The organism is Sphaerisporangium flaviroseum (genome assembly GCF_039537005.1).
Lineage (GTDB): Bacteria > Actinomycetota > Actinomycetes > Streptosporangiales > Streptosporangiaceae > Sphaerisporangium > Sphaerisporangium flaviroseum.
In genome coordinates, this window is the sequence record NZ_BAAAZR010000019.1 from 1 (window position 1) to 56901 (window position 56901).

The 56901-nt window shown below is 70.4% G+C and carries 58 protein-coding genes and 2 pseudogenes (1 of these 60 only partly in view); 28 read left to right on the top strand and 32 right to left on the bottom strand.

What is annotated here, in order from left to right; translation table 11 throughout:
* Positions 1-1971, bottom strand: a 1971-nt coding sequence (locus ABD810_RS24460; RefSeq protein WP_344944821.1) for a homocysteine S-methyltransferase family protein, incomplete at its 3' end; no start/stop codon positions are given.
* A gap of 150 nt (positions 1972-2121) precedes the next feature.
* On the opposite strand from ABD810_RS24460, the gene ABD810_RS24465 reads away from it, so the two are divergent.
* The 3 genes from ABD810_RS24465 to ABD810_RS24475 all read left to right on the top strand — a co-directional run bounded on the left by ABD810_RS24465 (position 2122) and on the right by ABD810_RS24475 (position 4444).
* Positions 2122-2574 (top strand): universal stress protein, encoded by a 453-nt coding sequence (locus ABD810_RS24465; protein ID WP_344944824.1) that lies wholly within the window; start codon positions 2122-2124, stop codon positions 2572-2574.
* A 159-nt stretch (positions 2575-2733) separates the two neighbouring features.
* Positions 2734-3588, top strand: coding sequence for a PAC2 family protein (locus ABD810_RS24470; RefSeq protein ID WP_344944827.1), 855 nt, complete (start codon positions 2734-2736; stop codon positions 3586-3588).
* A 298-nt stretch (positions 3589-3886) separates the two neighbouring features.
* A complete protein-coding gene (locus tag ABD810_RS24475; RefSeq protein WP_344944830.1) occupies positions 3887-4444 on the top strand; it encodes a hypothetical protein in 558 nt (185 codons plus the stop codon).
* Here the strand turns inward: ABD810_RS24475 and ABD810_RS24480 are convergent.
* The 7 genes from ABD810_RS24480 to ABD810_RS24510 form a co-directional block, all read right to left on the bottom strand.
* Positions 4416-5228: a sirohydrochlorin chelatase gene (locus ABD810_RS24480; RefSeq protein WP_344944833.1), complete on the bottom strand. Its 813-nt coding sequence runs from the start codon at positions 5226-5228 to the stop codon at positions 4416-4418. The genes ABD810_RS24475 and ABD810_RS24480 overlap by 29 nt on opposite strands.
* Positions 5229-5256: 28 nt before the next feature.
* On the bottom strand, positions 5257-6426 hold the full coding sequence (locus tag ABD810_RS24485; RefSeq protein ID WP_344944836.1) for a uroporphyrinogen-III synthase: 1170 nt from the start codon (positions 6424-6426) through the stop codon (positions 5257-5259).
* A complete protein-coding gene (gene nirD / locus ABD810_RS24490) occupies positions 6423-6797 on the bottom strand; it encodes a nitrite reductase small subunit NirD (protein WP_344944839.1) in 375 nt (124 codons plus the stop codon). The genes ABD810_RS24485 and nirD overlap by 4 nt, the downstream gene beginning before the upstream one ends.
* Complete coding sequence (gene nirB / locus ABD810_RS24495) at positions 6794-9235, bottom strand: nitrite reductase large subunit NirB (RefSeq protein ID WP_344944842.1); 2442 nt, start codon at positions 9233-9235, stop codon at positions 6794-6796. Before nirB ends, nirD begins: the two co-directional genes overlap by 4 nt.
* A complete protein-coding gene (locus ABD810_RS24500; protein ID WP_344944845.1) occupies positions 9232-10629 on the bottom strand; it encodes an FAD-dependent oxidoreductase in 1398 nt (465 codons plus the stop codon). Before ABD810_RS24500 ends, nirB begins: the two co-directional genes overlap by 4 nt.
* Entirely contained in the window at positions 10626-12785 is a 2160-nt protein-coding gene (locus ABD810_RS24505; protein ID WP_344945421.1) for a molybdopterin oxidoreductase family protein, read from the bottom strand. Before ABD810_RS24505 ends, ABD810_RS24500 begins: the two co-directional genes overlap by 4 nt.
* Positions 12786-12975: 190 nt before the next feature.
* Positions 12976-14340, bottom strand: a complete 1365-nt coding sequence (locus ABD810_RS24510) for an MFS transporter (RefSeq protein WP_344944848.1) — start codon at positions 14338-14340, stop codon at positions 12976-12978.
* A gap of 229 nt (positions 14341-14569) precedes the next feature.
* Between ABD810_RS24510 and def the strand changes: the two genes are divergently transcribed.
* The 11 genes from def to ABD810_RS24565 all read left to right on the top strand — a co-directional run bounded on the left by def (position 14570) and on the right by ABD810_RS24565 (position 21551).
* Complete coding sequence (gene def / locus ABD810_RS24515) at positions 14570-15049, top strand: peptide deformylase (RefSeq protein ID WP_344944851.1); 480 nt, start codon at positions 14570-14572, stop codon at positions 15047-15049.
* Between the two features lie 203 nt (positions 15050-15252).
* On the top strand, positions 15253-15984 hold the full coding sequence (locus ABD810_RS24520; protein WP_344944853.1) for a hypothetical protein: 732 nt from the start codon (positions 15253-15255) through the stop codon (positions 15982-15984).
* A gap of 5 nt (positions 15985-15989) precedes the next feature.
* Positions 15990-17324, top strand: a complete 1335-nt coding sequence (locus ABD810_RS24525; protein WP_344944856.1) for an SRPBCC family protein — start codon at positions 15990-15992, stop codon at positions 17322-17324.
* Between the two features lie 251 nt (positions 17325-17575).
* Positions 17576-17986, top strand: coding sequence for a gas vesicle protein GvpJ (gene gvpJ, locus ABD810_RS24530; protein WP_344944859.1), 411 nt, complete (start codon positions 17576-17578; stop codon positions 17984-17986).
* Between the two features lies 1 nt (position 17987).
* Positions 17988-19001, top strand: coding sequence for a GvpL/GvpF family gas vesicle protein (locus ABD810_RS24535; RefSeq protein WP_344944862.1), 1014 nt, complete (start codon positions 17988-17990; stop codon positions 18999-19001).
* Positions 19002-19012: 11 nt separating this feature from the next.
* Positions 19013-19234: a gas vesicle protein GvpG gene (locus ABD810_RS24540; protein WP_344944865.1), complete on the top strand. Its 222-nt coding sequence runs from the start codon at positions 19013-19015 to the stop codon at positions 19232-19234.
* Positions 19235-19282: 48 nt separating this feature from the next.
* Complete coding sequence (gene gvpO / locus ABD810_RS24545) at positions 19283-19717, top strand: gas vesicle protein GvpO (protein WP_344944869.1); 435 nt, start codon at positions 19283-19285, stop codon at positions 19715-19717.
* Position 19718: 1 nt separating this feature from the next.
* Complete coding sequence (locus ABD810_RS24550) at positions 19719-20165, top strand: gas vesicle protein (RefSeq protein WP_344944872.1); 447 nt, start codon at positions 19719-19721, stop codon at positions 20163-20165.
* Complete coding sequence (locus ABD810_RS24555) at positions 20158-20964, top strand: GvpL/GvpF family gas vesicle protein (RefSeq protein ID WP_344944876.1); 807 nt, start codon at positions 20158-20160, stop codon at positions 20962-20964. The genes ABD810_RS24550 and ABD810_RS24555 overlap by 8 nt, the downstream gene beginning before the upstream one ends.
* On the top strand, positions 20954-21199 hold the full coding sequence (locus ABD810_RS24560; RefSeq protein ID WP_344944879.1) for a gas vesicle protein: 246 nt from the start codon (positions 20954-20956) through the stop codon (positions 21197-21199). Before ABD810_RS24555 ends, ABD810_RS24560 begins: the two co-directional genes overlap by 11 nt.
* A complete protein-coding gene (locus ABD810_RS24565) occupies positions 21180-21551 on the top strand; it encodes a gas vesicle protein K (RefSeq protein ID WP_344944884.1) in 372 nt (123 codons plus the stop codon). The genes ABD810_RS24560 and ABD810_RS24565 overlap by 20 nt, the downstream gene beginning before the upstream one ends.
* A 25-nt stretch (positions 21552-21576) precedes the next feature.
* Here ABD810_RS24565 and mshC read toward each other — a convergent pair whose 3' ends face one another.
* Positions 21577-22800 (bottom strand): cysteine--1-D-myo-inosityl 2-amino-2-deoxy-alpha-D-glucopyranoside ligase, encoded by a 1224-nt coding sequence (mshC, locus tag ABD810_RS24570; RefSeq protein WP_344944887.1) that lies wholly within the window; start codon positions 22798-22800, stop codon positions 21577-21579.
* A gap of 182 nt (positions 22801-22982) precedes the next feature.
* Between mshC and ABD810_RS24575 the strand changes: the two genes are divergently transcribed.
* Positions 22983-24836, top strand: a complete 1854-nt coding sequence (locus ABD810_RS24575; protein ID WP_344944890.1) for a serine/threonine protein kinase — start codon at positions 22983-22985, stop codon at positions 24834-24836.
* Between the two features lie 6 nt (positions 24837-24842).
* On the opposite strand, the gene ABD810_RS24580 is transcribed toward ABD810_RS24575, so the two are convergent.
* The 5 genes from ABD810_RS24580 to ABD810_RS24600 all read right to left on the bottom strand — a co-directional run bounded on the left by ABD810_RS24580 (position 24843) and on the right by ABD810_RS24600 (position 28591).
* Positions 24843-25589 carry an NRDE family protein gene (locus ABD810_RS24580; RefSeq protein ID WP_344944893.1) on the bottom strand — a complete coding sequence of 249 codons (747 nt, stop codon included), beginning with the start codon at positions 25587-25589 and terminating at the stop codon, positions 24843-24845.
* Between the two features lie 116 nt (positions 25590-25705).
* Positions 25706-26470, bottom strand: a complete 765-nt coding sequence (locus ABD810_RS24585) for an SCO1664 family protein (protein WP_344944897.1) — start codon at positions 26468-26470, stop codon at positions 25706-25708.
* Positions 26467-27036, bottom strand: a complete 570-nt coding sequence (locus ABD810_RS24590) for a DUF3090 domain-containing protein (RefSeq protein ID WP_344944900.1) — start codon at positions 27034-27036, stop codon at positions 26467-26469. Before ABD810_RS24590 ends, ABD810_RS24585 begins: the two co-directional genes overlap by 4 nt.
* Positions 27037-27045: 9 nt before the next feature.
* Complete coding sequence (locus tag ABD810_RS24595) at positions 27046-27759, bottom strand: histidine phosphatase family protein (RefSeq protein ID WP_344944903.1); 714 nt, start codon at positions 27757-27759, stop codon at positions 27046-27048.
* Between the two features lie 10 nt (positions 27760-27769).
* Positions 27770-28591 carry an undecaprenyl-diphosphate phosphatase gene (locus ABD810_RS24600; RefSeq protein WP_344944907.1) on the bottom strand — a complete coding sequence of 274 codons (822 nt, stop codon included), beginning with the start codon at positions 28589-28591 and terminating at the stop codon, positions 27770-27772.
* A gap of 248 nt (positions 28592-28839) precedes the next feature.
* On the opposite strand from ABD810_RS24600, the gene ABD810_RS24605 reads away from it, so the two are divergent.
* Positions 28840-29787 carry an aldo/keto reductase gene (locus tag ABD810_RS24605; RefSeq protein ID WP_344944910.1) on the top strand — a complete coding sequence of 316 codons (948 nt, stop codon included), beginning with the start codon at positions 28840-28842 and terminating at the stop codon, positions 29785-29787.
* Between the two features lie 193 nt (positions 29788-29980).
* Positions 29981-31102, top strand: coding sequence for a hypothetical protein (locus ABD810_RS24610; protein ID WP_344944913.1), 1122 nt, complete (start codon positions 29981-29983; stop codon positions 31100-31102).
* Positions 31103-31108: 6 nt separating this feature from the next.
* On the opposite strand, the gene fabI is transcribed toward ABD810_RS24610, so the two are convergent.
* Together fabI and fabG are read right to left on the bottom strand one after the other, a co-directional pair.
* A complete protein-coding gene (fabI, locus tag ABD810_RS24615; protein ID WP_344944916.1) occupies positions 31109-31873 on the bottom strand; it encodes an enoyl-ACP reductase FabI in 765 nt (254 codons plus the stop codon).
* Between the two features lies 1 nt (position 31874).
* Positions 31875-32579 carry a 3-oxoacyl-ACP reductase FabG gene (fabG, locus tag ABD810_RS24620; RefSeq protein WP_344944919.1) on the bottom strand — a complete coding sequence of 235 codons (705 nt, stop codon included), beginning with the start codon at positions 32577-32579 and terminating at the stop codon, positions 31875-31877.
* A 76-nt stretch (positions 32580-32655) separates the two neighbouring features.
* On the opposite strand from fabG, the gene ABD810_RS24625 reads away from it, so the two are divergent.
* Positions 32656-34155: a TldD/PmbA family protein gene (locus tag ABD810_RS24625; protein ID WP_344944922.1), complete on the top strand. Its 1500-nt coding sequence runs from the start codon at positions 32656-32658 to the stop codon at positions 34153-34155.
* Complete coding sequence (locus ABD810_RS24630) at positions 34152-35519, top strand: metallopeptidase TldD-related protein (protein ID WP_344944925.1); 1368 nt, start codon at positions 34152-34154, stop codon at positions 35517-35519. Before ABD810_RS24625 ends, ABD810_RS24630 begins: the two co-directional genes overlap by 4 nt.
* Before the next feature lie 42 nt (positions 35520-35561).
* Here the strand turns inward: ABD810_RS24630 and ABD810_RS24635 are convergent, their stop codons facing one another.
* Positions 35562-35774 (bottom strand): dodecin, encoded by a 213-nt coding sequence (locus tag ABD810_RS24635; RefSeq protein WP_344944927.1) that lies wholly within the window; start codon positions 35772-35774, stop codon positions 35562-35564.
* 31 nt (positions 35775-35805) lie between these two features.
* On the opposite strand from ABD810_RS24635, the gene ABD810_RS24640 reads away from it, so the two are divergent.
* Positions 35806-36177 (top strand): DUF3099 domain-containing protein, encoded by a 372-nt coding sequence (locus ABD810_RS24640; RefSeq protein ID WP_344944930.1) that lies wholly within the window; start codon positions 35806-35808, stop codon positions 36175-36177.
* 192 nt (positions 36178-36369) lie between these two features.
* On the opposite strand, the gene ABD810_RS24645 is transcribed toward ABD810_RS24640, so the two are convergent.
* The 7 genes and pseudogenes from ABD810_RS24645 to ABD810_RS24675 all read right to left on the bottom strand — a co-directional run bounded on the left by ABD810_RS24645 (position 36370) and on the right by ABD810_RS24675 (position 41428).
* Complete coding sequence (locus tag ABD810_RS24645; RefSeq protein ID WP_344944934.1) at positions 36370-36651, bottom strand: DUF6457 domain-containing protein; 282 nt, start codon at positions 36649-36651, stop codon at positions 36370-36372.
* A gap of 31 nt (positions 36652-36682) precedes the next feature.
* Complete coding sequence (gene mobA, locus ABD810_RS24650) at positions 36683-37381, bottom strand: molybdenum cofactor guanylyltransferase (protein WP_344944937.1); 699 nt, start codon at positions 37379-37381, stop codon at positions 36683-36685.
* Position 37382: 1 nt separating this feature from the next.
* A complete protein-coding gene (gene moaA, locus ABD810_RS24655; protein WP_344944940.1) occupies positions 37383-38372 on the bottom strand; it encodes a GTP 3',8-cyclase MoaA in 990 nt (329 codons plus the stop codon).
* A 183-nt stretch (positions 38373-38555) separates the two neighbouring features.
* The gene (locus tag ABD810_RS24660; RefSeq protein WP_344944943.1) at positions 38556-39644 is read right to left on the bottom strand and encodes a LacI family DNA-binding transcriptional regulator; all 1089 of its coding nucleotides are present in this window, start codon (positions 39642-39644) and stop codon (positions 38556-38558) included.
* A 287-nt stretch (positions 39645-39931) separates the two neighbouring features.
* A pseudogene (locus ABD810_RS41095) lies at positions 39932-40066 on the bottom strand (RtcB family protein); the annotation flags it as partial.
* 138 nt (positions 40067-40204) lie between these two features.
* On the bottom strand, positions 40205-40606 hold the full coding sequence (locus ABD810_RS24670; protein WP_344944946.1) for a hypothetical protein: 402 nt from the start codon (positions 40604-40606) through the stop codon (positions 40205-40207).
* A 114-nt stretch (positions 40607-40720) separates the two neighbouring features.
* Positions 40721-41428 (bottom strand): DUF899 family protein, encoded by a 708-nt coding sequence (locus ABD810_RS24675; RefSeq protein WP_344944949.1) that lies wholly within the window; start codon positions 41426-41428, stop codon positions 40721-40723.
* 136 nt (positions 41429-41564) lie between these two features.
* Between ABD810_RS24675 and ABD810_RS24680 the strand changes: the two genes are divergently transcribed.
* Positions 41565-42491 carry an RNA polymerase subunit sigma-70 gene (locus ABD810_RS24680; protein WP_344944952.1) on the top strand — a complete coding sequence of 309 codons (927 nt, stop codon included), beginning with the start codon at positions 41565-41567 and terminating at the stop codon, positions 42489-42491.
* 11 nt (positions 42492-42502) lie between these two features.
* Here the strand turns inward: ABD810_RS24680 and ABD810_RS24685 are convergent, their stop codons facing one another.
* A complete protein-coding gene (locus ABD810_RS24685; protein ID WP_344944955.1) occupies positions 42503-43750 on the bottom strand; it encodes an IS701 family transposase in 1248 nt (415 codons plus the stop codon).
* Between the two features lie 370 nt (positions 43751-44120).
* Positions 44121-44255 (bottom strand): hypothetical protein, encoded by a 135-nt coding sequence (locus ABD810_RS24690; RefSeq protein ID WP_344944958.1) that lies wholly within the window; start codon positions 44253-44255, stop codon positions 44121-44123.
* A gap of 63 nt (positions 44256-44318) precedes the next feature.
* On the opposite strand from ABD810_RS24690, the gene ABD810_RS24695 reads away from it, so the two are divergent.
* From ABD810_RS24695 to ABD810_RS24705, 3 genes are all read left to right on the top strand, one after another.
* The gene (locus ABD810_RS24695) at positions 44319-45137 is read left to right on the top strand and encodes a helix-turn-helix domain-containing protein (protein ID WP_344944961.1); all 819 of its coding nucleotides are present in this window, start codon (positions 44319-44321) and stop codon (positions 45135-45137) included.
* Entirely contained in the window at positions 45134-45337 is a 204-nt protein-coding gene (locus ABD810_RS24700; RefSeq protein ID WP_344944964.1) for a DUF397 domain-containing protein, read from the top strand. The genes ABD810_RS24695 and ABD810_RS24700 overlap by 4 nt, the downstream gene beginning before the upstream one ends.
* Before the next feature lie 332 nt (positions 45338-45669).
* Positions 45670-46824, top strand: a complete 1155-nt coding sequence (locus ABD810_RS24705; protein ID WP_344944967.1) for an RtcB family protein — start codon at positions 45670-45672, stop codon at positions 46822-46824.
* 276 nt (positions 46825-47100) lie between these two features.
* Here ABD810_RS24705 and ABD810_RS24710 read toward each other — a convergent pair whose 3' ends face one another.
* Both ABD810_RS24710 and ABD810_RS24715 read right to left on the bottom strand, forming a co-directional pair.
* On the bottom strand, positions 47101-47718 hold the full coding sequence (locus ABD810_RS24710; protein WP_344944971.1) for a DUF6461 domain-containing protein: 618 nt from the start codon (positions 47716-47718) through the stop codon (positions 47101-47103).
* 82 nt (positions 47719-47800) lie between these two features.
* Positions 47801-48127 (bottom strand): annotated as a pseudogene (locus tag ABD810_RS24715) (RtcB family protein); the annotation flags it as partial.
* 193 nt (positions 48128-48320) lie between these two features.
* On the opposite strand from ABD810_RS24715, the gene ABD810_RS24720 reads away from it, so the two are divergent.
* A complete protein-coding gene (locus tag ABD810_RS24720; RefSeq protein ID WP_344944974.1) occupies positions 48321-48581 on the top strand; it encodes a WD40 repeat domain-containing protein in 261 nt (86 codons plus the stop codon).
* On the opposite strand, the gene ABD810_RS24725 is transcribed toward ABD810_RS24720, so the two are convergent.
* Positions 48582-49634 carry a hypothetical protein gene (locus ABD810_RS24725; RefSeq protein WP_344944977.1) on the bottom strand — a complete coding sequence of 351 codons (1053 nt, stop codon included), beginning with the start codon at positions 49632-49634 and terminating at the stop codon, positions 48582-48584.
* 110 nt (positions 49635-49744) lie between these two features.
* Complete coding sequence (locus tag ABD810_RS24730; protein WP_344944980.1) at positions 49745-51841, bottom strand: PQQ-dependent sugar dehydrogenase; 2097 nt, start codon at positions 51839-51841, stop codon at positions 49745-49747.
* A gap of 384 nt (positions 51842-52225) precedes the next feature.
* Between ABD810_RS24730 and ABD810_RS24735 the strand changes: the two genes are divergently transcribed.
* From ABD810_RS24735 to ABD810_RS24745, 3 genes are all read left to right on the top strand, one after another.
* On the top strand, positions 52226-53662 hold the full coding sequence (locus ABD810_RS24735; RefSeq protein WP_344944983.1) for an acyltransferase family protein: 1437 nt from the start codon (positions 52226-52228) through the stop codon (positions 53660-53662).
* 92 nt (positions 53663-53754) lie between these two features.
* Positions 53755-54390 carry a pyridoxamine 5'-phosphate oxidase family protein gene (locus ABD810_RS24740; protein ID WP_344944986.1) on the top strand — a complete coding sequence of 212 codons (636 nt, stop codon included), beginning with the start codon at positions 53755-53757 and terminating at the stop codon, positions 54388-54390.
* Positions 54391-54592: 202 nt separating this feature from the next.
* Positions 54593-55345 carry a hypothetical protein gene (locus ABD810_RS24745; RefSeq protein ID WP_344944989.1) on the top strand — a complete coding sequence of 251 codons (753 nt, stop codon included), beginning with the start codon at positions 54593-54595 and terminating at the stop codon, positions 55343-55345.
* 93 nt (positions 55346-55438) lie between these two features.
* Here the strand turns inward: ABD810_RS24745 and ABD810_RS24750 are convergent, their stop codons facing one another.
* Together ABD810_RS24750 and ABD810_RS24755 are read right to left on the bottom strand one after the other, a co-directional pair.
* A complete protein-coding gene (locus tag ABD810_RS24750; protein ID WP_344944991.1) occupies positions 55439-56611 on the bottom strand; it encodes a helix-turn-helix transcriptional regulator in 1173 nt (390 codons plus the stop codon).
* 209 nt (positions 56612-56820) lie between these two features.
* Positions 56821-56901, bottom strand: partial view of a M28 family metallopeptidase gene (locus ABD810_RS24755; protein WP_344944994.1) — the 3' end only. Its footprint extends 1359 nt past the window's final position; the window shows 81 of its 1440 coding nt (coding positions 1360-1440); the start codon falls outside the window, past its right edge — the gene reads right to left on this strand; it ends in the stop codon at positions 56821-56823.

Consider the following 56901-nt stretch of genomic DNA (forward strand, 5'->3'; position numbering starts at 1 on the left):
ATCCGCCTCCAGCCCCTTCTTCTCCCCATCGACCACCCGCCGCTTCAACCGCTCCCACAGCGGCAGGCCCAGCAGCTCGGCCGCGCGGTCCTGGCGCATCGAGGCGGCGTCCACGCCCTCGTACAGCTCCATGAACCGCTGCAGCGGGTCGTATCCCTCGCGGCGGCGGTCGTAGACCATGTCGAGCGCCACCTGGCGCTGCTCGTCGGGGATCCGCGCCATCGGCAAGATCTTCGAGGCGTGCACGATCGCCGAGTCCAGCCCCGCGTTCACGCACTCGTTCAGGAACACCGAGTTCAGCACGATGCGCGCCGCCGGGTTCAGCCCGAAGGAGATGTTCGACAGGCCCAGCGTGGTCTGCACCGTGGGGTAGCGGCGCTTGAGCTCGCGGATCGCCTCGATGGTCTCGATGCCGTCGCGCCGGGTCTCCTCCTGGCCGGTGGCGATCGGGAAGGTCAGGCAGTCGATGATGATGTCCTCGACCTTCATGCCCCAGTTGGCGGTCAGGTCCTCGATCAGCCGCACCGCGACCCGGACCTTCCACTCGGCGGTGCGGGCCTGGCCCTCCTCGTCGATGGTCAGCGCGATCACGGCCGCGCCGTGCTCCTTGACCAGCTTCATGATCTTCTGGAACCGGGAGCCGGGGCCGTCGCCGTCCTCGTAGTTCACCGAGTTGATCACGGCCCGGCCGCCCAGCATCTCCAGGCCCGCCTCCAGCACGGCCGGCTCGGTGGAGTCGAGCACGATCGGCAGGGTGGAGGCGGTGGCGAAGCGGAACGCCAGCTCACTCATGTCGGCGACCCCGTCACGGCCGACGTAGTCGACGCACAGGTCGAGCATGTGGGCGCCGTCACGCGACTGGGCACGGGCGATGTCGACGCACTCTTCCCAGTTCTCGGCGAGCATCGCCTCGCGGAACGCCTTGGAGCCGTTGGCGTTGGTGCGCTCGCCGATGGCCAGGTAGGAGGTGTCCTGCCGGAACGACACGTGCTGGTACAGCGAAGCGGCGCCCGCCTCTGGACGCGGGCGCCGCGCGGCGGGAACCTGGCCGCGCACCCGCTCGACCACCTGCCGCAGATGCTCAGGAGTGGTGCCACAGCACCCGCCCACCAGCGACAGCCCGTACTCGCGGGTGAAGGTCTCGTGGGCCGACGCCAGATCGCTCGGGCTGAGGGGGTAGTGCGCGCCGTCGGAGGTCAGCTCGGGCAGGCCGGCATTGGGCATGCACGACAGCGGCAGGCGGCAGTGCTTGGCCAGGTAACGAAGGTGCTCGCTCATCTCGGCCGGCCCGGTCGCGCAGTTGAGCCCGATCAGGTCGACGCCGAGGGGTTCGATGACCGAGAGGGCGGCGCCGATCTCCGAACCCAGGAGCATCGCCCCGTTGGTCTCGATCGTCACCTGCGCGATGATCGGCACATCACGCCCGGCCGCGTGCACCGCCCGCTTGGCACCGATCACCGCCGCCTTGACCTGCAACAGATCCTGACAGGTCTCCACGATCAACGCATCGGCACCACCCGCGATCAGACCCGCCGCATTGTCACGATAGGCATCACGCAACGTCGCGTACGGCAGGTGGCCCAGGGTCGGCAGCTTGGTGCCCGGACCCATCGACCCCAGCACGAACCGCGGCCGCTCGGCAGTCGACCAATGATCGGCCCGCTCACGCGCCAGCCGTGCCCCCGCCTCCGAGTACTCATAGACACGGTCGGAGATGTCGTACTCCCCCAGCGCCGCCAGGTTGGCACCGAAGGTGTTGGTCTCCACACAGTCGACGCCGACCTCGAAGTACGCATCGTGCACGGCCTTGACGATGTCAGGACGCGTGACGTTGAGCACCTCGTTGCATCCCTCGTGACCGTCGAAGTCGTCGAGGGTCGGATCGTAGGCCTGCAGCATGGTCCCCATGGCCCCGTCCGCGACGATCACGCGGTCTGACAGGGCTTGTCTGAAGGACGCAGTGCTGTTCATGAACTCAAGCCTAGCGGGAGCCGTGATGGTACTGTTCGACCACCATAATTGAACGGTACGTCCAATTGCGTCGGCGACGCCCGGTAGAGGTCACGGGCCCGCCGCGCCCGGCGAAGGCCATTCATGGCCGGCTAAGGGGTGACCCCTTCCGTGTACCGGACGATCCTGGTCGGAACCGACGGCTCCGCCACCTCCTTCCGGGCGGTCTCCGCCGCCGCCTCGCTGGCCGCCGCGACGGGCGCGACCCTCGTCCTGGCCTGTGCCTACAACCCGATGCGCGAGAGGGACCGTACGGCCGCCGCCGACGTCCTCGGGGACCTGGCGTACAAGGTCAGCGGCGGCACCCCCGCCGACGACGCGCTGCGGGCCGCGCGCGAGCACGCCGTCTCGGCGGGGGCCGCCGACATCGAGCTGGCCGCCGAGGAGGGGGACGCGGTGGACGTCCTGGTCACGCTCGCCGAGAAGCGCAGGGCCGACCTGCTCGTGGTGGGCAACCGCGGGCTCAACAGCCTCGCGGGCCGCCTGCTCGGCTCGGTGCCCTCCAACGTCTCCCATCGCGCGTCGTGCGACGTGCTGATCGTCCGCACGACGACGGGCCGTTGACCGCGGCGCCGGGGGCACTCTCGCAGCCGGCTATGCCCTCTCCGTGACACTGAGCGCCCCTCAACGAATAGGCTTAGTCAGGCACAAGGCCGCCGCCGGCGGCCGAGAGGGCGCTCCCGTGACGGGGCGGCCTCGGCCCAGGCGAGGAGGAGGCGGCGTGTGATCGAGCTCGAAGGGCTGCCCGAGCTCGTCGACCCGGTGCTGATCGCCGCGTTCGAGGGCTGGAACGACGCAGGCGAGGCGTCGAGCGGCGCTCTCGCCCATCTCGAGGCCGAGTGGAAGGCCACCCCGCTGGTCGAGCTCGACCCCGAGGACTACTACGACTTCCAGGTCACCCGCCCGGTCGTCGAGCTGGGCGACGGCACCACCCGTTCCATCGTGTGGCCCACCACCCGCCTGCTCGTGGCGCGGCCTCCGGGCAGCAAGCGCGACGTGGTGCTGCTGCGCGGCATCGAGCCGAACATGCGCTGGCGCACCTTCTGCGCCGAGATCGTGAGCATCTGCCTGGAGCTCGGCGTGGAGACCGCCGTGCTGCTCGGCGCCCTGCTCAACGACTCGCCCCACACCCGGCCGGTGCCCATCGTCGGCTCCGTGAGCGACCCGGGCCTGGCGCGCTCGCTCAACCTGGAGCTGACCCGCTACGAAGGCCCCACGGGCATCGTCGGCGTGCTGCAGCACTCCCTCGGCGTGGCCGGCACCAAGACCGTCTCGTTGTGGGCCTCGGTGCCCCATTACGTCGCCCAGCCGCCCAACCCCAAGGCCACGCTGGCGCTGCTGCGCCGCATGGAGGACATGCTGGACATCCCCATGCCGCTCGGTGAGCTGCCCGACGAGGCGCAGGCGTGGGAGCACGGTGTCGACGAGCTGGCCGCCCAGGACTCCGAGGTGGCCGAGTACGTCCGCGAGCTTGAGGAGCGCAAGGACGCCGCGGAGCTGCCCGAGGCCAGCGGCGACGCGATCGCGGCGGAGTTCGAGCGCTACCTGCGGCGGCGCGACACCGACGGCGACGGCTAGCAACCCCTAAAGCAGCATTTCGCATAATTCCCGTTATTCGACACCCCGGTCGTGATTTCGAGTAATAATTGGCCGCTGCGCCGTTCCGCACCCATTGCACCTGGGCGGCACCCCACGCGCGGCAACGATTCGATAACGGAGAGAAACACGACTCCGCAAACATCGCGGACGACGCCACCCGCGTGCTGAACCTACACATGTGACTGCGCACCTTGGGGCCCCCATGGCGACTCCTTATCCTGATCCGCACAAGAGAGCACAGGAGACGCGGCGACGCGTTCTTGATATGGCCGTTTTCATGAAACAGGAGGGCGGGGACGGAGCCGTCCATCCGTGGAACGGCGCCGCCTATCCGCAGCTGCGCGGCGCGACTCCGGCCCAGGCGGTCGAGATGTTCCTCGCGCTTCTGCAGGACCGGCTGCCTGTCTGGCTGCGCACGCTGGACGACCTGATGCACATGGCCGGCAAGGGCCGGGTGAACGACAACCTGCTGCCGGTGGCGCGCGCCGGGATCGACTACTACGCCGAGGTCCAGGCCGCGGCGATGCCCGCGTTCCTCTCCCCCTCCATCACCGTCCGCTTCCGCGAGGCGCTGCGCGAGACCGAGCTCGGCCCGGCCTCGGAGATCGCCCCGCTCGCCGAGTACCTCGGCGCGGAACGGCGGCTCGGGCGGGTGTCGCCGGACGTCACCCCCGAGGCCAGCGCCCGCCTGCTGCTGGCCGGGTGCTTCCGGCACGCCTACTACGAGATGTTCATCGGCGCCGGCTCCGGCCTGTCCCGGGACGAGGGCGCGGTGGAGATCGTACGGGAGCTGCGGCTGGAGACCGTCACGCCCCGGACGCCCGCGCTCTCCTGAGCACGGCCACCCTGGCCACCGGCCCGTCATGCCCTGCCACGGCCACCCTGGCCACGGCCTCGTCGCACCTGCGCCACACCAGATCGGCCAGTTCCTCCTCGGCGCCGAGCGGGCGGCTCACCACCTCGGCCCCGCTGGACTCCAGCCGTCCCTGGAAGAACCCCGGGGCGAGCAGGTAGGACGCCACGGCGATCCGCGGCGCCGGTCCTGACCGCAGCCGCTCCAGGGCCGCGGTGACCGACGGGGTGCCCGCCGAGGCGAAGGCCGCGGTGACGGGCCGGGCCAGCCGCACCGACAGCAGCCGGGCGGCGGAGCGCACGTCGGCCAGGGCCGCGGGGTCGGAGGATCCCGCCGCGCCGAGGATCACGGCGTCGGTGGAGCGCAGGCCCGCCGACGCCAGGCGGCGGGCCAGCACCGAGGTGATCAGCGCGTGGGGGCCGAGCGGATCGGCGACGAGCGTGTCCGGCCTGGCCCTCGCCACGACCTCCGGAAGGTCCACATGGACGTGGTAGCCGCCCGCCAGCAGCAGCGGGACCACGACCACCGGTCCTGGCACCTGCGCCAGGACGCCGGCGAGCGGCGGCGAGCTGATCTCCAGGAAGCCGAGCTCGACCCGATGACCGGGCCGCGTGCGGCGTACCTCCTCCGCCAGGGCCGCGAGCGTGGCCTCGCCCGCGGCGCTGCGGGTGCCGTGGGCCACCAGCACCAGCGTGCCGGCGTGCCCGCGCGCCGGCCTTCCCCGTGAACGGCTCCTCGCCTGGATCTCCCCCCGGTCCCCCCTCACCTGGTGTCCCTCCGGCCTGGTGTCGGCGTCACCGGGTGTCCGGCCGGTCGCAGGCCAGCCGGTAGCCGCGCTTCACGACCGTCTCCACGATGCCCGACGGGCCGAGGGCGCGGCGCAGGCGGGTGACGGCCATCTCGACCGCGTGCTCGGCGGAGTCCCTGGCCGGGCCGCCGGGCAGCACCATGCGCAGGTCGGAGCGGGGTACGACGTGGCCGGGACGCTCCGCCAGGCGTTTGAGCACCGCCATCGGCGCGGGCGGGAGCGGCTTGAGGTCCCCGTCGACGGCGACCGCGTGCCCACGGATCTCCAGCTCGTGAGCGCCCGCGCTGACCCGGGTGACGCTGTGCTCGGGGAGGTGTGTGGCCAGGGTGCGGGCCAGCGCGCCCAGGCGGGAGCGCTCCGGCTGGATCACCGGCACGCCCTTCGCCAGCAGCGGCGCCGCCGTGACCGGCCCGACGCACGCCGCGACGACCGACTCGCCGAAGGCCGCGACCAGCGCGTCCTCCAGGTGCTCCGCCCTCGCGGCGTTGAGCATCGCGATAACGGCGGGGGCGCTGGTGAAGGCCACCGCGTCCACCGACCCCGAGATCGCCTGGGTGATCAGGCGGCGCAGCGGCGAGGTGTCGCGGTACGGCAGCCAGCGGTAGACCGGCACCTCGATCACCGTGGCGCCCACCGCGCGCAGTGCCGCCACGAAGCCGGTCAGCGGCTCGCCGTGGAGTTGCACCACGATGCGGCGCCCGCTCAGATCCTGCGCGAGGAGGTACTGCTTGATCTCGTCGCAGGACTCGGTCAGCGGGGTCCAGTGGTCGGTCATCCCGGCGGCGCGCACCGCGCCCCGGGCCTTGGGCCCGCGGGGCAGCAGCCGTGCCGCGGCCAGGTGGTCGGACAGGTCGGTGGACAGCCCCCAGCCCTCGGCGGCGGCCATCCACCCACGGAATCCGACGCCGGTGGTGACCACCACGTCGTGGATCGGGCCCTCCAGGCATTCCCGGGTGGCCGCGAGCAGTCCCGCGTCCTCGGCCAGCGGGACCAGGCGGATCGCGGGGGCCCGTACGACTCTGGCGCCCCTCCGTTCCAGGAGGGCCGCGAACTCCTCCTTGCGCCGGGTCGCGGTCACCCCGATGGTGAATCCCGCCAGTGCGTCCGGCGCCGTCTCGGGGGTCGTCATGGGATTCTCCAGTAGCGTGGCCGTCATTCCACGCTCACCTCCACGGTGCCGTTGGTGACGCGGGTCGGATATATCGGTACTGCTGTCGCCGGATCGTCCAGGCAGGCGCCGGTGACCAGGGAGAAGACCTGCTTGTGCATGGGCGTCGCCACCACGGGCTCCTGGCCCAGGGTGCCGACGATGCCGCGCGAGATGACGTACGCGCCGCTGAACGGGTCGTGGTTGCCCACGGCGAACAAGCGGCCGTCGTGGGCGCGGAACACCGCGACCTGGCGGCCGCGGATCAGGGCGGCGGCCCCGCGCTCGGGGATCAGGTCGGTGTAGTGGCAGATCGCGCTCCACCTCCGCGTGGTCGTGTCACTCCTGCTGGTCTCCGGAGCCTTCTGGACGATGGTCATCGGCGGGTCACCTCCATGAGAACGGGCTTGATCTGGTCGCGTTCGGTCTCGAAGACGATCGAGGGGTCAGGGGTCTCAGGAGCGTTGACGAAGCTGACGAACCTGCGCAGCTTCTCGGGGTCCTCGACGGTGGCGCGCCACTCGTCGAAGTAGGTGGCGACGTGCCGTTCCATCCGCGCGTCCAGGTCGGCGCAGATGCCGAGCGAGTCCTGGGTGATCACCTCGCGCAGGTAGTGGAGGCCGATGTTCTGGACCCAGACGGCGGTGCGCTGGAGGCGGTCGGCCGTGCGGATGTAGAACATCAGGAACCGGTCGATCGTGCGGATCAGCTCGTCGTCGGACAGGTCGCTCGCCAGCAGGTCGGCGTGGCGCGGCGTGAAGCCGCCGTTGCCCCCGACGTAGAGGTTCCAGCCGTTCTCGGTGGCGATGATGCCGAAGTCCTTGCCCCGGGCCTCGGCGCACTCGCGGGCGCAGCCGGAGACGGCCGCCTTGAGCTTGTGCGGGGAGCGCAGCCCTCGGTAGCGCAGTTCCAGCGCGATGGCCATCCCCACCGCGTCCTGGACCCCGTACCGGCACCAGGTGGACCCCACGCAGGACTTCACCGTGCGCAGCGCCTTGCCGTAGGCGTGCCCGGACTCGAATCCGGCGTCGACCAGCCGCTTCCAGATCTTGGGAAGCTGCTCCACCCTCGCCCCGAACAGGTCGATCCGCTGACCGCCGGTGATCTTGGTGTAGAGGCCGAAGTCGCGGGCGACCTCCCCGATCACGATGAGCTTGTCCGGGGTGATCTCGCCGCCGGGGATGCGCGGCACCACCGAGTACGTGCCGTTCTTCTGGATGTTGGCGAGGAAGTGGTCGTTGGTGTCCTGCAGCGCCGCCTGCTCGCCCTCCAGGACGTGACCGCCGTTCAGCGACGCGAGGATCGACGCCACGACGGGCTTGCAGACGTCACACCCGCGTCCCCTGCCGTGCTCGGCGATGAGCTGCGAGAACGTGCGGATCTCGCGGACCCTGACGATGTCGAACAGCTCGGGCCTGCTGTGGTCGAAGTGCTCGCACAGCGCCTTGCTGGTGACGACCCCCTCGGACGCGAGGATCGAGGCCAGCGCCGGCACGCAGCTGCCGCAACTGGTGCCCGCGCGGGTGCACTTCTTGACGCCCGCGACGTCGGTGAGGCCCAGATCGGCGATGGCGGTGCGGATCTCTCCCTTGGTGACGTTGTTGCAGGAGCAGATCTGCGCGTCGTCGGGATAGCCGGCCCCGTAGCGATCGGCCGCCGCGCCCGTTCCGGCGAACAGCAGGTCGCTCGGCGGTGCGGCCAGCTCCCTGCCGACCATCGGCCGCAGCAGGGCGTACGGTGCCGCGTCGCCGACGCAGATGCCGCCGAGCAGGGTGCGGGCGTCGTCGCTGATGAACAGCTTCTTGTAGACGCCGCCCACCGGGTCCATGTAGGTCACGTCCAGCGCGCCGGAGAGCTGCCCGAAGCTGGCCACGTCCACGCCGAGCAACTTGAGCTTGGCCGACATGTCCGCGCCGGTGAACCGGGCGCCGCCGCCGAGGATGCGGTCGGCCGCCACCTCCGCCATGGTGAAGCACGGCGCGACCAGACCGTAGATCATGCCGCCCACCAGGGCGCACTCTCCCACCGCGTAGATCGCCGGGTCGGCGGTGCGCATCCCCTCGTCGACGACGATGCCCCCGCGCTCGCCCACCGGCAGCCCCGCCCGGCGGGCGAGCTCGTCGCGCGGCCGGATGCCGGCCGAGAAGACCACCACGCCCGCGTCGATCTCCGTGCCGCCGGCGAGGACCACCCGGTCCTCCTCGATGCGGCCCAGTCCCGCCCCGGTGTGCACGCTCAGGCCGAGCCGCTCGACATGGCCTCGCAGTACGGCCCCGCCGCCCTCGTCGACCTGCCGGGGCATGAGCCAGCCGCCCATCTCCACGACGTGCGTGGACAGGCCGAGCCCTCGCAGCGCGTCCGCCGCCTCCAGGCCGAGCAGCCCGCCTCCGACCACCACGCCGGAGGTCGCGTGCGCGGACGCGGCGCGGATGGCGTCCAGGTCGTCGATGGTGCGGTAGACGAAGGCCCGCTCGGCTCCCGGCACCGGCGGCACGAAAGGCGCCGATCCGGTGGCCAGCACCAGGACGTCGTACGGCTCCTGGTGGCCGGCCTCGGTGGTCACCGTGCGGCGGGCGCGGTCGATGGAGGCCACCCGGTCGCCCAGCCGCATACCCGCGAGGCCCTCGGGAGCGGGGTAGGTCAGGTCCCCCGCGCCGGTCCCCGGGGGGCCGGACAGGTAGGAGGTCAGCGCCACGCGGTCGTAGGCGGGCCTCGGCTCCTCCCCGAGGACCGTGATCGTTCCGTCGAAGCCCTTGCCGGCCAGCGTCCCGACGAACCGGTGCGCCGTCGGGCCGTATCCGGCCACCACGATCCTCACGTGCGGACCTCCTCTTGTTCGCACAGCCAGCCGATCAGTCCCTCCACCGCGTCCCGGCAGCTCCCGCACCCGGTCGTGGCCCTGGTCGCGGCCACCACGGCCGCGGTGTCACGGGCGCCGGCCTCCCAGCAGGCGCGGATGTGGCCCTTGGTCACGTTGTTGCAGTCGCACACCCGCGCCGCGTCCGGCATGCGCACCGGGCTGTCCGCGGGCGTCGCGCCGTCGAGGCCGGGGAACAGCAGCCCGGTCCGGTCTCCGGGGAGGGGACCGCCCCGGTCGTAGAGCTGTGTGAGCGTTCCCACGGTGGGCGACTCGCCGAGCAGGATCGCGCCCACCAGGCGGTCGTTCCTGATCACGAGCTTGCGGTAGATGCCGCGAGCCCGATGGGTGAACCGGACGACCTCCACCGCGCCGGCCGAGTCCTCGGTCAGGTGGGTCTCCCCCATGGCCGCCAGCTCGACGCTCCTGGCCTTCAGCCGGGTCACCAGCCGCGAGCCGCGGTACCTGGCGGTCCGGTCGGCTCCGGTGATCAGGTCGGCGACCACGGCGGCCTGCTCCCAGGCGGGTGCGACCAGGCCGTACACCGTGCCGTCGTGCTGGGCACACTCCCCGATCGCGTAGATCGCCGGATCCCCGGTGCGCATCTGGTCGTCCACGACGACGCCGCGGGCCACCTCCAGCCCGGCGTCCACGGCGAGGCCGACCACCGGCCGTACCCCGCAGGCGAGCACCACCAGCTGGGACGCGAGCGTCTCGCCGGTGGCCAGCTCGACGCCGTGGTCGAGGATCGCGGTGACCTGCACGCCGGTCCGCACGACCACCCCGAGCCCGGCGAGCGCCTCTCCGAGCACCAGCCCCGCCTCCGCGTCCAACTGGCGTTCCATCAGGTGCCCGGCCGGATGGAGCAGGGTGACCGGCATGCCGCGCCCCGCGAGGCCGCGCGCGGCCTCGACGCCGAGCAGGCCGCCGCCGATCACCACCGCGCTGCTCGCGGTGGCCGCCACGCCGAGGATGCGGTCGCAGTCGTCCATGGTGCGGAACGCGATGGCGCGGGTCACACCGGGGATCGGCGGCACGACGGGCTCGCTTCCCGTGGCCAGCACGAGGACGTCGTACGGCTCGCACCCGCCGTCGCCGGTGCGGACCGTACGGGACGCCCGGTCGATCGCGGTCACCGTGACGCCGAGACGGGCCGTCACGCCCTCGGCGTGCGCGGGCAGGCGCACCTGCTCGGGGCTGGCGGTACCGGCGAGCACGTTGGAGAGCAGCACGCGGTTGTAGGTCCTGCGGGTCTCGGCGCCGAACACCGTGATCTGGATGTCCTTGTCCCGCGCGCGCACCTCGGCGGCCAGCCGTGCGCCGGCCATGCCGTTGCCGATCACGACGAGCCTCACACGCCCAGCCCCCGCTCCGGCACGCCGGCCCGCCGATCGGAAGGTGGACCGGCGTCACACCTCTCGACGCGCACGGCGCACACCTTGAACTCCGGCATCCGGGACACCGGGTCCAGAGCGGGATTGGTGAGGCGGTTGACGCCCTCCCAGTGGAAGGGCATGAAGACCGTGTCGTGGCGGATGGCGGTGCCGACCCTGGCGGCGGCCTCGGTGGCGCCCCTGCGGCTGGACACCCGGAGCATGTCACCGGAGGTGACCCGCAGGCGTTCCGCCAGGTCGGGGTGGAGCTCCACGAAGGTCTCCGGGGCGGCCTCGTTCAGGGCGGGGACGCGCCGGGTCTGCGCCCCGCTCTGGTAGTGCGCGAGGATCCTGCCGGTGGTCAGGTAGTACGGGTAGGCCTCGTCGACCTCCTCGGCCACCGGCCCGTGGTCGACCGGCGTGAACCGGGCCCGCCCGTCCGGCGTCGCGAACCGGTCGAGAAACGGGCGCGGCGTCCCCGGGTGGTCCTCGGAGGGAGCCGGCCAGAAGACGCCGGTCTCGGCGGCGATGCGCTCGTAGGTGATGCCCGAGTAGTCCGCGACGCCGCCCGCGCTGGCCCTGCGAAGCTCGTCGAACACCGTGCCGGGGTCGTCGGAGAACCCCTTGTCCCGGCCGAGCCGTGCGGCCAGGCCCGAGAGGATCGCCAGGTCGCTCCGCACCCCCGAGGGCGGAGCGACGGCCTGGCGGCGCAGCAGGACCCTGCCTTCCAGGTTGGTCATCGTGCCGTGCTCCTCGGCCCACTGGGTGGTGGGCAGCACGACGTCGGCCATCGCGGCGGTCTCCGACAGCACGAAGTCGGAGACCACGAGCAGGTCAAGCGCGGCGAGCCGCCCGGTGATGTGGCCGGCGTGCGGGGCCGACACCACCGGGTTGGAGCCGAACACCAGCAACGCCCTCGGCCCGCCTGGGGTGCCGAGGGCCTCCAGCAGTTCGTAGGCCGAGCGGCCGGGGCCGGGGAGCTCCGCCGGATCGATCCCCCAGACCCCGGCGACGTGAGCGCGTGCGGCGGGATCGTCGATCTTGCGGTAGCCGGGGAGCTGGTCGGCCTTCTGCCCGTGCTCGCGTCCGCCCTGGCCGTTGCCCTGGCCGGTCACGCAGCCGTATCCGGACCCCGGGCGTCCGGGCAGCCCGAGCGCGAGCGCCAGGTTGATGAAGGCGGTCACCGTGTCCACGCCCTTGGCGTGCTGCTCGGCGCCCCGGCCGGTGAGGATCATCGCCGTTCGGGCGCTTCCGAGCAGGTGGACCGCCTCGCGCATCCGGGCCACGGGCACGCCGGTGATCCGCTCGGCGCGTTCGGGCCACCAGGTGGCCACCGACGCGCGCACCGCTTCGAAGCCGGTCGTGCGGGAGTCGACGTAGTCCTGGTCGGCATGGCCCTCGGTGATCGCGATGTGCAGCAGCCCGAGCGCCAGGGCCAGGTCGGTCCCGGGGGCCGGACGCAGGTGCAGGGCCGCCTTCCTGGCGGTGCGGGTCTCCCTTGGGTCGACCACGATCAGTGTGTTCCGCAGGTGCCTGAGGAACGGCGGCATGGTCTCGGCGACGTTGCCGCCGACCATCATGACCACGTCCGCCGCGGCGATGTCGGTGATCGGGAACGGCAGGCCACGGTCCATCCCGAACGCGCGGCCGGTCGCGGCGGCGGCGGACGACATGCAGAACCGGCCGTTGTAGTCGATCTGGCTCGTCCGCAGCGCCACCCGGGCGAACTTGCCGAGCTGGTAGGCCTTCTCGTTGGTGAGGCCGCCGCCGCCGAACACGGCGACCGCGTCCCTGCCGTGCTCCGCCTGGATGCCGCCTATCGCCGCGGCGACGCGGTCGAGCGCGTCGTCCCAGCTCACCGGCACCAGAGGGCCGCTGCGGCTCTCGCGAGCCAGCGGGGTCGTCAGGCGATCGCCGCCGGTCAGCAGCTCGGCCGCCGTCCAGCCCTTCTGGCACAGCGCCCCCGCGTTCGCGGGAACGTCCTCGCGCGGGGTGATGGTCAGCGAGCCGTCCGAGGTCTCCGCGAGCCCTCCGCTGACGTACATGCCGCACTGCAGCGCGCAGTACGGGCAGTGGGTCGCCTCCCCCCGGTGCACCGGCGACATCACAGGCGCCGGTGGGGAAAGTGAGATCGGCATGGGTTCGATGGTGCTTTCAGGCCGTTTCACCGCTGGGTCCCTCCTGTTACCTCTGTGCTACAAGCCGCCAACCGTGTTCACATCCGGAGCGGATCGCCTGTGCGCACAGCGCCGCGCCCGTCCCGTGAAGGGACGGGCGCGCACGCCGCCGCGCGGGCTCCGTGCCCGCTCCGGTGAGCGGGCACGGCGTTCAGACGCGTGCCGCGGCGAGGCTGGGCGCCAGCCGTGCCCCGACGGTGCGCAGGTAGCAGAACCACGTCAGTGCGCCGCAGGCGGCGTAGAAGCAGGCGAAGGCCACCAGCGCCGCGCCCGCGCCGCCGGTCGCCGCGATCGAGGTGCCGAAACCGCGGTTGATGAAGAACCCGCCGAAGGCACCCACGGCCGAGATGATGCCGATGGCGGCCGAGCTGTCCCTCCTGCCCGCCGCGACGGCCGCCGCGTGCGCCGCCGCGTCCTCGGCGGAGACGCCCTCGACCGCCTTGGCCTTGAAGATCGCCGGAATCATCCGGTACGTGGAGCCGTTGCCCACCCCGGTCAGCGCCACCAGCAGCAGGTAGGCGCAGAAGAAGAACGTGAAGTCGCGCGTGGCCAGCCCGAAGCCGACCAGCGCGACCGCCACTCCCATCGCGGCGAAGTTCCACAACGTCACCCGGGCTCCGCCGAGCCGGTCCGAAAGCCGCCCGCCGAGCGGCCTGATCAGCGAACCGGTGAGGGCTCCGAGGAACGCCCACGTGACGGCGGAGGAGTTCTCGGGGAACTGGCTCTTGATCAGCAGAGGGAACGCGGTGGCGTAGCCGATGAACGAGCCGAAGGTGCCGATGTAGAGGAACGACATGATCCAGGTCTGCGCCCTGCCGGTGATCTTCAGCTGGTCCCTGGCGCTCGCCTTGGCGGAGGTGAGGTTGTCCATGAAGAAGAACGCGCCGACGGCGGCGGCCACGATGAACGGCACCCAGAACAGCCCGGCGGCCGCCAGCCCGAACCCGCCGATCACCAGCGGCATCGCCAGCTGCACGGAGCTGACGCCGATGTTGCCCCCCGCGGCGTTGAGGCCGAGCGCCCAGCCCTGCTTCTTCTCGGGGTAGAAGTAGGTGATGTTGGCCATGCTGGAGGCGAAGTTGCCGCCCCCGAGGCCGGCGGTGGCGGCGATGAGCAGGAAGACCCAGTACGGGGTGCCGGGGTCGCTCACCGCCACGGCGAGCAGCCCGGCGGGGATCAGCAGCAGCAGCGCGCTGACCACCGTCCAGTTCCGGCCGCCGAACCGGGCGGGCGCGAACGTGTAGGGGATGCGCAGCGCCGATCCGACCAGATTGGGCAGTGACACCAGCCAGAACAGCTGGTCGGTGGAGAAGCGGTAGGCGCCGAGCTTGACGGCGACGATGCTCCAGACGGTCCACAGAGTGAAGCCCAGATGCTCGGCCAGGATCGAGAAGACCAGGTTCCTGCGGGCGACGCCCTTGCCTTTGCTTTCCCAAAAGCCCGGGTCGTCGGGATTCCAGCCGGTTATCCAGCGGCCCTTCGCGGGCGCGGCCCCTTTGACCTCCGCTACCGCCACGGTTCCTCCTTGTTGACGTTGAATCGGGAGGTCCTGACGGTATGAAGGGCGATCACCATTTCTGACGTCGGACGCCAGATATCGGGGTTACATTCGACGCACCGACGAAACTTGTGATCCACACGCATCACGGCGGCAACACGCAATTAACAGAGATTGCCTGCGACGCAGACCGGGAATTGCTCTGGAGAACCTTCCACCGGAGCCGTCGTCACCCCCGGGAGCGGGCATGACCAGCGTCCAGCCGATCAGGCTCTTCTCCGATCCCGTTCTCCGCACGGTGGCGGAGCCGGTCCAGGCCTTCGACCGCCCCCTGCGCGAGCTGGTCCGGTCGCTGCAGCTCACCACCCGTGCCGGTTCCGGCCGTGCCGGGCTCGCCGCACCGCAGATCGGCGTGCCGCTGCGCGTCCTGGTCTTCGAGGTGGAGGGCAGGTCGGGGCACCTGGTGAACCCTCGGCTGGAGCGTTCCGAGCGCATGATCGTCGCCGACGAGGCGTGCCTGTCGGCGCCCGGCATCTGGTGGCCTCTGGAGCGTTCCTACTCGGTGGTCGCCCGCGGACGTGACATGCACGGCAAGCCGCTCACCGTGCGCGCGCTCGGGATGCTCGCCAGGGTGCTCCAGCACGAAGTGGACCACCTCGACGGCGTGCTGTTCAGCGACCACCTCCCCGAGGACGAGCGGGAGCGTTTCCTGTCCGCCTTGGCATAGGACCCGGCGCGGGACTCTCCCCTTCAGGACACGACGCCGGCCTTGTGAACGCGCATGTCCTCCTTCGGCGCGCGGCGGGCACGGTCGCAAGCACACCGTGATGCTTCCGTGTGCGATGTCCATTTTTTCCGGAAACGAGCGTTCTGTGCTGATTTGACCGGGTAGGCCCCGGATCGATTAGGAGGCCGGCGAAGGAGGCAATCGTGACAGGCGGACTGAAGGTAGCCGTAGCCGTCGCCATCGGCTACTTGCTTGGCCGGCATCGCCGGTTCAAGCTGGCGGTCGCGCTGGCGGTGGCCGGAGCCACGGGCCGGCTCGGCGGAGCCCAGGGGAACCTGCTGGAGCAGGGGATGAAGCTGGTCAGTTCCTCTCCGGAGCTGGAGAAGATCGTGAGCAGCGTCCGGGGCGAGCTGTTCCAGGCGGGCAAGGCCGCGGCGAAGGCCGCGACGAGCAGGCAGGTCACCTCGCTCAGCACCAAACTCCAGGAACGGGCCGAGGCCCTGCAGCACGCGGCCAACGTCGCCGCGGGCATGGAAGAGGCGGCGACCGGGGCAGCCGAGGGGGTGACCGGCGCCGCCGAAGGCGCGACCAAGACGGCGAGGGGCAGAGTCGGCGGCCTGCGGGACAGGGCGACCGGTGGGGTGCGGGCCGCTAGGGCCCGGATACGCCGGCCCGCCGAGGAGGAAGCGGAAGAGGAAGAGCCGTACGAGGACGAGTACGACGAGTTCGAAGACGAGGAAGAGTACGAGGAGGAGCCCCCCTCGCGACGTGGGCCCGCCGAGCCGGAGGGCCGTGGGCGGCCGTCCGGACGAGGTGTGCGGGAACCCTTGGACGACGAGGACGAGGACGAGGACGAGGGTCCTGGGCCGCGCGGACGTGTGGTGCGTGACGAGCCGCCCCGGCGTTCCCGTCCCATACGCCGGACGCGGGGGTGACCTTCATGGCGGACCACGACAAAGGCAATGCGCCCTCAGGGCTGACCAACCCGATAAGGCAGCAGGTACGCGGTCTGGCCGGCATCGCGGGCAAGCTTGCGCTGTCCGCGGTGCGGCGCAAGGTCGAGCAGACCACCAAGCAGCTGACCAACGTCGCCGAGGGCGGCGGGCTTCGCACGCTCGGCCAGATCGCCGGAACGGAGGGCGGCACGGGCCGGTTCAAGGGCCTTGCGAAGCTGGCGTGGGGCGGGTTGAAGAAGAAGCTCGGATTCGGTGGTGGCGCCGGCAAGAAGAAGCTCAAGCTGACCAACATCGTCGAGTCGCTGGACTTCGGAGCCCCGGTCCGCCTCGTCTACAACGTGTGGACGCAGTTCGAGGACTGGCCGACCTTCACCAAGAAGATCGAGAAAGTGGTCCAGGAGAGCGACGAGAAGCTGACGTGGCAGGTGAAGATCTTCATCCCGCGCCGGACCTGGGAATCGACGATCATGGAGCAGGTGCCGGACGAGAAGATCATCTGGCGCTCCAAGGCCGCTAAGGGATACGTCGACGGGTCGGTCACCTTCCACGCGGTCACCGACGACATGACGCGGGTCCTGATGGTCCTGGAGTACCACCCCAAGGGCCTCGTCGAGCACATCGGGAACCTGTGGCGGGCGCAGGGACGGCGCGCGCGCCTGGAGTTCAAGCACATCCGGCGCCACATCATGACGCAGGTACTGCTGCGCCCCGAGGACGTCCAGGGCTGGCGCGGCGTGATCCACGAAGGCGAGGTCGTCAAGGACCATGAGACCGCCCTTCGCGAGGAAGAGGAGCGGGAGGAACGCGAGGAACGCGAGCGGGAGGAACGCGAGCGCCGCGAAGGGCCCGAGCCCGAGGAAGGCGAGTACGAAGAGGAAGAGCCCGAGGAGGGCGGGGAGGAACCCGAAGAAGCGGAAGAGGGCGAAGAGGCCGAGCGGGGCGAAGGCGCGGAGGCCGGGCCGGAGCCCGAGGAAGAGGGCGGCGAAGAGGGCGGCGAGGAGCCCCGGGCACGGCGGCGCCGTCCCTGGCCAAGGCGCGGGGAGCGCCCGGAGAGACCCCGGCCGGGCGAGCGGCCGGAGGAGGGTCCGCAGGCGCGCCGGCGCCCGTCCGAGAGCGAGGAGACGCCGGCACGGCGAGGGGCAGGAGACGGCGAGCCCGAAGGTCCGCCCCTGCGGCGGCGCAGGCGGGAGGGCGGCGAGCCCGAGGAACCGCCCCGGCGGCGCAGGCGGGAGACCGGCGAGCGCGAGGAGCCACCCCGGCGGCGCCGGCCCGAGCCCACCGGGCGGGAGGAGCCCGCTCCACGCCGGACACGGCCCTAGCCCGAGCCAAGAGCAGCCCGCTCCGCGCCGGACGCTCCAGCCCCGGACCGTGAGGAGCCCGCTCCGCGCCGGACGCCCTGGCCCGGACCAAGAGCCCGCTTCGCACCGGGCGCCCTGGCCCGGGCCAAGAGCCCGCCCCGCGCCGGACGCCCTGGCCCGAGCCATGAGGCAGGGCCGGGTGGCGCGACCCGCCGACCGAATCACCCAACAGATCCAGAGACCCACAGACCCACAGACAAGGAGTACGCCGTATGACCATCGTGCAGCCCTCAGGGGGCGGGGCGGCCGCCCGGCCGTCCTCGTCGGGCGGTGGACTGGCCGACGTCATCGACACGATCCTCGACAAAGGCCTGGTCATCGACGCCTACGTCAGCGTCGCGCTCGTAGGGATCGAGCTGCTGACCATCAACGCCCGAATCGTGGTCGCCAGCGTGGACACCTACCTGCGTTTCGCTCAGGCGGTGAACCGGCTCGACCTCGCCGAAGGCCAGAAGGGGCTTCCCGAGCTGATGCAGGACATGACCCAGGGCGTGGCCAAGTCCAAGACCAAGGGCATCGCGCAGGGAGCGCTGGAGGCCGCGGGCGACAAGCTCCGCGAATTCATCAGCGAGCCCGCCGAGGAGCCGGCGCCGCGTCGCAGGCGCATGCGAGAGGAGGACTGACATGGCCCGCACCACCCCAAGCCCCACGGCACCCGGGTCCGAGCAGGACACCCGTGAGGCCTCCGCCCGTCAGGACGTGCGCAAGGACTCCGGCCGTCAGGAGGTGCGCGAGGACTCCGGCCGTCAGGAGGTGCGCGAGGACTCCGGCCGTCAGGACGTGCGCGAGGGCTCCGGCCGGCCCACGCCCGAAGCCACCGGCACCCCGCAGACCGGCGAGGCCGGCGCCCAGGCGACCGGCGAGGCCGGCGGCGTCTCAGAGGCCCCCTCCGAGAGGGCGACCGCGTCGTACATCTACGGGGTCATCCCCGGCGACGTCGAGCTGACCCCGGAGACCCGTGGGGTAAGCGATCCTCCAGGCGAGATCAGGCTGGTGCGGTACGAGGACATCGCCGCGGTCGTCAGCGATCTCCACCTGAGCCGTCCGCTCGGCAGGCCCCAGGACCTGATGGCCCACCAGCAGCTGCTGGACGACGTGGCCGCCGAGGTGCCCGTGCTGCCGCTGCGGTTCGGGGCCGTCATGGAAAGCCCGGAGGCGATCGTCCGGGAGCTGCTCGCGCCCCATCACGACGAGTTCCGCGCCGCGCTGGAGGATCTCGAAGGGCGCGCCCAGTACGTCGTCAAGGCACGCTACGAGGAGGGCGCGGTGCTCCGGGAGGTGCTGCGGGAGCAGCCGGAGGCCGCACGCCTGCGCGAGCAGATCCGCGGCCTGCCCGAGGACGCGACCTGGGACGCCCGGATCCAGCTGGGAGAGATCATCAACCAGTCGATCGAGGCCAAGCGGGACGCCGACACCCAGACGCTGGCGGAAGGGCTGGCTCCCCACGCGATCGCGATCGCCATCCGCGAGCCGACCCACGAGGTGGACGCCGCGCATCTGGCCGTCCTGGTGGAGAACGAGCGGCAGGACGACTTCGAGCGGGCGCTGGACGAGTTCGGCCGCAGATGGGCCGACCGCGTCACGCTGCGCCTGCTCGGCCCCCAGGCACCGTACGACTTCGTCACGACACAGACGTAGAGGTCATCGACATGGGTTTGCTGACCGCGCTCGTCGGCTGGCCGCTCGCGCCGGTCCGGCTGCTGATCCGGCTCGGCGAGCTGATCGAGCAGCAGGTGGATCAAGAGTTCCATGATCCGGCGGTCGTGCGGCGCCGGCTGGAGGAGGTGGAGGAGGCGAGGGCCGCCGGACTGATCTCCGAGGAGGATGCGGCCCTCGCCACGGAGGAGATCCTCCAGCGGATGATCGCCTAGCGGCGCGCCACCTCCCGCGCCCGGGAGACGGCGAAAGGAAGTGATGTCGTGCCTGCGAGTCGCAGAGACCGTGGCGAACGTGTCGCCGGCTACCGTCCCGGCGACTACGAGTACGACCGGACCGGCGACGACGACGACGCCATGGAAGACGAGCCGCTGGACGAGGACGAGGAGCTGGAGCGGCCGCCGGGGCGCCGCGCGGCCAGGGAGAGATCACGCCTGACGGCGTCCACCGCCGGCCGCGCCGGGCTGCGGTACATCACCGAGCTGACCGGCAAGGATGTCGAGGGCGTCACGCTGGTGCAGCCGGCCGGCGACGGGTGGACCGTCGAGGTCGAGGTCGTCGAGGACCACCGCGTCCCCTCCTCTGGCGACACTCTGGCGATCTACGCGGTCGACCTGGACTCCGAGGGCGACCTGGTGTCGTACCGCAGGGTCCGCAGCTTCAAGCGCGCCAAGGGTGACACCGGCGGGGTGTGCTGAGATGTCCGATCCCACGCGCCCGGGACGCGTGATGCCCCAGTCCTACGGCCCGAAGGCGCCTGTGGCACGCGACTCCGGTGGCAACCTCGGCGACATCCTGGAGCGCGTGCTCGACAGAGGCGTCGTGATCGTGGGCGACATCCGCGTGAACCTCCTGGACATCGAGCTGCTCACGATCAAGCTGCGGCTGCTGATCGCCTCGGTCGACACCGCGCGGGAGCTCGGCATCGACTGGTGGGAGCACGACCCGTGGCTCAGTTCCAAGGACCGGGACCTGATCGAGGAGAACCGCCGGCTGCGCCGCCGCCTGGCCGCCGTGGAGGAGGAAGAGGAACTGGAGCCGGAGGAGGAGCCGGCGCCCCGGCCCATCGAACGGCCGCGAGGGACCGAGACCTACGAACGCGGCGCCGCGTACCGGACCGCCGACCGAAGGGACCGCGGTGGCTGACTCAGGGACGTATCTGTACGCGGTCACCCGCGAGGAGGACCGGGCGGATCCGGCCGTCCTGGAAGGCGTGACGGGCGTGGCGGGAGCGGCCGTTCGCACGGTCGCGCACGCCGGGCTGGTCGCCTACGTGAGCACCGTGCCGCTGGAGCAGTTCGGGGAGGAGCCGCTGCGGCGCTCGCTGGAGGATCTGGACTGGGTCGGGGAGACGGCCCGCGCGCACCACGGCGTCGTGGAGGCCGTGGCGGAGTCGTCCTCGACCGCCCCGGTACGGCTGGTGACCGTGTACGGCGGCGAGGACCAGGTGCGCGACATGCTGGCCCGGCGGCACGAGGAGTTCTCCGAGGTCCTGTCGCAGGTGGCGGGACGGCGCGAGTGGGGTGTGAAGGCGTACGCCGAACGGGCCGCCGAACCGCCCCCGGACCAGGGGGCCGACGAGCCCGCCTCCTCCAGCCCGGGCACCGACTACCTCAAACGCCGCAAGGCACGCCTGCGCAGCCGGGACGACGCCTGGCGCGAGGCGGCCGGGCGTGCCGAGGACATCCACGCCACCCTCGTGGCCGTCGCGGTCGCGAGCAGGCGCCACCGGCCCCAGGATCCGCGGCTGTCCGGCCGTGACGAGGTGATGCTGCTGAACGGTGCCTACCTCGTCGACGACGACCGCCGCGCGGAGTTCGCCGCCACGTTGGACGAGCTCCGCGGGCCCGGGGTCCAGATCGAGCTCACCGGCCCGTGGGCGCCGTACTCCTTCACCCAGCTGGGGCCGGACCCCTCCGCCGCGGAGGCCCGCGGTGACACGTGAGATGGCGCCGCGCGGCGCCGAACTGGCGGCCGAGGGACGGCTGCCCGCCGAGCGGGTCGCCCTGGTCGACCTTCTCGACCGGTTGCTGTCGGGCGGCGTCGTGATCACCGGGGACCTGGTGTTGTCCATCGCCGACATCGATCTCGTCCGCATATCCCTGCGCGCGCTGATCATGTCGGTCCGGGCGTCCGAACCACTCGAAACGGGAGTAAGGCATGAGCAGTCCCCGCTCTGAGCCGGCCACACGGTCCGGCCCCGCACCGGAGAGGGGGCGCCGCGCCCCGGGGCCCGGCGCGGCGCAGTCCCGATCGGGCCGCTGGCATCTCGAGACCGATCCCGAGACGGTCGAGCGTGACCTCACCCGCCTGGTCCTCACCCTGGTGGAGCTGGTCCGCCAGCTCGTGGAGCGCCAGTGCGTGCACCGGATGGACCAGGGCGACCTCTCCGACGCCCAGGTCGAGACGCTCGGCCTGACGTTGATGCGCCTCGAGGAGGCGATGACGGAGCTGTGCGAGCGCTTCGATCTGTCCCCGTCGGACCTGAACCTCGACCTCGGGCCGCTGGGCACGCTGCTGCCGACCGACTGAGCATCGGGGCGCGTCCCCCCCGTCCTTACAGCGCGATCCCGAGAAGGGCGTCGGCGGCCGCGCGGACCAGCGCGGGAGCGCCGGGGTCGGGGCCTTCCCCGGCGTCCGCGCGGGCCGCCCAGGCGTCGACGGCCGCGAGGGCTCCGGGCGTGTCCAGGTCGTCGGCCATGCGCTCTCTGATCTCTCGCAGCACGGCCTGCCCGTCGGGGCCCCCGGGCAGCTCGACGGCCGAGCGCCAGCGCGCCAGGCGGTCGGCGGCGGCGCCGATCTGGTCGCCGGTCCACTCCCAGTCGGCCCGGTAGTGGTGGGCCAGCAGGGCCAGCCGCACCGCCATGGGATCGTGCTCGGCGCGAAGCCGGGAGACGAACACCAGGTTGCCCCGGGACTTCGACATCTTCTCCCCGTCGAGCGCGACCATGCCGGCGTGCACGTAGGCCTTGGCGAAGGGCCACTCCCCCGTCGCGATGTGTCCCTCGCTGGCGCCCATCTCGTGGTGGGGGAAGATCAGGTCGGAGCCGCCGCCCGACACGTCGAACCCGCTGCCGAGGCGGCTCAGCGCGATCGCGGTGCACTCGACGTGCCAGCCGGGCCGGCCGGGGCCGAAGGACGAGGGCCAGGACGGCTCACCCGGGCGCTCGGCCCGCCACAGCAGCCAGTCGAGCGGGTTCCGCTTCCCGGTGCGCCCGGGGTCGCCGCCGCGCTCGGCGAACAGCTCCAGCATCCGATCTTCGGAGTATCCAGAGACGGCCCCGAACTTCGGGGCGGCGGCCACCGAGAAGTAGACGTCGCTGTCGACCTCGTAGGTGGCGCCCTTGTCCTTCAGCCGCTCGATCAGCTCGGCGACCTGGCCGACGACCTCGGTCACGCCGACGTAGTCGGTCGGAGGCAGGACGCGCAGGGCCTCCATGTCGGTGCGGTAAAGCTCGATCTCCTTCTCGGCCAGGTCGCGCCAGTCGACGCCGATCTGCAGCGCGCGCTCCAGCAGGGGATCGTCGACGTCGGTGGCGTTCTGCGTGAAGTGGACCTGGTGTCCGGCGTCCCGCCACACACGGTTCGCCGAGTCGAACGCCAGGTAGGTGTTGGCATGCCCGAGATGGGTCGCGTCGTACGGCGTGATGCCGCAGACGTACATCCGTGCCTTGGGCCCCGGGGATGTCTCCCTGGTCTCCCCTGCCGAGGTGTCGTGCAGCCGGAGAGGAAGGCCGGCGCCGGGGAGAGGGCGAATCTTCGGAGCGGACCACGATCGCATGCCCTGAGCCTATCCAGGAGGTGGAGTGGCTGGATCACCCCGGGGTGTCCGTTTTGGGGCGGGAGGGTTCATCGTGCCCAATGACACAAAACCCTACTTAGTCACGTTCCAACGTGACAGAATCTTGCCGCCGTGGCTGCGGGGGTCGGCACGAAGCGTCTCATACCAAGGGAGAGCAAGATTTGCCGGCTTTCAGGCCCCTCGGGCCCTCCGATCCCTCCAAAATCGCCTCCTACCGGGTGACTGGACGGATCGGTGAAGGCGGCCAGGGAGTCGTGTACGCCGCCGAGACCGGGTCGGGCGAGCCCGTGGCGGTGAAGCTGCTGCACCGGCGGTTCTCCGACGACGAGCGGGTGCGGCGCGACTTCGGCACCGAGCTACGGCAGGCGCAGCGGGTGACCGACCCGCGGATCGCCCGGATCCTGGCCTACGGCCTCCACGACCGCCGCCTCTACTACGCCAGCGAGTACGTCGACGGGCCCTCCCTGTGGGACGTCGTGGAGAAGCAGGGCCCCCGCCCGGCGAACGAGCTCACCGAGCTGGCGATCGCGACGCTGACGGCCCTGGCGGCCGTCCACGAGGCGGGCACGGCGCACGGCGACTTCAGGCCCGGGTGCGTGCTGCTCGGCCCCGGCGGTCCCCGGGTGATCGACTTCGGCGTCGGGCGCGCCCTGGAGGGCCCGCTGACGACAGGCCGGCTCGTCGGCACGTCGCCGTTCACCGCGCCCGAGCACCTGGCGGGGACGCTCCCCGGCCCGGAGAGCGACATGTTCGCCTGGGCCGGCACCATCGTCTACGCCGCCACCGGCCGCGCGCCGTTCGGCCAGGACTCGGTACCCGCGGTGATCAACCGTATCCTGAACGGCGTGCCCGACCTGTCCGCGCTGGCCGGAGGGCTGCGCGACGCCGTCGACGCCTGCCTGGACAAGGTCCCCGCGCGGCGGCCCTCGGCACGCGAGCTGCTGACCCGCCTCGAAGGGCTCTCCCTCGGGTACGCCCCCCTGCTGCCCCCCGCCATCCGCCCTGCCGCCCCCGAGGGGCGCCCCAAGTACACGGCCAGGTGGCCGGCGCCGCCCCCCTCGTACGAGGGGCCCATCCCGCTGAGCGCGCGCCCGCTGTGGCCGCGGTCCGGGCAGACCCCCCTGCCGGGCAGAGCGCTCCCACCGGCGGCGCCACCGGAGACGGCGGGGCGACCGGGCGCGGCGGCGCGAACGGACACCGGCCTGGACCCGGCCGTACCACCGGATGCCCGAAGCTCCGCGTCGCGATCGGAGGGCGGCGCGGGGACGCCTCCGTTCGCCGCCGGCCATGGAGCGGCGTTCCAGAGCCGGCCGGGAACCGTGTCGTTCACGGCCGGGCCGGGGCCGGCGCCGTTCCAGGCCCGGCCGCGTACGGAGCCGTCCGAGACGGGACGAGCCGCGCCGCTACGGCCCGACGAGGAGTACGCCGCCGGACCGGACCGGCAGGCCGGCTCCCGCCACCGGCGCCGGCACCGGCGCGACCGCGCCATCGCCGCCGCGGCCGGGCTGCTGCTGACCGTCCTCGCGGTCGTCTTCATCTCCTCGTCCGAAGGCCGCCCCCAGAGGCAGGTCCCCGGCGCCATCCCGGTCCCCACACTCGACCTCACCGCTCCGCCGACCACGGAACCGCCCGTCGTGCCGACCTCAGAGGAGCCGACGCCCATCCCCTCCCCCTCGAAGTCCCAAGCGACCTCCAACGCCGCGCCGAGCTGGAAGGGGACCACCACCCGTGTGGCCAGGCCGTTGCTGGAGGTGACGCCCAGCAGGGTGCGCGTCCGATCCGACTACATCATCTCCGTGAACATCAAGCTCAAGGCCCCGGGCGCGGCCATACGCTGGCGCGCCTCCATCAGCGAGGGCGGCCTGCTCAGCTCGACGAGGGGCGAGATCTCCGCGGGGAGCTCGGCCACCATCACCGCGTACGGCACGCCGTACTGCAGCACCTCCAAGATCCGGTTCACCTCGAACGGCGGCGACCGGACCGTGAGGATCACCTGGGGCGGGGTGCTCTGCTGACCTGGGTCAGCGGGTGCCCGGCGCGGGGAGGACGCCGTACCAGGAGGCCGGGTCGGCCGGGCGCGGGCAGAAGTCGTAGCGCAGGGCGCCGGCGCCCAGCGCGACCAGTGTGATCGAGGAGGTGCCCCACACGCGCCCGTCGGGCAGCTGCTCGCGGACCACCAGCGCCCTCGGATCGGAGACGGGAAGGCGCGCTCCGGACGCGAGCCCGCGCCACGCCTGCCATGATCGGTCACCGGTGTCGCTCGCCGAGGGTCGCGGCGCCGCGGCGAAGCGCGGCCGGAAGAAAGCGACCCGGGCGTTGGCCTCACCCCGCTCCCACCCGCTGTTGACCACGACGTGCACGCCGGCCGGGAGCTTGTCCTCACTCACTCGCGAGCCGTCCCAGCTCCACAGCCGCACGCCGCCGATGTCGGCGACCAGCAGGTGAAAGGGGTCATAACAGGACAGATCCCCGTCTGGGAGCCCTCCCGATGCCGCGGCCCGCAGCGGCAGGTCGCCCCGCGACCTGCGGATGGACGCCTCGGCCAGCACACCGCGCCCGTTCAGCAACGCGGCCACCCGGGATCCGTCCGGGTCGACGGCCAGCCAGGTGCCGCCCGCCATGAGGTCGCGCCCGCCCACCAGGCGGGGGAACTCCGGCCAGTGCGCCCCCGGGGGCCGCCATGGCCGTTCCGCGAACTCGTCGCGCACCCCGGCCAGGACCACCGGCGTCTCCGCGCCCGGGTCGATGCCGACGACAACCGTGCACATGCCCGTTCCCTCCATGTCGGTAGAGATGGACAGCTCTTCCGCAGGGTACGCCCCGGCGCGGCCGGCGAGAACGGCCCCCTGACCGGCAGACGGCGGGCGGTGCGCTCAGCGGCCGGTCAGATCGGGGGCCAGGGGATCGCCGGCCAGTCATCGGAGGGATAGGGATGGATGCCGGTGCTGAGCAGGCGGCGGACGCGCTCCCACGTCGCCTCCACCTCCGCAAGCGTGAGCAGCTCGCGCAGCCGCCGCCCCAGCCGGCCGCGCTCGATGTCACGCTCGAGCCGGGCCAGGACGTTCACGGCCTCGCGCGGGAGCGGCTTGCCGCGCCACTGCCACAGCACGGTGCGCAGCTTGTCCTCGGCGGAGAAGCAGACCCCGTGGTCCACGCCGTAGATGTGCCCGTCGGGCAGGGGCAGCAGGTGGCCGCCCTTGCGGTCGGCGTTGTTGACCACGGCGTCGAAGATGGCCATGCGGCGCAGCAACGGGTCGCGGCTGCGGATCAGCGCCATCAGGTCGGCCTCGGGGTCGGTGTCGATCCACAGCTGGCACATGCCGGGACCGAACGGGCCGTCGCGGTAGACGCTGGGCGGCACGATGCGCCAGCCGGTGGCGGCCGAGACCTCGAAGGCGGCGACCTCGCGCGCGGCGAGCGTGCCGTCCGGGAAGTCCCACAGCGGCCGCTCGCCCCTGACGGGCTTGTAGACACACTCGGCGACGATCCCGTCGAGGCGGATGGAACAGTAGAGCGTCATGTTGGTCGCCTCGACCAGACGGCCGGCGACCTCGATGGTGCCCTCGCGCAGCAGGCGCAGGGCGGTGACGTCGTCGAGTCCTGACGTACCGGGGATGCTGCTGAGCCGGGGGTCGCTCTCTGCGCTCACGTACGGTCCCCCCGGTGGCCGTTCAGGCGGACGCAGATGTGGCCCTCCGCGTCGAGTGGCTGTCCGCACAGCGGGCACGGCGGCCGTCCGGCCGCGACGAGCTCAAGAGCCCGCTGGGTGAACGCGCGGGCCGCCGCGGCGGTGATGTGCACCCGCAGGACGGCGGAGTCCGGCCGGTCGGTGTCGTCGACGACCAGCTCCTCCACCTCGGTCTCCTCGTCGGTGACCTCCTGCGCCTCGATGACCACGGTCGAGGTGTCGGGATCCCAGGCGAGGGCCATGGTGCCGACGCGGAAGTCCTCCTCGAGGGGAAGGTCGAGGGGTGCCTTGTCGGCAAGCTCGACCGGCGCCATCGCCGGCACAGGGGCGGTGCCTCCGCTTCGGCGCAGCACCTCGTCGAGCAGCTCGTCGAGCCGATCGGCCAGGACCGCGACCTGGAACTTCTCCAAGCCGACCGTCGTCATGCGCCCCTGACCACGGGCTTGCAGAAAGAAGGCGCGTGATCCCGGTTGCCCCACGGCACCGGCCACGAACCTGTCTGGCGGATCGTAGTCGAAGACCGGCATAGCCCGACCTTACGTGGTCCCGGCTCCGCCGCCGACAGCGGCGTCGCTCTCGGTGAATCTTTCTCCCCCGTCTTGCTGCTCCGAACCCTCAGGTTGCGGGGGTGGGGGTAGAAGATTCTCCACCCCGCCACCTACGTCGTTGACCCTGAGTACGAACGGGCGCAGCGGGGTGTAGCGGATCACCGTGAGGGAGGCGGGATCGGCGGTGATGCGCTGGAACTGGTCGAGGTGGACGCCGAGCGCGTCGGCCACGATCGCCTTGATCACGTCTCCGTGGCTGCATGCCAGGTAGATCGCGTCGTCGCCGAGCTTGGCGTTCCAGTGGCGCACGGCCGCGACCGCGCGGCGCTGCACGCCCGCCAGCGACTCACCCCCGGGGAAGACCACCGCGCTCGGATGCTGCTGCACCACCCGCCACAGCGGCTCCTCGGCGAGCTCGGTGAGCGGACGCCCGGTCCAGTCGCCGTATCCGCACTCGCCCAGCCGCTCGTCGCTCTCGATCTTGATGCCTTCGCGTCCCTGGAGCACCGCCTGGGCGGTCTCCAGGCATCGCTCGAGAGGGCTGGACACGATGGCGTCGAGGCGCAAGGCCGCCAGGCGGGCCCCGAGGGCCTCGGCCTGGGCGCGGCCGCGCTCGCTGAGATGGACCCCGGGGGTCCAGCCGGCGAGCACGGGCCCGGTCAGGTCGGTCAGACCGTGGCGCGCCAGAAGCAAAGTGGTCACAAAGGCAAGCTTATTGGGCCGTGATCACCCCTAGAGACAAGAGTGTCAACAAGAAGGCGCCGATGAAGACCCGGTAGGTGACAAAAACCATCATGGAATGCCGGGTGATGTAGCGCAGCAGCCACGCGATGGAGGCGTACCCCACGACGAAGGACACGATGGTGGCGATCAAGGTCGGCACGAGGTCCGGGCCGCCGCCCGCGCCGACGTCGCCCAGCTCGAAAAGCCCCGACAGCACCACGGCGGGGATGGACAGCAGGAACGAGTAACGGGCCGCCGCCTCCCGGGTGAACCCGAGGAACAGCCCGCCGGTGATCGTCGATCCGGAACGGGACGCGCCCGGGACCAGCGCGAGCGCCTGGAAGCCCCCGATGATCAGGCCGTCCTTCAACGTCAGGTCGCCGATGGCCGTCCTCTGCCGTCCCACCTGCTCGGCCAGGAGCAGGAGCAGGCCGAAGACGATCAGCACGGTGGCGTTGATCCACAGGTTGCGGGCCGGTCCCTCGATCTGGTCCTTGAACACCAGGCCCAGCACGCCGAGCGGGATCGTGCCGAGACCGATGTACCAGCCCATCTTGGCGTCCATGTCGCCGCGTAGTTCCGGGGTCCACAGGCTGCGCAGCCAGGTCCACATGATGCGCACGATGTCGCGCCGGAAATAGATGACGACGGCCAGCATGGTGCCCAGTTGGATGACCGCGGTGAAGGCGGCTCCCGGGTCCGACCAGCCGAACAGTTTGGGAACGATGAGCAGATGAGCAGAGCTGGAGATGGGCAGGAACTCCGTGAGGCCCTGCACGATGCCGAGCACGATCGCTTGCAGTGCGTCCATAGTGCGCGCAAGCCTAGGGGAGCCTCGCCGCCGTGGTCAGGCAGGTGCGGCGGGACTCGCGAACGAACCACCATCAATGGCGACTAACAACTGAAGGCCTGGTGGGTGCGGTCTTCTGGAAGATCACCACCCGGGCTCGCGCGTGGCGGATGACAGGGCGCGGAGGGGCCGGGACGAGGGCCCGGGAGAGGCGCGTCCTTCACCATCGAGCGAAGTGCGACGTTCCAACGCGGTAACCTGGCCGGATCATGGATCAGCGATTGGTCGGTCGTAGCGGTCTTTCGGTGTCACGGGTGGGACTGGGCACCATGACCTGGGGGCGTGACACCGGCGCCGAGGAAGCCGCCGCGCAGCTCGTCGCCTTCGCCGAAGCCGGGGGGACCCTGGTCGACACCGCCGACGTCTACGCCGGGGGCGACGCCGAGCGGTTGCTCGGCCGCCTGCTGCGGGAGTCGGTGCCGCGTTCGGAGATGGTCATCGCGACCAAGGCCGTGCTCACCCCCAGAGGCCCCCGATCGAGGAACGCCTCCCGCAGGAGCCTCCTCTCCGCGCTCGACGCCTCCCTGGGCCGGCTGGGGGTGGACGAGGTCGATCTGTGGCAGCTGCACGCCTTCGACCCCGAGGTCCCCCTGGAGGAGACCCTGGCGGCGGTCGACACCGCCGTCTGCTCCGGTCGCACGATGTACGCCGGAGTGTGCAACTACGCCGGATGGCAGCTCGCCGCGGCGGGCGTCTGGCAGCGATCGGCCCCCGGACGGGCGCCCATCGTGTCCGCCCAGGTCGAATACTCCCTGCTCGCCAGGGACGCCGAGCGTGAGGTTTTGGCCGCGGCCGAGCACGTCGGCGCCGGGGTGCTGGCCTGGTCGCCGCTCGGGCGTGGCGTGCTCACCGGCAAGTACCGCGTGGGCATCCCCGCCGACTCCCGCGCGGCGACGCCGCACTTCGCCGACTTCGTCCATCCGTATCTCGACGAGCGGTGCCGCCGCGTGGTCGAGTCCGTGACCACCGCCGCGGAGGGGCTCGCGGTCTCGCCTCTCGCGGTGGCCCTCTCCTGGGTCCGCGACCAGCCGGGCGTGGCGGCGGCCATCGTCGGGGCACGCACCCATGCCCAGCTCAAGGGCGTGCTGCAGGCCGAGGAGTTGACGTTGCCCATGGAGATCCGTGAGGCTCTCGACGACGTGTCCGCTACCGATTAGTCCCGATATGCGTGCGGGCGCCACGGGAAACCTCGCGTGTCACCGAACAGGAATCTCGTTCGCGTATCACTACTCGGTACCGAATCGCACCTTTTCATGGAAAGACCGGCGTGGTGCCACACGATGGTCTTGGAGGCGGCGGGAGGGGAGCCCGCGCCTCCGCTATACGTGTGGAAGACGATGGAGGGGAACCATGCGTAGACGCACCACCGCCATTTCGGCGGGCGCGTTGACGCTCGCGCTCAGCGGGGGAACGGTGCTTCTGGTGACGACGCCCGCCACCGCGTTCTCGGCGAGCGTGATGAAATGCGACCGCGGCGGCGGCGCCTCATCGAGCCTCACCGGCGACGTCTGCCACCTGCTCGGCGGGGTCACCGCCCCGGTGGACGCCCTGACCGGCGGCCTCGGCCCGCTCACCGCCACGGTGGGCGAACGGGCCGGCGACAAGCCCGGCCCCACCGCCGGCACGGCCGGCGACAAGCCCGACCACAAGTCCGACCCCATCACCGATACGGATGGCGAACCGACCGGCGGCGAGCCCGATCCGGTCACCGACCAGGTCGGCGACAAGGTCGACGCGGTCACCGACCAGGTTGAGGAGCTCGCGGACGACACGCAGAAGAAGCTCGACAAGGTGGCCAAGAAGGCCGGCAAGGGCCGCCGGAACAACGACGGCCGGGCTTCGTCCAGCCCCTCCCCCACCGCGAGCCCGCGCTCGACCTCGCCCGGCGGCCGCGGCGAGGCGTCCGGCGACTCCTCGTACGGGGACCTGCTCGGCTTGCCCATCGACGCGCGGTGCCTGCCCCTGATCGCCCCGCCGGACTGCGGGCGGGGCGCGTCCTCGCCGGCCCCCAGCTCATCCGCGGGACCGGACCGTTCCACTCCGACCACGGCGCCCGACGGTCCGGCCTCGTCCGACCTTCCCGGAGGGCAGGCGCCGGCGCCGCCCGCGGTGCGTCCCGTCAAGCCGCAGGAGAACGGGGACACGAATGGCGTGGACCTCGGCGACCTGGAGCAGCGTGCCACCGCGTACACCCCGTACGCGATACCGCCCTCAACCGACGTCGAGACGCCACCGCTCACCCCGCTCTGGCCCGGCCAGCCCCTTCCGACGCTGACCGACCGCCTCGGCGCCGCCAAGCTGGTGCCGCACCGGCCGCAGGACCTGGTGGGGACCGTGCTGACCGCGGTGCTGCTCGCCTCGGCGATCCTGGCTACACGCATCGTCCAGGCGCGCAAGAAGGACAGCACACCGCAGTCGATGCCGTTCGAGGGCCTGCGTCGTAACGACTCCGGACGGCACCGCCTGGCCTGACCCCGGTCAGACCCCCATGGCGTGGACACCGCCGTCGACGTGCACGATCTCGCCCGTCGTGGCGGGGAACCAGTCGGACAGCAACGCCACGCACGCCTTGGCCGCCGGCGAGGTGTCGGCGAGGTCCCACCCGAGGGGCGCCTTGGCCGGCCAGCTCTCCTCGAACTCCTTGAACCCGGGAATGCTCTTGGCGGCCATGGTGCGCAGCGGGCCCGCCGCCACGAGGTTCACCCGGATACCGTGCTTGCCGAGATCGCGGGCCAGGTAACGCGAGCAGGACTCCAGCCCGGCCTTGGCCACGCCCATCCAGTCGTACACCGGCCACGCCTTGGTGGCGTCGAAGTCGAGGCCGACAACGGCGCCGCCCTCCTTCATCAGCGGCAGGCAGGCGACGGCCAGCGACTTGAAGGAGAAGGTCGAGATGTGCATGGCCGTGGCCACGTCGTCCCAGGTGGTGTTGAGGAAGTTGCCGCCGAGCGCGGTCTGCGGCGCGAATCCGATGGAGTGCACCACCCCGTCGAGGCCCCCGAGGTGCTCGCCCACGCGGTCGGCCAGGGAGTCGAGGTGCTCGGTGTTCTGCACGTCGAGCTCGATCACCGGCGGCGTCTCGGGGAGCCGCTTGGCGATGCGCTCGACGAGGCTGAGCCGCCCGAAGCCGGTGAGGACGATCTGCGCGCCCTCCTCCTGGGCCAGCCTGGCCACCGAGAAGGCGATCGAGGCGTCGGTGAGCACGCCGCTGACCAAGAGCCTTTTGCCGTCGAGAATTCCCATGTCAGTGCCCCATTCCCAGGCCGCCGTCGACGGGGATGACCGCGCCGGTGATGTAGGCGGCGTCGTCGCTCGCCAGGAACTTGACCACTCGCGCGATCTCGGCCGCGCTCGCGGGGCGGCCGAGCGGGATGGTCTTGTAGATGGCCTGTTGTTGTTCGGCCCCGAGGGCGGCCGTCATGTCGGTCTCGACGAAGCCCGGGGCGACCACGTTGACCGTGATGCCGCGCGAGCCGAGCTCGCGTGCCAGGGACCGCGCGAAGCCGATCATGCCGGCCTTGGAGGCGGCGTAGTTGGTCTGGCCGGCGGAGCCGGACATCGCGACGACGGAGGAGATGAGCACCAGCCGGCCACGCCGCATCCTCAGCATGCCGCGGCACGCGCGCTTCGCGACGCGGTAGGCGCCGGTCAGGTTGGTGTCGATGACGTCGGTGAAGGTCTCTTCCTTCATCAGCGGCAGCAGCGTGTCCTTGGTGATGCCGGCGTTCGCCACGACGACCTCGACGGGCCCGTGCTCGGCCTCGACCTTGGAGAAGGCGTTGTCGACGTCTTCGGAGCTGGTGACGTCGCACTTCACGCCGAAGAGCCCCTCTGGGGGCTCCCCCGAGCGGTAGGTGACGGCGACGGCGTCACCGGCCGCGGCCAGCTCACGGGCTATCGAAAGGCCGATCCCGCGGTTACCACCGGTTACGAGTACTGAACGAGCCATGGCAAAGACGCTATCGCCTACTCGCGCGTAAGCCCTTATCCGCGCCGTACAAGATCACACGGTTAGGATCGTGGACATGCGCCAGATCGATCCCGACTTTCTCGCCCTGCCACTGCGGCAACTGGCGGACGCGGCTCTGCAGCGTGCCCGTGAGCTGGGCGCCGAGCACGCCGACTTCCGGCTTGAACGGGTGCGCGGCGAGACGCTGAGCCTCTTCGACGCCCGGCTCGAAGGCTCCATGGACGCCGACGACCTCGGATACGCGGTGCGCGTCATCCGCGGCGGCACCTGGGGGTTCGCGGCCGGCATCGAGCTCACTCCCGAAGCCGCCGCGGCGGTGGCCGAGCAGGCCGTCCAGGTGGCCGAGGTCGCCGCCGCCGTGAACCGCGAGCCTGTGGAGCTGGCCCCCGAGCCGGTCCACGCGGGTGTCACCTGGGTGTCGTCCTACGACATCGACCCCTTCTCGGTGCCGCTGAAGGACAAGGCCGGGCTGCTGGCCGACTGGTCCGCCGGCCTGCTGAAGGATCCCCGCGTCGACCACGTCTCCGCCTCGCTCATGCAGGTCAAGGAGCAGAAGTTCTACGCCGACACCGCCGGCACCGACGCCACCCAGCAGCGGGTCAGGATCCATCCCGTCCTCACGGTGATGCGGGCGGCCGACGGGCGCTTCGACGACATGCGCACGCTGGCGCCGCCGGTGGGCCGCGGCTACGAATACCTCTCCGGCACCGGCTGGGACTTCCTCGCCGAGCTCTCCACCCTGCCTGAGCTGCTGGAGGAGAAGCTGAAAGCCCCCTCTGTCGAGGCGGGCACCTACGACCTGGTGATCCACCCGTCGAACCTGTGGCTCACGATCCACGAGTCGATCGGGCACGCCACCGAGCTCGACCGGGCGCTGGGCTACGAGGCGGCGTACGCCGGCACGAGCTTCGCCACCTTCGACAAGCTCGGCTCCCTCGAGTACGGCTCGCCGGTCATGAACGTCACCGGTGACCGCACGGCCGAGTACGGCCTGGCCTCGGTGGGCTACGACGACGAGGGCGTGGCGACGCGGCAGTTCGACATCGTGCGCAACGGGAGGCTGGCGGGCTACCAGCTCGACCGCCGCATGGCGCTGCTGAAGGGCCTCGGCCCCTCCAACGGGTGCGCGTTCGCCGACTCCCCCGGGCACGTCGCGATCCAGCGGATGGCCAACGTCTCCCTGCAGCCCGCGATCGACGGCCCCTCGACCGACGAGCTGATCTCCCGGGTCGAGCGCGGCATCTACATCATGGGCGACAAGAGCTGGTCCATCGACATGCAGCGATACAACTTCCAGTTCACCGGCCAGAGGTTCTACCGCATCGAGGGCGGCCGGCTCACCGGCCAGCTGCGCGACGTCGCCTACCAGGCCACCACCACCGACTTCTGGCGGTCGATGGAGGCGGTCGGCGGCCCGCAGACCTATTTGCTCGGCGGCGCCTTCAACTGCGGGAAGGGCCAGCCGGGGCAGGTGGCGCCGGTCAGTCACGGGACCCCGTCCGCCCTGTTCCGCGGGGTCAAGATCCTCAACACCGTTCAGGAGGGTGGAAAGTGACTCCTCAGGAGACCGTCGAGCGTGCCCTTGCGCTCAGCAAGGCCGACGACTGCGTCGTCATCGTCGACGAGGGGTCCACCGCGAACCTCCGCTTCGCCGGCAACACCCTGACCACCAACGGCGTGGCGCGTTCCTCGCGCCTCACCGTGATCTCGGTGACCGGCCGGGGTGTCGGCGTCGTCTCGCGCTCGGCCGTACGTCCCGACCAGCTCGCCGACGTCGTCACCGCGGCCGATCTGGCCTCCCACCAGGCCCCTCCGGCCGAGGACGCCCGGCCGCTGGTCGCGGGGGCCCAGTCGCCCGACTGGGACCGGCCCGCCGGCTCCACCTCGATCGGCGTGTTCGGCGAGTTCGCGCCGGCGCTGGGCGAGGCGTTCGCCGTGGCCGAGACCGCCAAGCGCAAGCTGTACGGTTTCGCCGAGCACACCCTCACCTCGACCTTCCTCGGGTCCTCCACCGGGCTGCGGCTGCGGCACGACCAGCCCACCGGCCGGCTGGAGCTCAACGCCAAGTCGCCCGACATGAGCCGCTCCGCCTGGACCGGCTTGGCCACCAGGGACTTCGCCGACGTCGACGTCGCCTCGCTGGACGCCACGCTCGCGCGCCGGCTCGACTGGGCCAAGCGCCGCGTCGAGCTGCCCGCCGACCGCTACGAGACGCTGATCCCGCCTTCGGCGGTGGCCGACCTGATGATCTACCTCTACTGGTCGGCGGGCGCCAGGGACGCCCTCGACGGCCGCACGGTGTTCTCCAAGCCGGGCGGCGGCACCCGGGTCGGCGAGTCGCTGTCGTCCTCCCCGGTCCGGCTCTACAGCGACCCCGCCGCGCGGGGCATCGAGTGCACGCCGTTCGTGGTCGCCCACGCGGGCAGCCGTGAGCGGTCGGTCTTCGACAACGGGCTGCCGCTGTCGGCGACCGACTGGGTCCATGACGGCTCCCTGTCCGCGCTGCTGCAGACCCGCTACTCCTCGGAGCTGACCGGGCTGGCGACGACCCCGCCGATCGACAACCTGATCATGTCGGGGTCCGAGGGCGGGCGCTCGCTGGACGAGATGGTCGCCTCCACCGAGCGGGGCCTGCTGCTCACCTGTCTGTGGTACATCCGCGAGGTGGACCCCCAGTCACTGCTGCTGACCGGCCTCACCCGCGACGGGGTCTACCTGGTCGAGAACGGCGAGGTGGTCGGCGAGGTGAACAACTTCCGGTTCAACGAGAGCCCGGTCGACCTGCTGGGCCGGCTCACCGAGATCGGCCGGGCGGAGCACACGCTCCCCCGCGAGTGGAACGACTACTTCACGCGCACGATCATGCCTGCCGTCCGGGTGCCCGACTTCAACATGTCGACGGTCAGCCAGGCCAACTGAGCCTGCACGCCGGTGCCGGGACCCCCCGGCACCGGCCGCGGGTCAGGAGTCCTCCAGGCGGAAGCCGACCTTCATGCCCACCTGGAAGTGGCCGACCTCGCCGTCCTGGATCTGCCCGCGGACCTCGGTGACCTCGAACCAGTCGAGGTGGCGCAGGGTCTCGGCGGCGCGGCGTATGCCGTTGCGGATCGCCTGGTCCACACTGTCGGGGGACGTCCCGACGATCTCCGTCACGCGGTATGTACGATCGCTCATCCAACTCTCCCTTACCGTCGGCCTTGATCGTATGACCGCCCCGTCCCGGCCGCCTGCCGGCCCGGCCGATCCGGGGGCTACCGTGGATGTTGTGAAGGTATGGCACGGCCGCACGGTCGTACACCAGGTCACCGACGCGAGACCCTCCCTCACGGCCGACATCGGCCGCAGGGAGAAGCGTTATTTCATCCAGATGGGGATCCGCACCCTCTGCCTGATCCTCGCCGTCGTGCTGAACGTACCCTGGCCGATCAGGGCGATGTTCGTCGCCGGTGCGATCTTTTTGCCATACATCGCCGTCATCGGGGCCAACCAGCCGAGTCGTGACGTGAGCTCGCCCTTCACCTCAGAAGAACCTAACCAAACCGAGATACCAAGGCACCGACGCGAGATCGGGTCGTGACAAAGTCTTGACGCACCCCATGGGTTGTAGGTGTACGCTTTAGACAAGCGCTCTGGTCCCCCGTCGGAGCGCTCGTGCCGGCGTTCCGGGCCCCCGTCGGAACGCCGATGAAGCAACGCCGGGTGGTTTGCCCCCGTAACCACCCGGCGTTGCCCATTTCTCCTTAAATCGCCGCTCCCTTAATCGGACGGCTCAGCGGTCGCCCAGCGTCTCCGCGGTGGCCTGCCCCCAGTTCTTCGCCATCGTCGACAGACGATCCAGCGCCTCCGGTGGCGCGGTGCCCGCGCCTTGCGCGAGCCCCAGCAGGTAGGCCGTGAGCGGCGCCGCCGGCCGGGCCACCCCGTGCGCGACGTCCCTGGTCAGGTCGAGAACCGCGTCGCGATCAACCTGCTCCGGGTCAAGGCCCAGCTCCTTGCAGACCAGCGCCGTCCACTCGGCCAGCACGTTCATGGCGTCCCTTTCTTCCCGAGTCATTCATCGGTCATAAAGCTGCGTTCAGCGATTGTTAATGTTCGCCGGTGATGTGCGGAATGCGCTCCCTGGCGTCTTCGACGTCGTCGATCGTGTCGCAATCGAACCACGGAACACGCCCGTCATCGTCCACCGGCAGGCTCAGCCGCACCGGTTCGAGTGGGCCGAGCAGCCCGCGCAGGGACCGGCCCTGGTAGGGGGCCAGCGCGCGGGCCAGCACCTCCGTACGCCAGACGCCGGTGAGCCACTGCTCGCGCCCGCCGTCGTCCACCAGCACGGCGCCTGCCCGGGGCCCGGCCGCGCCGAGCAGCGCCGCGACGTGCGCGGGCCGCAGGAACGGCAGGTCGGCGGCCAGCAGTGCCACCCACGGCGAGCGGGCCTGCGCGAGCCCCGTGCGGAGCGCGGGAACCGGGCCGCCTCCGGGCGGTTCCTCGCGGACGAACAGGGCGCGCGGCAGGCCGGAACGCCTCGGGCCCACCACGACGAGCCGTACGGCGTCCGGGACCGCGGCCGCGACCCGCTCGATCAGTGTCAGGCCGCCCACGCTGACACCGGGCTTGTCCCCGCCCCCGAGCCTGCGCGCGCCGCCTCCGGCGAGGATCACCGCGTCGTACGGCGTGCCGTGCGAGCCCGCGAGCGGCGCGGTGCGGGCCGGTGAGCGCTCGAAGCCCTCGCGACCCACCCCTGCGGCGTCCGGCGGGCCCTGCGGGACCACGTGACCGCCGGAGGGCATCTCAGCCGCCGATGGCCGACATCGGACGCGCCGGCTGCAGGAAGCTCGGGTCGTCGATGCCGTGCCCGGCCCGCTTGCCCCGTACGGCGGCGACCCACTGCGCGGCAAGCTCGTCGTCGGAGGCCCCCGCGCGCAGCGACCTTCGCAGATCGGACTCCTCGGTCGCGAACAGGCAGTTGCGGATCTGGCCGTCGGCGGTCAGCCGCACCCGGTCGCAGGCTCCGCAGAAGGGGCGGGTCACCGAGCCGATGACGCCCACCCGGGCGGGACCGCCGTCCACGAGGAAGATCTCGGCCGGGGCGCTGCCCCGCTCCCCCGGGTCGTCGGGGGTCAGCGTGAACTCGGGGGCGAGCATGTCGAGGATCTCGTCGGCGGTGACCATGTTCTCTCGCCGCCAGCCGTGCTGGGCGTCCAGCGGCATCTGCTCGATGAACCGCAGCTCGTAGCCCTGCTCCAGGCAGAACCGCAGCAGCGGCACCGCCTCGTGCTGGTTGATGTCCCGCATGAGCACCGTGTTGACCTTGACGGGGCGAAGGCCCGCGGCGTCGGCGGCGGCCAGTCCCGCGAGGACGTCGGCGAGGCGGTCGCGGTGCGAGAGCCGGATGAACGCGTCACGGTCGAGGGTGTCGAGCGAGATGTTGACCCGGTCGAGCCCGGCGGCGGCGAGGGGGGCGGCCAGCCGGGCCAGGCCGATGCCGTTGGAGGTGATGGACACCTGGGGCCGGGGGCGCAGCGCCGTGGTGCGCGTGACGATCTCGACGAGCTCCCGGCGCAGCAGGGGCTCGCCGCCGGTGTAGCGGACCTCGGTGATGCCGAGCCGCTCGACGCCGATCGTCACCACGCGGCAGATCTCGTCCGCCGTGAGCAGGTCGGGCTTCGGCAGCCAGTCGAGACCCTCAGGTGGCATGCAGTACGTGCAACGCAGGTTGCACTTGTCGGTCAGCGAGACCCGCAGGTCGGTCGCCACCCGCCCGAAGGAGTCAACGAGCACCAGGGGGCCCTCCTGTCGTGCGTACAAGGCGTTGTCGGTAGACCGCCAGCCTACGGCGCGCGCGGAAACCGCCTTCGCAGTAGGCCTTCCATCGCACAACATCTGATCTCCCCGCATGATTCCGCCGTCACGCCCGGAGCTCGCGCGGAGGGGACGGCGGGGCTCATGCAGAGGACGGCGGGCTCAGGAGCCGTGCGGGCGCCCGGAGCTGCGCCGGACCACGAGTCGGGGCTGCACCACGACGTGCGGGGGCGGCGTGGCCGGGGACGGGCCCTCGCGTACGCCGTCGGACGGCTCCATGGCCTGCCGGAGTGTCCCCACCGGCTCGTCCTCGCCCGCCAGCGCGTCGAGGAGGAGGGCGATGGCCTTGCGGCCCACCTCGGAGAAGTCCTGAGAGATCGTGGTCAGCGGTGGGGCGAAGAACTCGGACTCGGGGATGTCGTCGAAGCCGACTACGCTCACGTCCTCAGGGACGCGGATGCGCGCCTCGTCGAGAGCGCGCAGGACCCCGAGGGCCATCTGGTCGTTGGCGACGAAGACCGCCGTGAGGTCCGGCATCCCGGCCAGGATCTGACCGCAGCGGTAGCCCGAGCGCGGGCTCCAGTCTCCCGACAGCGGCTCGTGAATCTCCGCCCCGGCCGCGCGGAGCGTCTCCCGCCAGCCCTCCATGCGTCCCTGCGCCTCCAGCCAGTCCTGGGGCCCGGACACGTGCCAGACGGTGCGGTGGCCGAGCCGCAGCAGGTGCTCGGTGACGAGCACGCCGCCCTTGCGCTGGTCGACGTTCACGACGGGAAGCCCGACGTCGGCGTCGCCTTCGACCGTCACCACCGGCACGGGCTGCGGCATCTCGGCGAGCGCGACCGCGACCGCGCTCTGGGGGGCGATGACCACGAGCCCGTCGACCTGCTGGCGGCCGAGGTGGTCGAGCGCCTCGGCGAGATCGTGGCTGGTCAGCTCGCGCAGGCTGACGATGCTCACGAAGTAGCCGGCATCGCGGGCGGCTCGCTCGATGCCGTAGAGCGTGCTGGCCGGGCCGTACAGCGTGGTGTCGAAGGCGACCACCCCGAGGGTGTTGCTCTGCTTGGTCACCAGGGCGCGCGCGGTCGAGTTGCGCCGGTAGCCGAGGCCCTCGATGGCGGCGAGCACCCGGGCGCGTGTCTCCTGGCGCACGTTCGGATGGTCGTTGAGCACCCGGGAGACGGTCTGGTGGGACACCCCCGCGAGCCTTGCCACATCGGCCATGACGGGTGAGCGTTGGACGTTGCGAGCCATGGTCTGTCCCGCCTCCTTCCCGCACCCTTTGTATCGCAGTTCGAGCGCGTCAATTGTTAGCGCTCACAAGCACTTTGTGTCAAGGGGTTTCGGGGATCGGTACTCACTCCTACCAGGATGGCATCACTCTCTCACGGAAAAACGGGAAAACCTTCGCCTTCTTCTCGGGGACGAAGGCGCCGGCGAGAAGCACCGTCACCACGAACCGCGAGCCCTCGCCCCCTTCCCAGGGGACGAAGGCTCGCGGGCCAGGACGACCCTCCCACACGTGCAAGAGTGTGACCGCGTCACCCCTTGATGCAGATGATCTGGCGGAGGTGGGCGACGACCTCGACCAGGTCGGTCTGGGCCGCCATGACCGACTCCAGGTCCTTGTAGGCGCCCGGGATCTCGTCGAGCACCCCCGCGTCCTTACGGCACTCTGCACGGTGAGGCGTTCTGGGCTGAGATCGTACGGGGGCGTATCTCGGCAACTCGGAAACTCGCACGGGAACGGGACCCTAGTACTCCAACGTCATTTGATCGGCCGACTGGCTTGCTCGGCTAGCTCATGAAGAAGATCATGGCCGCGAGGCTTGCCCCCATGGCCAGATGCTCCCAATGGAGCAGGTCCGTGATCGGTCGATTGCGCAGCCGGACGAGTGCGGTCGCCATCCAGCAGAGGTAAGCCGCCGTGGCGGCGCGCGTAGCAACACGAGCGCCGCGTCATGGCCGGTGACGGTGCCGTGGTCCGTCCGGGGCCCGGCGGTCATGTGGTGGGTAGCCATCGACTCGCCGTGTTGATGCATCAGCACGGCGAGCGCCATGAGCACGGCCCCGGCCATACGGTGCCACTCCAGCTCCGGGCCGCGCTCGGTCGGACCGCCGACGACGATTGCCACCGCCAAGGCCAGGAGCAGCAGCGTGCCCGCGTGCTGCACAACCGGTGCGGCGTCGAGGGTCACCGCGACCATGACAGCCACTGTCGCACCCGCAAGCGTTCGGGCTCTGCGGGAAGCGCCCGCCCGCGCGGCACGACGCAGCAGCAGGCTGACACCGCGGCCGACCCGAGCATGATCACCTCGATCATCAGGACGTCATCGCGGTGCGACGCCGGGGCGTGACCATTGCGCGGTGGGGCGGCCGTTGAGACGCCACGGGTGCCCGGTGACCCGCGGCCAGCCTTCAGGCGAGTTTTCCCAATTCTCCTGCCGGCCGTACACCGTGAGGTCCAGGGCGTGGTAAGTGGTCATCAACGCCTCCACGCCCCGCCCGGTGGTCCAGTAGGTCTCGTAGACCTTGTCGCCGTCGCGCAGGTAGCACGCGATGAACCCGAAGTCACGACCGTCGGCCAGAGCCGGGTCGGAGTCTTTCGCCGAATACCAGGGGAACCTATAGCCCATGAACTCCGCGAACGGGGCACTTTCGTCGTAGGGACCCTCGCAGAACACGGCGTAGGTGACGTCCCGAGCGTGCAGGTAGTCCAGCATCTGCATGTGACAGGTCGAGAAGGTGCACCCCTCACACTGATGCTCGTACGATTTGCCGTCGTGCCACATGTGGAAGTAGGCGATGAGCATCCGGCGGCCCTCGAACACCTCCACCAGCGGGGTGTCCCCGCCAGGGCCCCACACCGTCACCGTCGGCATCAAGGTCATCGGCAGCTGACGACGAGCGGCTGCGATCGCGTCTCCTTCGCGGGTATGGGCCTTCTCCCGGACCAGCAGTTCGTCGCGCTCGCGCAGCCAGGTCTCCCGGTCGACGACCGGGGGCGCGGCGGCGCTGGACGCGGGGGTTGCCGTCATGGCTATCTCCTTCGTGGAGTGGGGATCGGTCACAGGTACAGACGACCGAGTCGGCGATCGTCATCGGTGACCGATGACGGATGGGTCCGCGGTCGTCAGTACGGTTGTGAGGATCACTCAGCCCCGGAGAAATCACATGTCCGACTCGCCTGATGAGCAGGCGGTCTGGCTGCAGCGCGCCTTCGACGAGCACCGGCGTGAGCTACACGTCCACTGCTACCGCCTCGCCGGGAACGTCACCGACGCGGACGACCTGGTGCAGGAGACCTTCCTGCGTGCCTGGCGGGCTCGCGACCGCTTCGAGGGTCGGGCTTCGGCACGCACCTGGTTCTACCGGATCGCCACGAACGTCTTCCTCGACAGCCGCAAGGCGGTCGGTCACCGGACGGTACCGTACGGTGATCCGCTGGAGTGGTCCACCGAGCTCGGTCCCTATCCCGACGCCCTGCTGGCCGACGATCCGCAGACCGGTCTCGCCGCCCGGGAGACCGTCGAGCTGGCCGTGATCGCAGCGCTCATGTACCTGCCGCCGCGGCAGCGGGCGGCCTTCGTGCTGCGCGACGTCTACGGCTGGACGCCGCAGGAGATCGCCGCCGCGCTCGACACCGCCGTAGCGGCCGTCAACAGCCTCCTCCAGCGGGCCCGCCACACCCTCCGGCGGCGCGCTCCGTCGGACCCGAAGGATTGGCGCCGCCCGCAGCTCACCAGTGAGGACGAAGAGATCCTGCGCCGCTACGCCAACGCCAACGCGAAGGGCCCGGAGACGATCCGGGCACTGCTCGCCGAGGACGTACGGATCACGATGCCGCCCGAGCCGCCGGTCATCGGGATCGACGCGGCCGCGGAGTTCCTCGGCCGACCGCTCGACTGGCGTACGTTCCCCACCTCGGCCAACGGGCGCCCGGCACTGATCAACTATCTCCGCCGGCCCGGCAGCCCGCACTACGAGGCGTTGGTCGTCGACGTACTCCGGATCGAGAACGGGAAGATCGTAGAGAGCAACGCCTTCATCGGTGCCCGTCACGTCGCCGCCTTCAGCATGCCCGCCACACTCGAGCCCTAGACGAGTAAGTCTCAAGCTAAGTGGCCGAGTCTGCGCTGGTAGTGGGATCGTCGGGCTCGGGCTTGGGATGTTCGTCGCCAGGTTGACCAGTGCAGGGTGTGCTCTGGCGGTAGCGCCACGGCCAGGACGAAGGCGTTGAGGAGTCGGCGGATCTCGGCGACGGTCAGCGCGATCATCTCCGGGTCGGCGTCAGGCTGCTGGGCGGTGGTGGCGGCGAGGATTGTCAGGACGGCCAGGGCGAGCATGGCCAGGGTGATGAACCGGTGCCAGCCGGTCCAGCCGCGGACCTGGTAGTGGTCCAGGCCGATCTGGCCTTTGCCGGTCTGGAACAGCTCCTCGATGCTCCAGCGGGAGCCGGCCACGGTCACAAGGGTGCGTAGCGGCACCGGACGAGGTGACCAGCACAGGTAGAAGGCCAGTTCGCCGGTGGTGCGGTTGCGGCGGATGAGCAGCCACCGATGCTCACCGGGTCGGGTAGCGGTGGTGATCCAGGCCCACAGATACTCGCGGGGACCTTTCGCGCTCGGCCCGCAACTGTGCAGTTGCCACTCGCGGGTGGGGATCCGCTCGGCGACCTCGTCGGCGCGTACGAGGGTGCGGCCGTCGTTGATGTGTACGCGTCGGTCGCAGCCGACCGCGAGAACGTAGCCGATCCTGCGCTGTTCAAGGTCGGCGCGTAGGCCGGGGTCGGCGCCGTAGACCTCGTCGGCGGTGACCCAGGAGGCCGGGACACCAGCGTCGAGGGCGGCGGCGATCATCTGCCGGGCCAGGCCCGGTTTCGTGGCGAACTCGATGTCGTCTGGAACACCCGCGGCGGCGAGGCGGTCGGGCTGGTCGCACCAGGTCGTCTCGGGTAGGTAGAGCCTGCGGTCGATCAGCGCGCGCCCCGCGGGTGTCACGTAGGCCAGGAACACCCCGACCTGGCTGTTCTCGACCCGACCGGCGGTGCCGGTGTACTGCCGCTGCACCCCGACTGAGCACACGCCCTTCTTCAGGAAGCCGGTCTCGTCGGTGACCAGGACCGCGTCCGGATGGCCGAGTTGCTCGACCAGCCAGTCACGCACATCGTCGCGGACGGCTTCGGCGTCCCACACCGCCGTGCGCAGCAGCCGCTGCATCGCCTGCGGATCGGCGTGACCAGCTCGCTCGGCCAACGACCAGCAGGTCTTGCGATCCGCCTCCGACAGCAGTCCTTTCACGATCTGCCCCGCGGTCCGTCGTGGCTCCGCCCGCACGAACCGGCCAGCGACACGCGTCACCGCCTCGTCGAGGATGAACCGCCACCGGTCAAGGTCTAAGCTGTGGCCCACGGCTATCGCGCGATCTTCGGTTGTCCTCACAAACCATCGATGATCAACGTGGTGGCCGTCTTCATGCCCACGCCACGCCCAACGCCGAAGCCAAGTGACGTTGGAGTACTAGGGAGTCCTCCGGTTCATGGGTGGCTGACCTAGTACGGGAGTGCTGCGAGCCGACGTCGAGGGTTTATGTGACCTTTCTTCCGATTATTCGTCCTCATGAATGAGGGCGACGGCGCGCGGGATAAGGGAAGAGAACGCCCCGGCTCCTATGCGAGGAATTCCACCCACGCGCCGCCTCCCCCGCTTTAAGGGCGGATCTCCTCGTCCGTCAGGGATCAACGCCGAGCGAGATGACCGCCTGCTCCAAGCCTTCACGGTCCGGGCCCCAGCGCTCGATCAGGTGGAGCGCCTGCTCCTGCTGACGGTCGGTCTCTACGCTGTCGGCTACCGTCTTGGAGGCCATGGCCGCTGTGCCGCGAGGGGCGCGCTTCTGCTCCTCGGTAGGTTTTGGACAGTAGGTGAGCCCTTGTCCGCCAGCAGGGAGATAGACCCCCACGAGTCCCCACGGGCTCTGTTTGCCTTCGAACTGCGGAAACACCGAACTGACGCCAAGCTCACGCAGAAGCAACTAGCGAAACGCGTCGGGTTCAGTGAATCCATGGTGGGCATGGTGGAAGCGAGCAGACGGCCCCCTTCCGAGCGCTTCGCCCAGCTTTGCGATCAAGCCTTGGGGCTCGACGGCGCAATGATGCGCCTCTACGTCGCCACCACCTGGAACAAGGCACCTGAGTACTTCAGGCCCTGGCTCGAAGAAGAGGAAGACGCCACATCGCTACACACGTGGGAACCGACGCTCATACCCGGCCTGCTCCAGACCGAGGCATACGCCCGCGAGATGTTCGCCACGTCTCCCGGCATCACCAGGGAAGACGTAGAGGAACGCCTCGCAGGTCGCATGCAACGGCGAGCCATCCTTAATCGGGAGAAGCCGCCCATGATCAGCGCTGTCATGGATGAAGCCGTGATCCATCGAAGCATCGGGGAGCCAGAGGTGATGCAGGAACAACTACGGTTCCTGCTCGAAATGGCCCAGCACCCCAAGGTGACCTTGCAAATCGTGCCCTACACGGCACAGGCGCACTGCGGCTTGATAGGCGGGTTCATCATCGCCGAACGGAACGGATCACCGTATGCCGCCTACGCTGAGGCACAACCGCATGGCCGCACGCTAGACGATCGTCAGGTGCTCGCTGAGATGGCACTCCGGTATGACGCGATCAGAGCCGAAGCTCTACCGTTCAAACAGTCGGTCAAGCTCATACAGGAAGTGGTGAACCGAACGTGACTGCTGACCTTCGGGACGCACAGTGGCGCAAGAGCACCTTCAGCGGCGACACGGGCAACTGTGTGGAGGTCGCATCGAACCTGCCCGGCATCTTCGCAGTCAGGGACAGCAAGAACCCAACTGGTCCGGCCCTGGTGGTTGAGCCCGGCGCGTGGTTGGCCTTCGTAAGGGGTCTCAAGGCCGGGGCATTGGGCGCATAAGTGCTGGACTGGGGCCCCCGCTCAGGCGGGGGCTCTCTCGCGTCCGATCCACTTAGCAGCTCAACGAGACGGCATGGATAGACGCTCGGTGGGCTCTAGCCACCCGCAGGGCGGCGGCCCGACTTCGCGTGTCCATTCACCAGCGACGTACACCGTTGCCCCATCTCCAACGGCAACAGACGGCGTTGACGCCGACCGAGGGCCATCTTCAGGCAGCGGGGCGGGCAGACGGGGGTCACGCCGAGGTGAAGCCGCGCGGGAGCGTTGAATAATGAGTGGGATATCAGCGAGGACTTGGGCAAAGTAGATCTCGATCAAAGAGGAGATCCACCATGCCGAACCAGATCGCACCTAACCTTCTGTCGTGGGCCAGCGAAATAGACCCGGGCACGATCGAGCAGGCGGCACGTACCGCTCGCCAGCGTTTCGTTTCGGGTCATGTCGCGCTCATGCCGGACGCGCATATCGGCATTGGCGCGACAGTCGGATCCGTGATTCCTACCGAGGGTGCGATCATTCCGGCCGCCGTGGGTGTGGACATCGGCTGCGGAATGGTCGCGACCGAGACCACGCTCACCGCTGCCGACCTGCCTGACACCCTGGCCGCGTTGATGCCCATGGTGGAGCACCGCATCCCGGCCGGCGTCGGCAAGGGCCACGCCGACCCGTCCATGGACAGAGCCCTCAGCGAACTGGGACTCCCCCACACCGACCTGAACCCCAAGCAGGCGAAGAAGGTAGCCGAGCAGTTCGGCACCCTGGGCTCCGGCAACCACTTCGTGGAGGTATGTCTCGACGAGCGTGACCGGGTCTGGACGGTGCTGCACTCCGGTTCTCGCGGCATCGGCAACCAGCTCGCCACGATGCACATCGTGGGCGCCAAGAAGCTCATGAAGAAGCAGGCCATCGGCCTGGAAGACCCCGACCTGGCCTACCTGATCCAGAGCACACCGGAGTTCACCGCCTACATCGAGGACATGCTGTGGGCCCAGCGCTACGCCATGGCCTCACGCGCCCGCATGGACAAGGTCCTGATCAACGCCCTGTTCCGCGTCGTCGGCAAGGGCCAGCGCGTCCGCACGATCAACTGCCACCACAACTTCACCCAGCAGGAGACGCACAACGGCAAGGAGCTGTGGATCACCCGCAAGGGAGCCATCAGGGCCGACACCGGCGACGAAGGCGTCATCCCCGGCTCGATGGGCACCCAGTCCTACATCGTCCGCGGACTTGGGAACCCCGACTCGTACAACTCCTGCTCCCACGGCGCCGGCCGCCGCATGTCCCGCAGCCGAGCCAAGCGAGAGCTATCAGCCAAGTCACTCACCGAAGCGATGCACGGCCGAACCTGGAACGCAGACCGCGCCGCCGCCTTGGTGGACGAGCACCCCGAAGCGTACAAGTCCATCGACCAGGTGATGGAAGACCAGAAGGACCTGGTGGAGATCCAGCACACCCTGCACCAGATCTTCAACTACAAAGGCTGAAGCCTAGATTAATACTCCAGCCGCACATCGGGATGTGAGCTCAGTCCCGGGATCTGCTGGCGCGGTCGGAGGACCCGTCCTAGACTGGGAGGTCACCATGAGCCGTTACCGTATTCTGCTTTCGGTGATGTGATCGACGACGTAGTTCAACGAGGGCTTCGCGAAGGCGGAACTTCGGCGGTGAGCGCCTTGGGCTGGGAGCTGCAGGTGCCGCTGCTGCCATAAGGCACCGGCGAACATTTCCGCCATCGACGACCGCCGGCCGATCGGGGGCGATTAATCGGGGTCATCGGCTGGCACGATGTACGTAGCGTGGGTCGCTTCCAGCCATTCCCTGTCGATTTGGTGACCGACCATTCGGCCGATCGCGGTGAGCGCGGAGGTGAAACTCTCTCGAGGCTCGATGGCGGGTGCGTCCGGGTCATCCTCGTCGATGTTGAAGCGGAGGCCATACAGGTACGGATCGAGGGCGTTCGGATCGCGACCGGACCGTTCGTTGGTATCGAGAATGTCGAGGGCTGTGATGATTTCACCGTCTTTCGCGTATTTGAGCATGGTTTCGCCATGGAAATCCCAACTGATGGCCAGAGTCAGCCTGCCACATCGCGACAACATAAGCAGCGCTTCGTCCTCCGTGGAATGGTAATCGGCGATGATCAACGCCCAGTTGCCGATCAGACCGACCAGCAGGCCAGCCGCTTCACTGCCACTCCCATCAGAGCCTGAGCCCCACCCGGAGAAGCTGTCCGGTGCACCAGAGGCTGGATCACCGTTCAGCGTCACGACTGCTTCTTCGACAGGGATATCTTCCACCCACACGGCGTAGAACTGCTGCATCGAGACATCGCTGGGGTCGTACGAGCGGAGCAATTGATAGAGGTCGTCTGCCGGCACGAGTTCAGCATCCTGATCGGATAGTCCGTGGGCCACCCGCCCGGCCCGCCTGATGCAGGCACCTTCCTCTCACCAGTTGCCTGGGGCGCCTGGCGGGATCGACCGGGTGCTTGTGCGCGTGGAACCCCACCTGGATCGCCTGCTCCAGACGCCCCCGCAGATACGGCAGGTTGTCCGGAAGGTCCTCCACCCGCAGCGAGGTCCGCACCGCGCTCATCCCGCACCCGATGTCGACCCCGACCGCCGCGGGCGACACCGCGTCCCGCATCGCGATCACCGCGCCCACGGTGGCCCCCATGCCGTAATGCACATCCGGCATCACGGCGACACCATGGGTCCACGGCACATTCGCGAAATTGCGCAACTGCTGCATCGCCTGCGACTCGACCTCATCGGGGTCGGCCCACATCCGGATAGGCGCGCGCCCACCCGCCACCTTGCTGAACGCGCACCGCCTCCTTCAGCAGAGCTCCCCTGACACCCCAATAACGCCAGACCATCCACACCCGCCGCAACCCAATTACGATCACACGCGCAGGGCCCGCACTTTCCATCTTGGCCGCAGGCATGGTCGCCGGTGAAAACGACCCGGCCGCGTTGCCGTGAGCACACGGGGATCGCGCGCCTCGGCGATCGGTCGCGGTGGCACGACGGCCGGTTCACAGCGGGGATCTTCGGCCTTCGGCAACGACTATCCGGACGACCACACCGTGCGGGTGTGGAACGTGGCGCGACGGCGGGAGACCGCCATACTGACCGGCCACACCGACCGGGTCCAGACGGTCGCCTTCAGCCCCGATGGCACGATCCTGGCCGGCGGCGGCGGCGGTGGCGGCACGATCCGGTTGTGGGCGATCCGTTGATCACCGATGGCGTCCGGTCGCCCATCGGTACTGGTGGAGGATCTCCCGGCCGGTCGCGGCTCGATCGAGGAACATCAGGTCGTCGTGCCGGCAGTCACACGCGTTCCTCTCCTCGGTGTTCTGCGGGTAGCTGCCACCGATCTTGATGCCCCGGGGGTCGGTCGCCGAGGTGAGGTCCGGCTCCGGGGGGCCGGCGACGCCCCAGGGGTCCTCCGGGACCGTGGAGAACCCGTCCAGCGGGCGCCCGTTCCTGTACAGCTTCATCGTGCCGTCGTCGTAGTCGAACGTCGCCGCGAGGAACACCCACTCACCGGGCGGCAGCACGCTCTGCCAGGCCTCGCCGGCGGCGAACGTCTGGGACCTGCCGCCGTCCACACGCCTGCCGAGCGCGACGACCCGCAACTCCCCCGACACGTTGATCACCTCCAGCAGGGCCCTGACGTCGTGCCCCTGGGAGTCGCCGCTGAGCACGCCCGCCAGCCCGATCGCGCCATAACGGTCGTCCGGATCCGGAGTGCCGGAGTTGAGGGCGGGGTTCTGGCCGGTCATCTTGAACCACCCCATGATGGTGATCTGCCTCGCCTGGCCGAAGGCGCGCAGGGTGGTCGTCCCGGTGCCGGAATAGGTGCCGGCCTTCCAGTCGTCGTTCCCGGCGACCGCGGGATCGACCTGTCCGGTCCGCAGCGACGACGTGCTCCCCGGGTGAGCGCCGTCCCGCACGCGCATCGCGGCGCCGCCGTTGACCAGATCGATGGTGGTCCCCGAGTGGCCCTGGTCCTCCTCCCGCGCGGCGTTCGCGGCAGATGGATGTTCGAAGTCGTAGTAGGCGACCAGGTTCCGCCTCAGGCTGGGGAACACCTCCCGCATGGACGGCCCGGACAGCGAGGAGTCGGGCGTGGAGATGGTCTGGGCCGCGGCTCCCGGGGCCACCGCGAAGGACCCGCAGAGCAGCATGGCGAGGACGGCCACACGGAGGCGGCGTGATGGGGACGGCCGGCGGGGCGGGACGTGTGCTGTCACCGGGTGACCGGCGTAGATGTGGCGACCTGTCATCTGTCCTCTCCTGCTCCCTCGTGCGCCCCGGGCGACCGGTCGCCGGTGACGTGTCGCGTCCTGCCACCGGCGACCTCGCATGTCCGTGCGTCGCGCTCGCCGTCGTACGGTCAGCCGTCCACGCGGGTCCCGGTGACCTCCAGCGCGCGGAGCCGGCCGATGTTGTCGAACGACCCGAAGCCCACCCGGCCGGACCCGAACGTGGTGTCGACGGCGGTCATCAGCGGCGTCCTCGCGCCGTCGACGTACACGGCGATCTCACCTGAGGCGGCGCAGTGCTTCACGCGTACCCGATGCCAGTTCGCGTCGGTGACGGCCGGCGGAGCACCCCTGGAGTGCACCTCGTCCCACTGGTCCTCGATCCGCACCCGGTCCGCGTTGTTCACCACAAAGATCCCGTTATGCGGATAAATCGTGTTATCTGTGGAGAGGTGGGCGTAGTAGAACTCCGTATCGCTCCGGTACCCGAAGACGATGATCACATCACGGTTGGTGATCTCGACGGGGGTGTCCAGCCGGACCTCGCCGTCGACTCGAACGGATCGGAACTCCGGTCCCGCTGAGAGCACCGCGTACTCGAAGGGCCGGCGGGGACCGGGACGGGACTGCCCGGCCTCGGCCAGGACGACCTCCCTCCCGGGAAACGACCACTTGGCCGGGGTGACCGGCGCCCAGCTCTCCGCCCGCATCACGTGGGCCGGCCGAGTGCGGCCCGCGTCGCAGCCGGCGAACCACCGCGCGCCGGTGACCTTCCAGACCTTGCCGTTCGCCTTGGCCAGGACGTACAGCTCGCCGGCGCCGTCTCGGCCGAACCGGAAGTCGACCCGGGGGCTGCCCGCCAGGTCCCGCATCGTGACCCGCTCGCCGGCCGTGTTGTAGATCATGAGCTCGTAGATCGGGGCCCGCTCGGCGCCGATGCGCATCTCCCGCTCGTCGGTGGAGAAGACACGGCCGTCCACGATGTCGCCGAAGACGTACTTGCCCCGCAGTTCGGGCACGTCACGGCCGCGGTAGACGTAGCCGCCGGAAATGGCCCGCCCGACGTCGGAGGTGCAGTTCCAGTCCGGCGGCGGGTCGTGGTCGTAGGCGGCCACCGGGTAGGTGTAGCCGTGCCGATCGTCGTCCGGCGGCAACGGCCGGAGCCGGTCGCAGGGGTTCGATGCCGCCTTGTCGAACACGAACGGCCCTTCCCGCTCGCTCCACCCGAGGTTGGCGCCGGCTCGCACCTCGTAGATCGCCTCCACGGCGTGCTCACCGATGTGGCCGAGGAACAGCCGGTGGCGCCCGCCCGGATCCCAGCTGAAGCGGTGCGGGTCGCGCATCCCGTAGGCGTAGATCTCCCCGAGCACGCCCGGCCTGCCCGCGAACGGGTTGGCGGCCGGGATGCCGTACTCGCCGTTGGCGGCGTCGTCGCCCTGCGGGTCGATCCGGAGGATCTTCCCCTGCGGGATGCCGAGGTCCTGGGGATCGCCGGTGCGCGCGCCCCGGCCGCCGTCGCCCGCGGCGATGTAGAGCAGCCCGTAGTCCGGGTCGCCGCGCCTGGCGGTCGGGTTGAAGTCGATCTGCTGGATGCCGTGGACCGTACCCGCGAACCCGAGCCGGAGGATCTCTCGCCGGGTCCCGTGGAAGGTGCTCGCGGCCGGATCGTCGGCCGTCCACTCGGTCACGATGCCGTGGTAGGCGGTGCTGGGCTGGGGCGTCAGGTCAGGGGTCTTCGTCGTGGAGGCGGCCAGCTCGGTGTGGACGGTGTAGAACCTGCCGTTGCTCCTGAACCCCGGGTGGAACGTCACGAAGCCGAAGCCCTGGCCGAGCCCGCGGCCGGAGAAGAACTCCGGGGCGAACGTCGCGCCGACGTCGAGGTACACGTGCGGCTCGCCGTCCTCGACCAGATACATCTTGCCGTTGAGATCGGGCACGAACCGGCGCCCGGATCCGTCCGGGATCTCGCCGATGTGGTTGACGCGGGCCCAGCGCATGAGCCTCGGATCCGACGGCGCCGGGGTCGGTTCGGACTTCGGGAAGGAGGCGAACTCCTCGAGGGTCAGTCCCAGGCCGGAGGGGATCGGATCGTCCGGGATCGGATCGACGATCGGTACCTCAGCGCGCATGGACTCCGGCCGTACCGTCAGCGCGCCGGCCTCGGGCGCCTGCGCGAGGACCAGCGCCACGGAGACGATCGCCGGTAAGCACCACCTTGTCTTGAGCATCCGGCCACCTAGGAAGAGAAGAGCCGCTACGGAAAGCGCTTTCTCAGGAAGTTACGGAAGGATTGACTAATGGTCAATAACCTTTACAGAAACCGGCGGCGGCCCCGGACGCACGGCCGGGTCGGTCTCACGTGCAAGCTCGGACCGGAGGGATCACCAGGGCGAGCGGTTGTCGTGGGCGGTGCTGCGCCGAGCCGGTCCGTCCACGGTGATCTGCCCGTCGTGGGTCTGGACACACCCATTTCACGTGATCATCCAGCCAAAGGGATCATGTCCCGCTACGGTGGTCAGCGGCTGGAGCGCTGCAGCCGGTGGCCGGGGCGTCGTAACCGGCCGGCGCTGTGGCGCCCGCGCCGGTCAGGACCGAGACTGGTCGTGTCGCGCATGGCGGCAGCGGAGATGGGCGGACGCGGCGGAGGCAGGATGGCGACGGCGCGCATCGAACCACCCCAGGCGGCCCGGGAGGGCCGGCGGCCAGAGCTGGACGCCATACGCACCCTGGTGGTGCTCGGGCTGGTGTTCTTCCATTCGTCGCTGGTGTTCGACACGCGCGACGACTTCTACGTGAAGAACGCCGAGACCACCGAAGTCACCACCATCTTTGCGGGGCTCGGTGGGGTGTGGGCGATGCCCATGCTCTTCCTCATCTCCGGACTCGGCGCGTGGCATTCGCTGCGCCGCCGCAGCCCCGGCGGGTTCGCGGCCGAGCGGCTGCTGCGGCTCGGCGTGCCGCTGGTGTTCGCGATCGTCACGATCATCCCGGTGCCGCAGTGGCTGCGCCTGCGGGCCGACCCGGCGTACCACGAGTCGTACCTGCGATTCCTGCCACGATTCTTCGACGTGCACTGGGACCTGAGCCAGTTCCCCTTCGTGCTGCAGGGCGAGTACTTCGAGGCCGGGCACCTGTGGTTCATCGTGCTGCTGCTGGCCTTCTCGCTCATGCTGGCGCCGGTGGTCCGCTGGTTCCCCCGCGACCTCGCCCACCGGATCCTCGACCGGCTGGCCTCGGCCGTGCGGTGGCGCGGCGCGGTGCTGACGGCGGCCGTCCCTGTCGCGCTGCTCAGCGCGCTGGCCGGGCTGGAGGAGGCGTACGCGGCGTGGAACCGCTGGGCCTATCTGGTCTTCTTCGTGTACGGGTTCCTGCTCGCCGCCGACGAGCGGTTCCGCACGGCGATGCGCCGTGACGCGGTGCCGGCGGCCGTGCTCGGCGCGGTCATGTTCCTGATCGGCCTGCCGGGCTTCCTGGCCGCGAGCGACGTTCCCGGCGGCGACCCCTTCACGGACATGACCGCGCTCGCGATCGGCGCCCGAGCGCTGTACGGCGCGGCGGGGTGGTGCTGGCTGGTGGCGATCCTCGGGCTTCTCGACCGCCGTCGGTCGGCGCCCGCCGCCGAACCGGCCACACCTCCAGAACCGGCCGCCATCCCCGAACAGACCGCGACCTCCGAACAGCCCGCGCCCCCCGACCAGGCGGCGCCCTTCGCACAGGCCGTGCGCACCGGACAGGGCTCGCTCACCGGACAGGCTCCGTCACCCGGACAGGCTCCGCCCGCCGGACAGGTGCAGGCCGGACAGGTGCAGGCCGGCGGGCGGCGCCGATGGCTGTACGGCTACCTGGCCGCGGCCGTGCTGCCGTTGTACGTCCTGCACCAGCCGATCGTCGTCACGGTCGCGTACGGCCTGGTCGGCTGGGACCTGCCTATCCTGGTGAAGTTCGTCGCGATCGTCGCGGTCTCCCTCGTGCTGACCCTGGCCGCGTACGAGGTGCTGGTACGGCGCACGCGGGTCACCCGGTTCCTGTTCGGGATGCGCACGCGGTAGGCGGCCCGTCACCGCATGCGGGCTCGGTCGTCCGCCGAATCGAGCAACGGGGCGACAGAGGGTTTGGCTGGTTAGTGGTTGAATGTGACCTTGTGAGTGATCTGTCGGCAACAGAGCGAACCAGGCATCGTCGGCTCCGGGAACAGGGTCGTGACGACCGTGCGTCCCTCTTCGAGGTGCTTCGCGGCGGGTTCGTGTGCCATCTGGGCGTGGTCGTGGACGGCGATCCGATGGTGGTGCCCACCGTCTACGGCTTCGATTCCGGGCAGATCTACGTGCATGGATCCGTCGCCAGCCGCAGCCTGACCCAGGGGTCCACGGTGTGCGTGACCGTCACCCACGTCGACGGCCTCGTCCTGGCCCGATCGGTGTTCGAGCACGGGGTCAACTATCGCAGCGCCATGATCTACGGCATCCCGCGCCTGCTGGAGGGGCCCGAGAAGCTGGAAGCGCTCCGGTGCCTCACCGAGCACACCGCGCCCGGCCAGTGGGACTACGCCAGGCGGCCGAACCGCAAGGAACTCGCCGCCACGACGATCCTGGCCATCTCGCTCCAGGAGGCGTCGGTGAAGGTGCGGCAGGGGCCGCCGGGGGACGCCGACGACCCCCATGACGTGTGGGCGGGGGTGCTGCCGCTCGCGCAGGCCTGGCAGTCCCCGGTCCCCGATGCCCTGGTGACCCATCCCGTCCCCGAACACATCCGGCAGCGCACCGGGACGTCCCTCTAGCCCGTCGCACGGGAATCTCTAGCCCGTCGCAAGGGAAGGGGAGGCCCGGAGCGGGCGCCCGATCCCCATTGCGCGGGAAGTGATAACAGCCGCCCATCACAGCTTGTGAAATATGCATAGAAAGCCGTGTATGTCGCAGATATAACCGGGACTCACCATCGCCTGCGTCCACGCCGTCCGGCGGGGACACAAGGAGGAGTCCATGAGAGTTCTTGCCCGGCGTCTCGGAGCCGGCGTCGCCGCGGTGGCACTGCTGGGCGGGCTGGCGGCTCCCGCCCACGCCGCCGCCTACGACTACCATCCGAGCGACAGTGACTGGTCGGACTGTCCAAGGCTCCCGAGCAACGCCCAGGCCGACACGTGGAGCTGCATCTTCATCATCACGGTCGGCGGCACCATGAAGCTCGGAAAGATCGAGCAGGAGATCTCCAAGCCGCTGCGGATCACCGTGGCCCAGGGCAAGCTCGCCGACGGCGGCTCCGCCGCGGCGTTCGGCAGTGTCAAGGGCGACCGGATGAAGGTGCCGGGCGGCCTCATCGGCGCGCCGTTCGAGGTGCCGAAGCTCACCGATGTCTACGTCGAGACCCAGGGAACCGGCAAGGTCGACGCCGGGCCCATCTTCCCGACCAACGTCGGCATCAAGATCCGGATGATCCACAGCCTGCTCGGCAAGAAGTGCTACATCGGCGGCGACGCCAACCCGATCCTGCTCAATCCGGAGATCACCTCGCTGGAGCTGACCTCGATCGACGGCGTGGCCGTCTTCAAGGCGACGGCCAAGGACAGCACCTTCGCCGTCCCGAAGGCGGCCGGATGCGGCCTGAACTGGGGCCTGATCAACACCGCCGTCAATACACGGGCCGGCCTCCCCTCGCCCAGCGGGAACAACACGGCGGAGTTCCAGTGGTTCATCCGCGGCAAGTCCTACACGGAGCTTCCCGACCTGGCTCCCTGAACGCGACACCGCTGAACCTCGGCAGCGCCGGTCCCGCAGACCGGCGCTGCCGACATCCGGCCCCGGAGCCCGGCGCCGTTCCCGCCGGCCGGCTCAGACCGGCCTACCGGCTCGGACCAGGAGCGGGGCCAGGTCGAGGCGGTCGTTGACGCCCAGCTTGGTGTAAACGTTGCACAGATGATTGCCCACCGTGCGGTGGGAGAGGGCGAGCCAGTCGGCGATCTCGCGGTTGGTCAGGTTCCACGACGCCAGACGGGCGACCTCCAGCTCCCGCGCGCTGAGCACGGCGCCTTCCACCTCCTGAGGGTGACGCGGCCCGCCCACCCGGCTCAGCCGGTTGCGGGTGGCCACCGGCGTGGACCACGCCCGGATGACCTGCCTGTGCAGGGGATGCGCCAGCCGTACGCTGACGCCCGAATCGCTCACCTGGACGGTGAGCAGCCCGCGCCGTTCCATCCGTTCCACGGTCTCCGAAGAGCTCAGCCGGGTCAGCTCGTCCAACGCGAACGGCTCGCCGACGGCGACGAGTTCCAGCGTCTCGCGTTCGGCGTCGTCCAGCGCGCCGATCTGCGCCTCCACCATCTGCCGTAACCGCTCGGTCAGCATCAGCTCACCACGCCACCGCCACCGCCCGTCCACCCGTGCGAACGGCTGCGAACACGCCAGCTCCACCAGCAGACGCACGTTGCCCCCCGCCGCATGCCGCAACGACCGGGCCGTCGCCGCCTCCACCTCCCCTCCCAGCACCGCCGCCAGCAACCGCCCACAGTCCCCCGCCGACAACGGCGCCAGATCCAACCGCGACAGCCACCCGTCCTTCCACAACGACGCGACCGCCGCCGGCAACGCCGCCCCGGCACAACTCGTCACCACCACCCGGGCCCCCCGATGCGCCACCAGAAACCTGATCGCCGCCGCCGAATGCCCGTCGAGCAGATGCCCGTCATCCACCGCCAGCACCAGACACGACCCGGCCCCCCGCCCCCGCACCACACCCGGACCCAGCCACGAGCCCTCCCCCGGCCGTACCGAAGCGCAGATGACCTCCGCCGCCCACCGGATCGGGTTGACCGCCTCAGGCGAACCCGGCAGCAAATGCGCCAGCGCACCGAACGGCACCTCGGTCCCCGCCCCCGCCACCCGGCGGACGGCCGCGCCACGGCCATCGAAAGCCGCCACCGCCTCGGCCAGCAACCGGCTCCGCCCCGAACCCTCCTGACCCACCACCAAGATCCCCGCGCTGTCCCGCAGCGCGCTCCGAATCACATCGCACTCCGTCACACGCCCCGTGAACGGCACCATGTCGCACCTCCGCCATCGCGACCCATGCCTTGGGAGCCTCCCGTGGCCCGATATCGCACTCCCAAAGGCGGGAGCCTGCCGAAATTGTTGGCGTCGGCCGGCAACTGGCGATATACGCGGAAGTACGTAAGGCTCATCTCGGCGCTGACCGGGTCCCGGACGGAGTGATCGTCCTACGAGGACACCCGCGGGAACGCGACGGGGCTGCGGTGACCGTCGCCATCCACGGCACGCAGGCCGAACTGCACGTTGTC

Coding starts and splice junctions, on each gene's coding strand:
- ABD810_RS24475 (WP_344944830.1), top strand. CDS start 3,887: ATGAAACAGGAGGGCGGGGACGGAGCCGTCCATCCGTGGAACGGCGCC.
- ABD810_RS24485 (WP_344944836.1), bottom strand. CDS start 6,426: ATGACGGCCACGCTACTGGAGAATCCCATGACGACCCCCGAGACGGCG.
- nirD (WP_344944839.1), bottom strand. CDS start 6,797: ATGACCATCGTCCAGAAGGCTCCGGAGACCAGCAGGAGTGACACGACC.
- ABD810_RS24505 (WP_344945421.1), bottom strand. CDS start 12,785: ATGCCGATCTCACTTTCCCCACCGGCGCCTGTGATGTCGCCGGTGCAC.
- def (WP_344944851.1), top strand. CDS start 14,570: ATGACCAGCGTCCAGCCGATCAGGCTCTTCTCCGATCCCGTTCTCCGC.
- ABD810_RS24525 (WP_344944856.1), top strand. CDS start 15,990: ATGGCGGACCACGACAAAGGCAATGCGCCCTCAGGGCTGACCAACCCG.
- gvpJ (WP_344944859.1), top strand. CDS start 17,576: ATGACCATCGTGCAGCCCTCAGGGGGCGGGGCGGCCGCCCGGCCGTCC.
- ABD810_RS24535 (WP_344944862.1), top strand. CDS start 17,988: ATGGCCCGCACCACCCCAAGCCCCACGGCACCCGGGTCCGAGCAGGAC.
- ABD810_RS24540 (WP_344944865.1), top strand. CDS start 19,013: ATGGGTTTGCTGACCGCGCTCGTCGGCTGGCCGCTCGCGCCGGTCCGG.
- ABD810_RS24550 (WP_344944872.1), top strand. CDS start 19,719: ATGTCCGATCCCACGCGCCCGGGACGCGTGATGCCCCAGTCCTACGGC.
- ABD810_RS24565 (WP_344944884.1), top strand. CDS start 21,180: ATGAGCAGTCCCCGCTCTGAGCCGGCCACACGGTCCGGCCCCGCACCG.
- mshC (WP_344944887.1), bottom strand. CDS start 22,800: ATGCGATCGTGGTCCGCTCCGAAGATTCGCCCTCTCCCCGGCGCCGGC.
- ABD810_RS24580 (WP_344944893.1), bottom strand. CDS start 25,589: ATGTGCACGGTTGTCGTCGGCATCGACCCGGGCGCGGAGACGCCGGTG.
- ABD810_RS24590 (WP_344944900.1), bottom strand. CDS start 27,036: ATGCCGGTCTTCGACTACGATCCGCCAGACAGGTTCGTGGCCGGTGCC.
- ABD810_RS24600 (WP_344944907.1), bottom strand. CDS start 28,591: ATGGACGCACTGCAAGCGATCGTGCTCGGCATCGTGCAGGGCCTCACG.
- ABD810_RS24605 (WP_344944910.1), top strand. CDS start 28,840: ATGGATCAGCGATTGGTCGGTCGTAGCGGTCTTTCGGTGTCACGGGTG.
- ABD810_RS24610 (WP_344944913.1), top strand. CDS start 29,981: ATGCGTAGACGCACCACCGCCATTTCGGCGGGCGCGTTGACGCTCGCG.
- fabI (WP_344944916.1), bottom strand. CDS start 31,873: ATGGGAATTCTCGACGGCAAAAGGCTCTTGGTCAGCGGCGTGCTCACC.
- fabG (WP_344944919.1), bottom strand. CDS start 32,579: ATGGCTCGTTCAGTACTCGTAACCGGTGGTAACCGCGGGATCGGCCTT.
- ABD810_RS24625 (WP_344944922.1), top strand. CDS start 32,656: ATGCGCCAGATCGATCCCGACTTTCTCGCCCTGCCACTGCGGCAACTG.
- ABD810_RS24635 (WP_344944927.1), bottom strand. CDS start 35,774: ATGAGCGATCGTACATACCGCGTGACGGAGATCGTCGGGACGTCCCCC.
- ABD810_RS24640 (WP_344944930.1), top strand. CDS start 35,806: ATGACCGCCCCGTCCCGGCCGCCTGCCGGCCCGGCCGATCCGGGGGCT.
- ABD810_RS24645 (WP_344944934.1), bottom strand. CDS start 36,651: ATGACTCGGGAAGAAAGGGACGCCATGAACGTGCTGGCCGAGTGGACG.
- mobA (WP_344944937.1), bottom strand. CDS start 37,381: ATGCCCTCCGGCGGTCACGTGGTCCCGCAGGGCCCGCCGGACGCCGCA.
- ABD810_RS24660 (WP_344944943.1), bottom strand. CDS start 39,644: ATGGCTCGCAACGTCCAACGCTCACCCGTCATGGCCGATGTGGCAAGG.
- ABD810_RS24675 (WP_344944949.1), bottom strand. CDS start 41,428: ATGACGGCAACCCCCGCGTCCAGCGCCGCCGCGCCCCCGGTCGTCGAC.
- ABD810_RS24680 (WP_344944952.1), top strand. CDS start 41,565: ATGTCCGACTCGCCTGATGAGCAGGCGGTCTGGCTGCAGCGCGCCTTC.
- ABD810_RS24690 (WP_344944958.1), bottom strand. CDS start 44,255: ATGGCCTCCAAGACGGTAGCCGACAGCGTAGAGACCGACCGTCAGCAG.
- ABD810_RS24705 (WP_344944967.1), top strand. CDS start 45,670: ATGCCGAACCAGATCGCACCTAACCTTCTGTCGTGGGCCAGCGAAATA.
- ABD810_RS24725 (WP_344944977.1), bottom strand. CDS start 49,634: ATGACAGGTCGCCACATCTACGCCGGTCACCCGGTGACAGCACACGTC.
- ABD810_RS24730 (WP_344944980.1), bottom strand. CDS start 51,841: ATGCTCAAGACAAGGTGGTGCTTACCGGCGATCGTCTCCGTGGCGCTG.
- ABD810_RS24735 (WP_344944983.1), top strand. CDS start 52,226: ATGGCGGCAGCGGAGATGGGCGGACGCGGCGGAGGCAGGATGGCGACG.
- ABD810_RS24745 (WP_344944989.1), top strand. CDS start 54,593: ATGAGAGTTCTTGCCCGGCGTCTCGGAGCCGGCGTCGCCGCGGTGGCA.